At 73.5% G+C, this 53,651-nt stretch carries 49 protein-coding genes; 20 read left to right on the top strand and 29 right to left on the bottom strand.

Annotation, left to right across the window (positions count from 1 at the left end; all coding sequences use genetic code 11):
• On the bottom strand, positions 1-445 hold a 445-nt coding region (locus tag GCU67_RS00245), incomplete at its 3' end, for a class III extradiol ring-cleavage dioxygenase family protein (RefSeq protein ID WP_476738947.1).
• Between the two features lie 40 nt (positions 446-485).
• On the opposite strand from GCU67_RS00245, the gene GCU67_RS00240 reads away from it, so the two are divergent.
• A complete protein-coding gene (locus GCU67_RS00240; protein WP_163608925.1) occupies positions 486-2,168 on the top strand; it encodes a DUF349 domain-containing protein in 1,683 nt (560 codons plus the stop codon).
• A 118-nt stretch (positions 2,169-2,286) separates the two neighbouring features.
• Here the strand turns inward: GCU67_RS00240 and miaB are convergent, their stop codons facing one another.
• Positions 2,287-3,750: a tRNA (N6-isopentenyl adenosine(37)-C2)-methylthiotransferase MiaB gene (gene miaB / locus GCU67_RS00235; protein ID WP_163608924.1), complete on the bottom strand. Its 1,464-nt coding sequence runs from the start codon at positions 3,748-3,750 to the stop codon at positions 2,287-2,289.
• Positions 3,751-3,961: 211 nt separating this feature from the next.
• Between miaB and GCU67_RS00230 the strand changes: the two genes are divergently transcribed.
• From GCU67_RS00230 to GCU67_RS00180, 11 genes are all read left to right on the top strand, one after another.
• On the top strand, positions 3,962-4,681 hold the full coding sequence (locus tag GCU67_RS00230) for an amino acid ABC transporter ATP-binding protein (protein WP_211660509.1): 720 nt from the start codon (positions 3,962-3,964) through the stop codon (positions 4,679-4,681).
• 29 nt (positions 4,682-4,710) lie between these two features.
• A complete protein-coding gene (locus GCU67_RS00225; RefSeq protein WP_163608922.1) occupies positions 4,711-5,601 on the top strand; it encodes a glutamate ABC transporter substrate-binding protein in 891 nt (296 codons plus the stop codon).
• 70 nt (positions 5,602-5,671) lie between these two features.
• Entirely contained in the window at positions 5,672-6,319 is a 648-nt protein-coding gene (locus tag GCU67_RS00220) for an ABC transporter permease subunit (protein ID WP_163608921.1), read from the top strand.
• Positions 6,316-7,200, top strand: a complete 885-nt coding sequence (locus GCU67_RS00215) for an amino acid ABC transporter permease (RefSeq protein WP_163608920.1) — start codon at positions 6,316-6,318, stop codon at positions 7,198-7,200. The genes GCU67_RS00220 and GCU67_RS00215 overlap by 4 nt, the downstream gene beginning before the upstream one ends.
• Positions 7,201-7,403: 203 nt before the next feature.
• Positions 7,404-8,150, top strand: coding sequence for a helix-turn-helix transcriptional regulator (locus tag GCU67_RS21515; protein WP_163608919.1), 747 nt, complete (start codon positions 7,404-7,406; stop codon positions 8,148-8,150).
• An 87-nt stretch (positions 8,151-8,237) separates the two neighbouring features.
• Complete coding sequence (locus GCU67_RS00205) at positions 8,238-9,098, top strand: ketose-bisphosphate aldolase (protein ID WP_163608918.1); 861 nt, start codon at positions 8,238-8,240, stop codon at positions 9,096-9,098.
• Positions 9,095-9,901, top strand: coding sequence for an HAD-IA family hydrolase (locus GCU67_RS00200; protein WP_163608917.1), 807 nt, complete (start codon positions 9,095-9,097; stop codon positions 9,899-9,901). Before GCU67_RS00205 ends, GCU67_RS00200 begins: the two co-directional genes overlap by 4 nt.
• Positions 9,898-10,545 (top strand): dihydroxyacetone kinase subunit DhaL, encoded by a 648-nt coding sequence (gene dhaL / locus GCU67_RS00195; protein ID WP_163608916.1) that lies wholly within the window; start codon positions 9,898-9,900, stop codon positions 10,543-10,545. The genes GCU67_RS00200 and dhaL overlap by 4 nt, the downstream gene beginning before the upstream one ends.
• Positions 10,542-11,537, top strand: coding sequence for a dihydroxyacetone kinase subunit DhaK (dhaK, locus tag GCU67_RS00190; protein ID WP_163608915.1), 996 nt, complete (start codon positions 10,542-10,544; stop codon positions 11,535-11,537). The genes dhaL and dhaK overlap by 4 nt, the downstream gene beginning before the upstream one ends.
• A gap of 44 nt (positions 11,538-11,581) precedes the next feature.
• Complete coding sequence (locus GCU67_RS00185) at positions 11,582-11,995, top strand: GlcG/HbpS family heme-binding protein (RefSeq protein WP_163608914.1); 414 nt, start codon at positions 11,582-11,584, stop codon at positions 11,993-11,995.
• Positions 11,996-12,230: 235 nt separating this feature from the next.
• Positions 12,231-12,644, top strand: a complete 414-nt coding sequence (locus tag GCU67_RS00180) for a hypothetical protein (protein ID WP_163608913.1) — start codon at positions 12,231-12,233, stop codon at positions 12,642-12,644.
• A gap of 312 nt (positions 12,645-12,956) precedes the next feature.
• Here the strand turns inward: GCU67_RS00180 and GCU67_RS00175 are convergent, their stop codons facing one another.
• The 4 genes from GCU67_RS00175 to GCU67_RS00160 all read right to left on the bottom strand — a co-directional run bounded on the left by GCU67_RS00175 (position 12,957) and on the right by GCU67_RS00160 (position 16,998).
• Entirely contained in the window at positions 12,957-13,967 is a 1,011-nt protein-coding gene (locus GCU67_RS00175) for a DUF3048 domain-containing protein (protein WP_163608912.1), read from the bottom strand.
• Between the two features lie 442 nt (positions 13,968-14,409).
• Entirely contained in the window at positions 14,410-15,399 is a 990-nt protein-coding gene (locus tag GCU67_RS00170; RefSeq protein ID WP_163608911.1) for a regulatory protein RecX, read from the bottom strand.
• Positions 15,400-15,406: 7 nt separating this feature from the next.
• Positions 15,407-16,447 (bottom strand): recombinase RecA, encoded by a 1,041-nt coding sequence (gene recA / locus GCU67_RS00165; protein ID WP_163608910.1) that lies wholly within the window; start codon positions 16,445-16,447, stop codon positions 15,407-15,409.
• Positions 16,448-16,626: 179 nt separating this feature from the next.
• On the bottom strand, positions 16,627-16,998 hold the full coding sequence (locus GCU67_RS00160) for a winged helix-turn-helix transcriptional regulator (RefSeq protein ID WP_163608909.1): 372 nt from the start codon (positions 16,996-16,998) through the stop codon (positions 16,627-16,629).
• A gap of 91 nt (positions 16,999-17,089) precedes the next feature.
• On the opposite strand from GCU67_RS00160, the gene GCU67_RS00155 reads away from it, so the two are divergent.
• Complete coding sequence (locus GCU67_RS00155) at positions 17,090-17,947, top strand: NmrA family NAD(P)-binding protein (RefSeq protein WP_163608908.1); 858 nt, start codon at positions 17,090-17,092, stop codon at positions 17,945-17,947.
• Between the two features lie 27 nt (positions 17,948-17,974).
• Here GCU67_RS00155 and GCU67_RS00150 read toward each other — a convergent pair whose 3' ends face one another.
• Both GCU67_RS00150 and GCU67_RS00145 read right to left on the bottom strand, forming a co-directional pair.
• On the bottom strand, positions 17,975-18,169 hold the full coding sequence (locus GCU67_RS00150) for a DUF3046 domain-containing protein (RefSeq protein WP_163608907.1): 195 nt from the start codon (positions 18,167-18,169) through the stop codon (positions 17,975-17,977).
• A gap of 173 nt (positions 18,170-18,342) precedes the next feature.
• A complete protein-coding gene (locus tag GCU67_RS00145; RefSeq protein WP_211660492.1) occupies positions 18,343-18,570 on the bottom strand; it encodes a KTSC domain-containing protein in 228 nt (75 codons plus the stop codon).
• A gap of 155 nt (positions 18,571-18,725) precedes the next feature.
• Between GCU67_RS00145 and GCU67_RS00140 the strand changes: the two genes are divergently transcribed.
• Positions 18,726-23,351 (top strand): ATP-dependent helicase, encoded by a 4,626-nt coding sequence (locus GCU67_RS00140; RefSeq protein WP_163608928.1) that lies wholly within the window; start codon positions 18,726-18,728, stop codon positions 23,349-23,351.
• Positions 23,352-23,431: 80 nt separating this feature from the next.
• Here GCU67_RS00140 and GCU67_RS00135 read toward each other — a convergent pair whose 3' ends face one another.
• The gene (locus tag GCU67_RS00135; protein ID WP_338104673.1) at positions 23,432-24,034 is read right to left on the bottom strand and encodes an antibiotic biosynthesis monooxygenase; all 603 of its coding nucleotides are present in this window, start codon (positions 24,032-24,034) and stop codon (positions 23,432-23,434) included.
• A 93-nt stretch (positions 24,035-24,127) separates the two neighbouring features.
• Entirely contained in the window at positions 24,128-24,925 is a 798-nt protein-coding gene (locus GCU67_RS00130) for an aminoglycoside 3'-phosphotransferase (protein ID WP_211660491.1), read from the bottom strand.
• Between the two features lie 254 nt (positions 24,926-25,179).
• Between GCU67_RS00130 and GCU67_RS00125 the strand changes: the two genes are divergently transcribed.
• From GCU67_RS00125 to GCU67_RS00115, 3 genes are all read left to right on the top strand, one after another.
• Positions 25,180-25,506 (top strand): hypothetical protein, encoded by a 327-nt coding sequence (locus tag GCU67_RS00125; RefSeq protein WP_163608905.1) that lies wholly within the window; start codon positions 25,180-25,182, stop codon positions 25,504-25,506.
• 90 nt (positions 25,507-25,596) lie between these two features.
• The gene (locus GCU67_RS00120; RefSeq protein WP_211660490.1) at positions 25,597-26,457 is read left to right on the top strand and encodes a DNA-formamidopyrimidine glycosylase family protein; all 861 of its coding nucleotides are present in this window, start codon (positions 25,597-25,599) and stop codon (positions 26,455-26,457) included.
• 34 nt (positions 26,458-26,491) lie between these two features.
• On the top strand, positions 26,492-27,343 hold the full coding sequence (locus GCU67_RS00115; protein WP_163608903.1) for a DNA-formamidopyrimidine glycosylase family protein: 852 nt from the start codon (positions 26,492-26,494) through the stop codon (positions 27,341-27,343).
• A gap of 97 nt (positions 27,344-27,440) precedes the next feature.
• On the opposite strand, the gene GCU67_RS00110 is transcribed toward GCU67_RS00115, so the two are convergent.
• The 13 genes from GCU67_RS00110 to GCU67_RS00050 form a co-directional block, all read right to left on the bottom strand.
• The gene (locus GCU67_RS00110) at positions 27,441-28,277 is read right to left on the bottom strand and encodes a PspA/IM30 family protein (RefSeq protein ID WP_163608902.1); all 837 of its coding nucleotides are present in this window, start codon (positions 28,275-28,277) and stop codon (positions 27,441-27,443) included.
• 292 nt (positions 28,278-28,569) lie between these two features.
• Positions 28,570-30,198, bottom strand: coding sequence for a glucose-6-phosphate isomerase (pgi, locus tag GCU67_RS00105; protein WP_163608901.1), 1,629 nt, complete (start codon positions 30,196-30,198; stop codon positions 28,570-28,572).
• A 124-nt stretch (positions 30,199-30,322) separates the two neighbouring features.
• Positions 30,323-31,630 (bottom strand): ABC transporter ATP-binding protein, encoded by a 1,308-nt coding sequence (locus GCU67_RS00100; RefSeq protein WP_163608900.1) that lies wholly within the window; start codon positions 31,628-31,630, stop codon positions 30,323-30,325.
• A gap of 55 nt (positions 31,631-31,685) precedes the next feature.
• Entirely contained in the window at positions 31,686-32,519 is an 834-nt protein-coding gene (locus tag GCU67_RS00095) for a carbohydrate ABC transporter permease (protein WP_163608899.1), read from the bottom strand.
• Positions 32,519-33,481 (bottom strand): ABC transporter permease subunit, encoded by a 963-nt coding sequence (locus tag GCU67_RS00090; protein WP_163608898.1) that lies wholly within the window; start codon positions 33,479-33,481, stop codon positions 32,519-32,521. The genes GCU67_RS00095 and GCU67_RS00090 overlap by 1 nt, the downstream gene beginning before the upstream one ends.
• A 73-nt stretch (positions 33,482-33,554) precedes the next feature.
• Entirely contained in the window at positions 33,555-34,880 is a 1,326-nt protein-coding gene (locus GCU67_RS00085) for an extracellular solute-binding protein (protein WP_338104672.1), read from the bottom strand.
• 142 nt (positions 34,881-35,022) lie between these two features.
• A complete protein-coding gene (locus GCU67_RS00080; RefSeq protein ID WP_163608897.1) occupies positions 35,023-36,273 on the bottom strand; it encodes a DUF4032 domain-containing protein in 1,251 nt (416 codons plus the stop codon).
• 300 nt (positions 36,274-36,573) lie between these two features.
• Positions 36,574-37,371: a TetR/AcrR family transcriptional regulator gene (locus GCU67_RS21510; protein ID WP_246214326.1), complete on the bottom strand. Its 798-nt coding sequence runs from the start codon at positions 37,369-37,371 to the stop codon at positions 36,574-36,576.
• Between the two features lie 298 nt (positions 37,372-37,669).
• A complete protein-coding gene (locus tag GCU67_RS23105) occupies positions 37,670-38,110 on the bottom strand; it encodes a helix-turn-helix domain-containing protein (RefSeq protein WP_163608896.1) in 441 nt (146 codons plus the stop codon).
• Positions 38,111-38,211: 101 nt separating this feature from the next.
• Positions 38,212-38,796 (bottom strand): CinA family protein, encoded by a 585-nt coding sequence (locus tag GCU67_RS00065; RefSeq protein WP_163608895.1) that lies wholly within the window; start codon positions 38,794-38,796, stop codon positions 38,212-38,214.
• On the bottom strand, positions 38,793-39,488 hold the full coding sequence (gene pgsA, locus GCU67_RS00060) for a CDP-diacylglycerol--glycerol-3-phosphate 3-phosphatidyltransferase (RefSeq protein ID WP_163608894.1): 696 nt from the start codon (positions 39,486-39,488) through the stop codon (positions 38,793-38,795). Before pgsA ends, GCU67_RS00065 begins: the two co-directional genes overlap by 4 nt.
• A 3-nt stretch (positions 39,489-39,491) precedes the next feature.
• Positions 39,492-41,000, bottom strand: coding sequence for a 30S ribosomal protein S12 methylthiotransferase RimO (gene rimO / locus GCU67_RS00055; RefSeq protein ID WP_163608893.1), 1,509 nt, complete (start codon positions 40,998-41,000; stop codon positions 39,492-39,494).
• A 131-nt stretch (positions 41,001-41,131) separates the two neighbouring features.
• A complete protein-coding gene (locus GCU67_RS00050; RefSeq protein ID WP_163608892.1) occupies positions 41,132-43,660 on the bottom strand; it encodes a DNA translocase FtsK in 2,529 nt (842 codons plus the stop codon).
• 140 nt (positions 43,661-43,800) lie between these two features.
• Between GCU67_RS00050 and GCU67_RS00045 the strand changes: the two genes are divergently transcribed.
• Positions 43,801-45,762, top strand: a complete 1,962-nt coding sequence (locus tag GCU67_RS00045) for a prolyl oligopeptidase family serine peptidase (RefSeq protein WP_163608891.1) — start codon at positions 43,801-43,803, stop codon at positions 45,760-45,762.
• A gap of 44 nt (positions 45,763-45,806) precedes the next feature.
• Here the strand turns inward: GCU67_RS00045 and GCU67_RS00040 are convergent, their stop codons facing one another.
• The 6 genes from GCU67_RS00040 to GCU67_RS00015 form a co-directional block, all read right to left on the bottom strand.
• A complete protein-coding gene (locus GCU67_RS00040) occupies positions 45,807-47,519 on the bottom strand; it encodes an RNase J family beta-CASP ribonuclease (protein WP_163608890.1) in 1,713 nt (570 codons plus the stop codon).
• Between the two features lie 5 nt (positions 47,520-47,524).
• Positions 47,525-48,421, bottom strand: a complete 897-nt coding sequence (gene dapA / locus GCU67_RS00035) for a 4-hydroxy-tetrahydrodipicolinate synthase (RefSeq protein WP_163608889.1) — start codon at positions 48,419-48,421, stop codon at positions 47,525-47,527.
• A 53-nt stretch (positions 48,422-48,474) separates the two neighbouring features.
• A complete protein-coding gene (gene thyX / locus GCU67_RS00030) occupies positions 48,475-49,227 on the bottom strand; it encodes an FAD-dependent thymidylate synthase (protein WP_163608888.1) in 753 nt (250 codons plus the stop codon).
• 10 nt (positions 49,228-49,237) lie between these two features.
• Positions 49,238-49,867, bottom strand: coding sequence for a dihydrofolate reductase (locus tag GCU67_RS00025; RefSeq protein ID WP_338104671.1), 630 nt, complete (start codon positions 49,865-49,867; stop codon positions 49,238-49,240).
• Positions 49,864-50,670 (bottom strand): thymidylate synthase, encoded by an 807-nt coding sequence (locus GCU67_RS00020; protein ID WP_163608887.1) that lies wholly within the window; start codon positions 50,668-50,670, stop codon positions 49,864-49,866. Before GCU67_RS00020 ends, GCU67_RS00025 begins: the two co-directional genes overlap by 4 nt.
• Before the next feature lie 71 nt (positions 50,671-50,741).
• Positions 50,742-51,962, bottom strand: a complete 1,221-nt coding sequence (locus tag GCU67_RS00015) for a DNA glycosylase AlkZ-like family protein (protein ID WP_163608886.1) — start codon at positions 51,960-51,962, stop codon at positions 50,742-50,744.
• Positions 51,963-52,035: 73 nt separating this feature from the next.
• On the opposite strand from GCU67_RS00015, the gene GCU67_RS00010 reads away from it, so the two are divergent.
• A complete protein-coding gene (locus GCU67_RS00010; RefSeq protein ID WP_163608885.1) occupies positions 52,036-52,608 on the top strand; it encodes a GNAT family N-acetyltransferase in 573 nt (190 codons plus the stop codon).
• Complete coding sequence (locus GCU67_RS00005; RefSeq protein ID WP_163608884.1) at positions 52,605-53,279, top strand: TIGR02453 family protein; 675 nt, start codon at positions 52,605-52,607, stop codon at positions 53,277-53,279. The genes GCU67_RS00010 and GCU67_RS00005 overlap by 4 nt, the downstream gene beginning before the upstream one ends.
• The last annotated feature ends 372 nt before the right edge of the window (positions 53,280-53,651 follow it).

The raw sequence follows: 53,651 nt of genomic DNA, 5'->3' as shown, positions 1-53,651 counted from the left end.
GGGCCTTCTCGGTGCGCCGGGCCGACCCGTCACCCATCGCCAGCACGCCCACCGGGCCGGGCGCCCCGGCCAGCGCCGCCGCCAGGTCGCCGGGGCCCACGCCCAGCCGCGCCCCGGTGTGCCCGACCTGGTCCAGCAGCCAGGCACCGACCAGGTGCGGCAGCGGCACCCGCCGCCCACCCGGGGCGGCCGGCCCGGCGAAGGGCACCTCCAGGTCGACCCCGAAGCCGCGCAGGTCGCCGGTGTCACCGGGCCCGTACGGGGGGCCGTCGGGGCCGTCGCCGACGACCAGCACCACCGACGGGGAGGCGGCGAGGAGGACCGAGACGGCGGCGCAGGCCGCGGCACGGAGCCCGGTCAGGGCAGCACCCGGCGCACCGGAGACGGCGGGCAGCAGGAGCGGTGGCTGCGGACAGAAGGCGACCGTGACCGGAGGAGGACTCACGCCAGGGAGTGTCGCGGATGAGTCGTGGGAGACTGCTCACGTGTCGAGCACGGAGAACACCGGAGAACGGACGCAGCAGCCCGCCACCGCACCCGAGGAGCAGCCCGAGACAGCAGTGCTCGAGGTCGCCCCGGTCGACGAGGGGCCGCTGGGAGCCACCCCCGACGCCGCCTTCCCGGAGGCCGACGACCCCGGGCCGGTCGCCGAGCAGCCGGCGTCCGCTGAGGTGACCCCCGAGACCGCCCCCCAGGACACCGACGCCGCACCGCCGGTGGACACCGACGTCCCCGGCCCGGTGGACCCCGACGCCGCTCCCCCGGTGGACACCGACGCCCCGGCGCCGGCTGCCGAGGACGTCGCCGTCACCGAGCTCGCGCCCGTCGACGAGGGCCCGCTGGGCGCCACCCCCGACGCCGCCGAGCCGCAGGACGCCCCCGCCAGCCCCGCGCCCACTCGCAGCGGCCGCGCCCCCAGCGACGTCCCGAGCGTCGTCCCGGCCATGCCGGCCTCCGACCCCTCCGCCTGGGGCCGGGTCGACGAGGACGGCACCGTGTACGTGAAGACCGCCGGCGGCGAGCGCTCGGTCGGTTCGTGGCAGGCCGGTGCGCCCGCCGAGGGCCTGGCCCACTACGGCCGCCGGTTCGACGACCTGGCCACCGAGGTCACCCTGCTGGAGGCGCGGCTGGCCGCGCACACCGGCAACCCCGGTGAGATCCGCACCAAGGCCCAGGAGCTGGCCGACACGATCCCGCTGGCGCAGGCCGTCGGCGACCTCGACAGCCTCTCCGCCCGGGCCCGGGCGATGGTCAGCATGGCCGACACCGCGGTCGCGGCGAACCGGGCCGAGAAGGCTGCCCAGCGCGCCGTCCAGGTCCAGCGCAAGGAGGCCCTGGCCGCGGAGGCCGAGGACATCGCGGAGAACTCCTCGCAGTGGAAGGCCGCCGGCGACCGCCTCAAGGCGATCGTCGAGGAGTGGAAGACGATCAAGGGCATCGACCGCAAGACCGACGAGGCGCTCTGGCAGCGCTTCGCCGCCGCGCGGGACGCCTTCGGCCGCCGCCGGGGCGCGCACTTCGCCCAGCTGGACACCCAGCGCGCCGAGGCGCGCGCGGCCAAGAGCGAGCTCATCGCCGAGGCCGAGCGGCTGTCGACCTCCACCGAGTGGGGCCCCACCAGCGCCGCGATGCGCGCGCTGATGGACCGCTGGAAGGCCGTGCCGCGGGTCGGCCGGGACACCGACGACGACCTGTGGAAGAAGTTCCGCGGGGCGCAGGACGTCTTCTTCGCCGCCCGCACCGCCAACGACCAGGCGCGCAGCACCGACGAGACGGCCAACCAGAAGGCCAAGGAGGACCTGCTCGCCGAGGCCGAGAAGATCGAGCCCGGCAAGAACGCGCGCGGTGCCCAGGAGGCGCTGCGGAAGATCCAGGAGCGCTACGACGCCATCGGGCACGTGCCCCGCGGCGTCATGCGCCAGCTGGAGGACCGGATGCGCGCGGTCGAGGAGAAGGTCCGCGGTGCCGCCGAGGCCAGCCGCCCCCGGGCCGCCGAGCCGGAGAACCCGCTGCTGACGTCGATGCGGGCCGCGGTCACCAAGGCCGAGGAGCAGCTGGCCAAGGCCCAGGCCTCCGGCAACGCCAAGCGGATCGCCGAGGCCGAGGACGCGCTGTCCACCCGGCGCGAGTGGCTGGCCGAGGCGCAGAAGGCGTCCTCCCGCCGCTGATCTGACAGCCACGAAGGGCCCCCGACCATCAGGTCGGGGGCCCTTCGTGTGTCCGCGGGGTGGAGCGCCAGGCAGCCGGGTCGGCCGTCCTGGACGGGTCACCGCTGCGCAGGTCGCCTCAGGCGCAGGCGGGCGCAGCCACGGCCAGGGGGGCGGGGACGCCGATCTGCGGCATGCCCAGGGAGACACCCGGCGTCGTCGGGCGGGTGCCGGCCTCGCTGGCGTCGCCGGCCGCGGTGCGCCGGTGGGACAGCAGCAGCCCGTCGGCCACGAGGAAGTGCGGCTTGGCCGCGGTCACGACCGTCTCCACCACGTCACCGGCCCGCACGCCGTCCGCGGCGGTGAAGTGCACCAGTCGGCCGTCGCGGGCCCGGCCGGAGAGGCGTCCGCGGGCGGCGTCCTTGCTGCCCTCGCCAGAGGCCACGAGCAGCTCGACGCGACGCCCGATGAGCGCGGTGTTCTCCGCCCAGCTGATCTCGTCCTGCAGGGCGGTCAGCCGCAGGTACCGCTCCTGCACGACCTCCTTGGGCAGCTGCCCGTCCATCTCCGCGGCGGGGGTGCCCGGGCGCTTGGAGTACTGGAAGGTGAAGGCACTGGAGAACCGGGCCTGCCGGACGACGTCGAGGGTGTCCTCGAAGTCGGCGTCGGTCTCGCCGGGGAAGCCCACGATGATGTCGGTGGTGATCGCCGCGTCGGGCATCGCGGCCCGCACCCGGTCGATGATCCCCAGGTAGCGGTCGCGCCGGTAGCCGCGGCGCATCCGGCGCAGCACGTCGTCCGAGCCCGACTGCAGCGGCATGTGCAGCTGGTGGCAGACCGCCGGCGTCTCGGCCATCGCGTCGATGACGTCGTCAGTGAACTCGCGCGGGTGCGGGCTGGTGAACCGGATCCGCTCCAGGCCCTCGATCCGGCCGGCCGCCCGCAGCAGGTCGGCGAAGGCGCCCCGCTCGCGGAACTCCACCCCGTAGGCGTTCACGTTCTGGCCGAGCAGGGTCACCTCGAGCACGCCCTGGTCGACCAGCGCCTGCACCTCGGCCAGGATCTCCCCGGGTCGGCGGTCCTTCTCCTTGCCGCGCAGCGCCGGGACGATGCAGAACGTGCAGGTGTTGTTGCACCCGACGCTGATCGACACCCAGCCCGAGTACGCGGAGTCCCGCTTGGCCGGCAGCGTGGAGGGGAAGACCTCCAGGGACTCGACGATCTCCACCTGGGCCTCGGCGTTGTGCCGGGCGCGCTCGAGCAGCACCGGCAGCGACCCCACGTTGTGGGTGCCGAAGACGACGTCGACCCAGGGCGCGCGGCGGACGATCTCCCCGCGGTCCTTCTGGGCCAGGCAGCCGCCGACGGCGATCTGCATGCCGGGGTGGGCGTCCTTGACCGGGCGCAGGTGGCCGAGGTTGCCGTAGAGGCGGTTGTCGGCGTTCTCCCGGACGGCGCAGGTGTTGAGCACGACGACGTCGGCGTCGGTGCCCTCGGGGGCCGCCGTGTAACCGGCCGACTCGAGCAGGCCGGAGAGCCGCTCGGAGTCGTGCACGTTCATCTGGCAGCCGTACGTGCGCACGAGGTAGGTCTTGCCGTCCACCACCGCATCGTAGAGAGGTGCGCCGGGGACGCCGTCCGCCCGCCCTCGACCGGACACCGGAACGTGACGAGGACCTCTGCCAGGCGGGAACTCCCCGGCGGACGACGGGTTCGTTACAGCTTCGTGATGGCCCGGCGACGTCCGGGCCACCGCGAGCCGCTTAGGGTCACCCGCTGTGACCGAACGTCCGACCGGAGAGCCTCTCGTCCGCCTGTCCGGCGTCAACAAGTGGTACGGCGAACTCCACGTCCTGCAGGACATCGACCTGTCGATCGACCGCGGCGAGGTGGTCGTCGTCATCGGCCCCTCGGGGTCGGGCAAGTCGACCCTGTGCCGCACGATCAACCGCCTGGAGGCCATCGAGAGCGGTGAGATCACCATCGACGGCCAGCGCCTGCCCGAGGAGGGCAAGGAGCTGGCCCGGCTGCGCGCCGACGTCGGCATGGTGTTCCAGAGCTTCAACCTCTTCGCGCACAAGACGATCCTGGAGAACGTGACGCTGGGGCCGATCAAGGTCCGCAAGCAGTCGAAGGCCGACGCCGAGAAGCGCGCCCGCGAGCTGCTGGACCGGGTCGGCGTCGGGCACCAGGCCGACAAGGTGCCCGCCCAGCTGTCCGGTGGCCAGCAGCAGCGCGTGGCGATCGCCCGCGCACTGGCGATGGACCCGAAGGTGATGCTCTTCGACGAGCCCACCTCCGCCCTGGACCCGGAGATGATCAACGAGGTCCTCGACGTGATGACGTCGCTGGCCCGGGACGGCATGACCATGGTCGTGGTCACCCACGAGATGGGCTTCGCCCGCCGGGCGGCCAACCGGGTCGTGTTCATGGACGCCGGCCGGATCGTCGAGTCCGCCGTCCCGGAGACCTTCTTCACCGCGCCGTCCTCGGAACGGGCGAAGGACTTCCTCTCCAAGATCCTGAACCACTGACCACCCGCACACCGACGAGAGGACCCTCCATGCGCATCACCCGAGTCGCGGCCGCCTTCGCCGCCGCCGGCGTCGTGCTGACCGGCTGTTCCAGCGAGGCCGGCAACCAGGCCGAGCAGGCCGCCAGCGCTGCCCCGACCGTCGCCACCGACACCGAGTTCGCCGCCGGCACGACCATGGCCGAGCTGTCCGAGGCCGGCAAGATCCGGGTCGGCACCAAGTTCGACCAGCCCGGGTTCGGTCTGCTGAACCCCCAGGGTGTCCCCGAGGGCTTCGACGCCTCGGTCGCCGCGATCATCGCCGGCAAGCTCGGCATCGAGCCGGAGGGCATCACCTGGGTGGAGACCGTCTCGGCCAACCGCGAGTCGGCCATCACCGAGGACCGGGTCGACATGGTCGTCGCGACCTACACGATCAACGACAAGCGCAAGCAGCTGATCGACTTCGCCGGTCCGTACTACGAGGCCGGCCAGGACATCATGGTCGCCAAGGGCAACCCGCTGGCCATCACCGGCCCGGACGCCCTCGCCGGCAAGAACGTCTGCTCGGTGGAGGGCTCGACGCCCGCGGAGAACATCCGCACCAAGTACCCCGAGGCGAAGCTGACGCTGTTCGACGTCTACTCCAAGTGCGCCGACGCCCTCACCAACGGCCAGGTCGACGCGGTCACCACCGACAACGTCATCCTCACCGGCCTGGTCGCGGGCAACCCCGACGGGTTCGAGCTGGTGGGCGAGCCGTTCACCGAGGAGCCCTACGGCATCGGCATCACCAAGGGCGACGACGAGTTCCGCGACTTCATCAACGACACCCTCGAGGAGTCCTTCGAGGACGGCTCCTGGGCCGCCGCCTGGGACGCCACCGCCGGCGCCATCAGCGGCACCGAGGCGCCCGAGCCGCCGTCCGTCGACCGCTACTGACCTCCCGCGCGGCGCCGCCGGGTGGTGACCCACCCGGCGGTGCCGCGCCGCGGCCTCGAGAGGAGGCGCAGTGCAGTTCTTCACCGACAACTTCCCGCTGCTGCGGGACGCCTTCCTCACGACGCTGGGCCTGTCCCTGCTGGCGGGCCTGCTGGCGCTCGTCCTGGGCACCGTGCTGGCGGCGATGCGGGTCAGCCCGATCCCGCCGCTGCGCGGGCTGGCGACCTTCTACGTGGAGACCTTCCGCAACACCCCGCTGACGGTCGTCTTCTTCTTCATCATCTTCGGACTGCCGCAGATCGACTTCGTGGTCAGCTTCTTCGTCGGGGCCGTGGTCTCCGTCGGCATGTACACCGCGGCGTTCGTCGCCGAGGCGCTCCGCTCGGGCATCAACGCGGTGGGCCCGGGCCAGGCCGAGGCCGCCCGGGCGATCGGGCTGACGTTCGGCCAGTCGCTGCGTGAGATCGTGCTGCCCCAGGCCTTCCGGACCGTGGTGCCCCCGCTCGGCAACGTCTGGATCGCCATGGTCAAGAACACCTCAATCGCCGCCGGCTTCGCCACCACGGAGCTCGCCGCGACCCTCCCCCGGCTGGCCAACGCCAACGCCGGGGACATCCTGCTGATCCTGCTGGCGGTCGTGGTCGGCTACATGCTGATCACCGTGCCCTCGGCCTACGGGATCCACCGCATCGAGCGCCGGGTGGCGATCCTCCGATGACCACACCGGTCCTCTTCGACGTCCCCGGCCCCAAGGCGCGCGCCCGCATCCGGATCGGCACGGTCGTCGGCGCCCTCGTCGTCCTGGCGATCGTCGCCTTCGTGCTCGTCCGGCTCGGCGGCAACGGCCAGCTCGACGGCCAGCGCTGGGCGATCCTGTTCGACCCGAGCACCAACGTGCCGCAGCGGCTGTTCGAGGCGCTGCTGCGCACGCTGCAGGCGGCCGCGCTGGCGATGGTCCTGGCCACCGCGCTCGGGCTGCTGCTGGCCGTCGCCCGGCTCTCGGACCACCGGTGGGTGCGGCTGCCGGTCGCCGCGGTCATCGAGTTCTTCCGGGCCATCCCGCTGCTCGTGGTGATCTTCGCGCTGTACTTCGTGCTGCCGGGCTTCGGCATCCGGCTGAGCACCTACGTGGCGCTGACCGCCGGGCTGGTGCTCTACAACATGGCGGTCATCGCCGAGATCGTCCGGGCCGGCATCCTGTCGGTCGACCGGGGTCAGCGCGACGCGGCCCTGGCCGTCGGGATGCGCAAGTCGCAGGTGATGACCCTGGTCCTGCTCCCGCAGGCGGTGCGCCGGATGCTGCCGATCCTCATCGCACAGCTGGTGGTGCTGCTCAAGGACAGCTCGCTGGGCTTCATCATCGGCTACTTCGAGCTGCTCCGGCAGGCGCGCAGCCTGGTCGAGTACTTCACGCCCCGCTTCGGCAACGACTACACGTTCCAGCTCTACGTCGCCGCCGCGCTGATCTACATCGTGATCAACGTGCTGCTGTCGCAGCTGGCCAAGTACGTCGAACGGCGCACCCGGCAGAACGCGAAGACCGCTGCCGCCGCGGCGCCCACCCTGCCCGCGGGCGTCGTCCCGGGCCAGGAGTCCTGACCGCGCGCTCGACCGGCACCTGATCCGGGCACGTCCCCGCTGGCCCCGCCACCGGTGACGTGCCCGGAGCTGTTCCGCTCCCCCGCCGGCGCTCGTACTGTCGGCCGGCGGCCCCGTGCGCGCGACCGACCCCGGTCCGCGCGCGGTGGACGGGTGGCCCGGCCCGGCGCCACCGTCCGGCCGCGGACTCGACGAGGAGTCGCATGGCGTCAGGCACGCACGACCAGGCGCACGCCGCCCTCCCCCCGGTCGCCGGGTTGCTCCGCCGGCTGATCACGAGCAGCGGCAGCCTGGTCCAGGCCGCGGCCGGCAGCGTGTCGCTGGTCGACGGCTCCTGGGACCGCTACGCCAAGCTCGCCGAGCACGGGACGTCGTGCCGGCTGGGCAGCAGCTTCCCCCTCGACGAGGGCGTGACCGGGCAGGTGGTCGCCCGCCGGCGGCCGGTGGTGCTGCCGACCTACGGCCAGGTGCACGCCGGCCACCTCGCCGCCGGCGGGGCCGCCCACGCCGGCGCCGTCCTGGCCGTGCCGCTGTGGTGGCGCGGGGACGTGGTGGGCGCCAACGTCGTCTTCGCCTGCCGCCCCCGCCGGTTCACCGTCGCCGAGGTCGACGAGCTCGAACTGCTCACCCAGTCCGTGGTCCCGGCGATCGTCCGCGCGGGGGTCGCCGACCCCGCCCTGACCCACCTGCTCGCCCGCCGCAGCGCGGGCGACCGGGTGCCCGACCGCACCGCGGAGCCCCCCGCGGACTCGCCGTTCACCCGGCGGGAGCGGGAGACGCTCACCCTGCTGGCCCGCGGGCTGAGCAACCGGCAGGTGGCCGCGGCGCTGGTGCTCTCCCCGAAGACGGTCGAGAAGCACGTGGCGGCGGTGCTCCACAAGACCGGTGCCCACAGCCGCACCGCGGCGGTGATGACCGCCCTGCAGCGGGGCTGGCTGGCGGGCCGGTGACATGGGTGATCCACCCCATGGACCTGTGACGTGGGCCACGCTTGACTCGGGCACAGCACGTCCCCGACCGAGCTGACAGGAGCCCCGGTGCCCGTCGTCCCGATGAAGGACCTGCTCGACCGGGCACTGGCCGAGCGGTACGGCGTACCGGCCTTCAACGTGGTCAACGACCTCACCGTCGAGGCCGTCCTCGCGGCCGCCGCCGAGGAACGCTCCCCGGTCGTCCTGCAGACCTCGGTCAAGACGGTGCGCGCCTACGGCCGCCGCCAGCTGTTCGACGTCGTCGCCACGATGGCCCGCGACGTCGACGTGCCGGTGACGCTGCACCTGGACCACTGCCCGGACCGCGCGGTCATCAGCGACTGCCTGGCCGGCGGCTGGAACTCCGTCCTGTTCGACGCCCACGAGCTCGACGTCGCCGAGAACCTGCGGCAGACCACCGAGGTCGTCGCCGAGGCGCACGCCCGCGGGGCGCACGTCGAGGGCGAGATCGAGGGCATCCAGGGCGTCGAGGACGGCATCGGCTCCGACGACGCCCCCGTCGTCCAGACGTTGGAGGTCGCCGTCGACTTCATCCAGCGGACCGGCGTCGACTGCTTCGCCCCCGCGATCGGCAACGCCCACGGCCAGTACACCGCCGCCCCGGTGCTCGACCACCAGCGGGTCAGCGACCTCGTGGCGGCGACCGGGGTGCCGATGGCGCTGCACGGCGGGACGGGGCTGTCCGCGGAGCAGTTCCAGGACCTCATCGCCCGCGGCTGCGCCAAGGTGAACATCTCCACCGCGCTCAAGCAGGTGTTCCTGCAGTCGAGCCTGGAGTTCCTCCGCGAGGCCGAGACCCGGGGGAAGTGGGACCCGCCGTCCTTCTTCGCCCACCAGCGGACCGCGGTGAAGGACATGGCAGCTGAGCACATGCGCACCTTCGGCAGCTCCGGGCGCGCCTGGTGAGCGCACTGGTCCTCGACTGCGACGGGGTGCTCGCCGACACCGAGCGGTACGGCCACCTGCCCGCCTTCAACGCCACCTTCGCCGAGCACGGGCTGCCGGTGCGGTGGAGCGAGGACGACTACGGGCAGAAGCTGGCCATCGGCGGCGGCAAGGAGCGCATGGCCAGCCTGTTCGGCGACCCGGACTTCGTGCGGACCGCCGGCATCCCGGACGACGAGGACGCCCGCCGGCAGCTGCTGGCCGACTGGCACCGCACGAAGACGGCGCGGTTCCGCGCACTGGTCGCCGCCGGTGAGATCCCGGCCCGACCCGGCGTCGCACGGCTGGTCAGCGAGGCGCTCGACGCCGGGTGGACCGTAGCGGTGGCCTCCACCTCGGCCGAGGAGTCCGTCCGCGCCGTCCTGGAGCACGCGGTGGGCGCCGACGTGGCCGCGCGGGTCCCGGTCTTCGCCGGCGACGTCGTCCCGGCCAAGAAGCCGGACCCGGCCATCTACGACCTGGTGGTGGAGACCCTGGGCCTCGCCCGGGACGACACGCTCGTGGTCGAGGACTCCCGCAACGGGCTGCTCGCCGCGACCGGCGCCGGGCTGCCCTGCCTGGTCACCGTGAACGGCTACACCCGGCACGAGCCCTCCGACGAGGCGGTGCTCGTGGTGTCCGAGCTCGGTGACCCCGACCGCCCACCGATCGAGGTCCTGGCCAACCGCGGCCGGGCACACCCCGGCCACCACGTCGTGCTGGCCGACGCCCAGGCGTGCCTGGGCACCGCGTCCGGACGACGTCCCGAGGGAGGAACGGCGTGAGCAGCACCGGGCAGCAGCAGGTCGACCTCGTCGTCCGCACGATCGCCCAGGCGGCGGTGGACAACGAGAAGTACTTCGGTGACCTCGACGCCGTGGTCGGCGACGGCGACTTCGGCTACTCCCTCGCCCGCGGGTTCGAGAACGTGCTCGCCGGCTGGGACGACGTCGACCGCACCGACATCGGCACGTTCCTGAAGAAGATCGGCATGGTCATCACCGCGCGGATCGGGGGCACCTCGGGCCCGATCTGGGGGACGGCGTTCATGCGCGCCGGGATGACCGCCGGCGCGACCGACACCCTCACCGGCGAGCAGGTCGTGGCGATGCTGCGCGCGGCCGTCGAGGGCATCAAGGCCCGCGGTCAGGCCGAGGTCGGCGACAAGACCCTGCTCGACGTCCTGGTGCCCGTCACCGACCGGCTGGAGGCCGAGATCGCCGCCGGCTCGGACGCGGCGCAGGCGCTGGCCGCGATGGCCGCGACCGCACAGGAGGCCGCGGAGGCCACCGCCGACATGGTCGCCAGGCGGGGCCGGGCGTCCTACACCGGCGAGCGGAGCAGGGGTTCGGTCGACGCGGGCGCCATGGGCGTGGCCGTGATCCTCGGCCGGATCGACGAGGCGTGGCAGAGAGAAGGAGCGTCATGAAGAAGTTCGTCAACAACCCCCAGCAGTTCGTGCCGGAGATGCTGGAGGGCCTGGCCCTGGCCAACCCGCACAGCCTCCGCTACGTCCCCGAGCACAACCTGGTCATGCGCGCGGACTCCCCCAGCGACGACCGGGTCTCGATCGTGCAGGGCTCGGGCTCCGGGCACGAACCGGCGCACGTGATGATCGTCGGCAAGGGGATGCTGGACGCCGCCTGCCCCGGTGACGTGTTCGCCGCCCCGCCGATGAACTACGTCTACGAGACGGCGAAGCTGCTGGCCTCACCCAAGGGCGTGCTGCTGCTGGTGAACAACTACACCGGCGACCGGATGGCCTTCGACATGGGCAAGGAGATGGCCGAGTCCGAGGGCATCAAGGTCGAGATCCTCACCATCAACGACGACGTCGCGGTGAAGGACTCCACCTACACCGTCGGCAGGCGCGGGGTGGCCGGGAACTTCTTCGTCATCAAGGCGGTGGGTGCGGCGGCCGCCCGGGGTGACGAGCTCGACGAGGTGATCCGGGTCGGGAAGAAGGTCAACGACGTCACCCGGACGATGGGCGTCGCGCTCACCGCGTGCACCCCGCCGGCCAAGGGCTCCCCGCTGTTCGAGCTCGGAGACGACGAGATCGAGATGGGCGTGGGCATCCACGGCGAGCCCGGCCGGGAGCGGAAGAAGATGACGAACGCCGACGCCATCGTCGACGAGCTGCTCGACGCCGTGGTCACCGACCTGCCCTACAGCTCCGGCGACCAGGTGGCCCTGATGGTCAACGGGCTCGGCGGGACCCCGATCAGCGAGCTGTACATCCTCTTCCGCCGCGCCCACCAGCAGCTCGCCGAGCGGGGCATCACGGTGACCCGCAGCTACGTCAACGAGTACTGCACCTCGCTGGACATGGCCGGCGCGTCCCTGACGCTGGTGAAGCTCGACGAGGAGATCGACGCCCTGCTCGACGCACCCGCCGAGGTCCCGATCCGGGTGTTCTGACCGCCCCGCACGAGCCCCGCCGACCGCACCGACTGGAGAACGTCATGGGCAGACAGATCACCCTCGCGCAGGCCGAGACCGTCCTGGCGGCCTGCCAGGCGGAGGCGGCGACCGTCGGGCAGCCGATGAACATCGCCGTGGTGGACGACGGCGGCAACCTCGTCGCGTTCGCCTCGATGGACGGCACCAAGCTGATCGGTGTCGACATCGCGCAGAAGAAGGCCCTGACCGCCGTCTACTTCCAGGCCGACACCCGGGACCTCGCCGCGCTCGTGCAGCCGGGCCAGCCGCTGTTCGGCATCGAGTCCACCACCGGTGGCCGCCTGGTCGTCTTCGGAGGTGGGGTGCTGCTCAGCGACGCCGGTGGGGCGGTCACCGGTGGCGTCGGGGTGAGCGCAGGGACGGTCGAGGAGGACCACCAGGTGGCCGAGGCCGGACGCCGGGCCTACGCCGGCTGACCGTGTCCCCGGGTGGCCGGCTGGCGCGCGCCACCGGGTGCGGGCCGACTGACCGTCCCCGGGCGGCCGGCGTGCGCCACCGGGTGCGCGCGGGCTGTCCGTCCCTGGGTGGCCGGCCTGCGCGCGCCACGGGGTGTGCGCTCGTCGGCTGCCCGGTGGTGTTGCCGGACGTGTTCACCGGGCTTGGCACATCGTGCCGGTCCTCTCGGCCGGCCGGCCTGCCGAGAGGGGAGGTGTGACCTCCACCGCCACCGCTCCGCGCCACATGCACCGCGACCTCGAGGACGACGAGGACCTGGCGACGACGACGCAGATCTTCGTCAGCAAGCTGCGCGCCAGCGCAGCGCGCTTCGCCGAGGCCGCGGGTGCGGAGCAGGCGATCGTGCGGGAGGCCGTGCCCCCGGCCCGGCACCGTCGCTCGCGCTGCCGCGTGGTGCTGCTGTACGGGAACGGGCAGGAGGCCGACGTGACCTTCCTCGGTCCGGTCAGCACCTCGACCAGCGCCAAGGAGCTCACCATGTCGCAGTTCGACACCGCCATCCGGCTGTGGCTGGGTGCCGGCCAGGAGCGCAGCCGTCGCTGGCTGGTGCCGGACGAGGAGGCCGCCGGCGGCGTGGCCATCGACGTCACCGCGTGGCTGGACCGCTGACCGCGCGCAGCGGCCGCTGAGCGGACGTCACACCCGCGCGGACGGGCCGGGTCGCCGGTGGGCGCGACCTGGCGCAGCCGGTACCCGGCCGACCGACAGGGTCGGACGGGGCGACTAGGCAACCACGACCACGATCAGCCGGTGCGACTCCTGTCGCACCGGCTGATCGCGTCTGCGGGGTCCTGCCTCCGCGGTGACCCGGGGCTGACCCCGGGGGGCGGCGCGGCAGGTGAGCGACGTGAACAGGCGGCCGTGCGGTGACTCGGCTGACGGTGCAGCCGCCCGTCCCCGACGGCCCGCCGGTACCGGGCCTCAGCCGACGGTGACGGAGCCGGTGCGCGTCGGGACGAGCTCGACCCAGGTGTTGCCGGCCGCCAGCCGCACCGGGTTGCCATCCGGACCGCGCAGCACCAGCCGCTGGTCGACGGCGCTCTTGACCCAGGTTGCGGCCAGGGTGTGACCGCCGGTGGCGACCAGGGCGTCCCCGGAGCCGACCAGCACCGTCTCGGGGACCGGGTTGCCGGCCGGGTCGGTGGTGCCGGTGTCGACGGACTCGGTGCGGAGGACGACCACGTTGACCGCGCGCAGCGGCGTGCCGTCGGCCTCGACGGCGGGGGTCTGGCCCTCGGCGCGCACCCAGTGGCCGTCGGGCGCACTCCAGGTCCAGGACGGGTGGCTGACCCCGGACAGGGTCAGCGCGAGCGAGCCGGCCGGTTCGCCTGCGGTCACCGCGGTGGGCTCGTTGCCGGGGCCGGCGATCTCGAACTGGGCGGGCGGGGCGGCCAAGTGCCGCGGGTCGGCCTGGACCAGGAGGGTCGCCGGGTCGGCGTAGACGTCGTGCGGCGCCGGGCGGGAGTCGATCCGGTAGAAGCCGGCGGCGCCGGAGTCGTTGCTGACCACCTGGGTGCCAGCGTCGGTGACCGCGGCGACGAACGCGGGCTGGCCGCCGGAGAAGGCGAACAGTCCGTGCAGCGGCGCGGCGATCGCCGCGTCCATCGGCCGGACCGAGCGGACCGGCCCGACCTCGGCCGGCAGCGTGGAGTGGTAGACGGCCACGTAACGGGTGATGCCGCCCTCGACGACCTCCTCCCACACCAGGTCGGCCGCGCCGAGGCCGGTCTGCGGACGTGCCTGGACCGAGTTCTCGATCTTCACGGCCAGCGCCGGACGGGGCAGGGCGGTGCCGCTGTCCAGACCGGTCAGCGGCCACAGCGAGGGCACCGGGGCGGCCGGTGCGGGCGCGGCCGCCACCGGTGCCGGGTCGGCGGGGCCGCAGCTCACCACGGCGCCGAGCAGGGCACCGGCCAGGAGGACCGGTCCCACGCCACGGACGCGCCGACCAGCGTCCTGGCCGACCGCCCGGGGGTGCCGCCGGGCACGAGTGCCCGCGGGGTCGGCGGTGAGGCTCACGGAGCTGCTCCTGGGTCGGACGGGCCGTACGGCCGACCAGCGGCCGGGCCGGCGACACCGTAGGTCGCCGGGGCGGGCCGGTCGGGGGACGTAGCGGTCCGCGGTCGCGGTGTCGGCCTCGACCGCCCCATGGGTCCCCCACAGCCCCAGGCCCAGCGGGTGCGCGGGCGCACGACCGCTCGCCTGGTCCCCGTGCCGCTGCTGACGTCGGTACCGGTGGGGGTAGCAACAGCGCGGGCTGACACCGATGGGCGTGGCAGCAGCAGCCTGGTACCGGCCGGGCCCGGTACCGAGGACCAGGCGTCAGAACGGGTCGACGAGCCCTCCGGCCCGGCTCGGTACCGGGGACCGGGCGTCAGAACGGGTCGGCGAGCCCCTCGGCCGGACCGGCCGGACCAGTCGGGGTCCTGCCGATCCGTCGGGCCTGCCCCTCCCCCACCTCGGTGCTGGCGGAGCCGGCGAAGCTGGCCGCCGGCGCGGTCGAGCGGAGGGCGGACCGGGCGGCAGAGCGCGCCGCGGTCCACACCGGCGCCTCGGCGGGTGACCAACTCGGCTCGTCGTCGTCGAAGGGCTCGGCCTCGGCCGCGGCGTCCTCGGCCTTGCCTGCGTCGTCGAGCGCCTCACGGACCACGTAGCCGGCGAGGCCGCCGCCGTAGCCCTTGCGGGCCAGCATGCCCATCAGCCGTCGTTCCGCGGTGACCCGGTCGAGCCGCTGCATCGAGGGCATCTTCCGGGCGACGAGCGCACGGGCGGAGTCCCACTCGGCCTGGGGGTCGACCTCGGCGACGGCCGCGGCCGCGATGTCCCCGTCGACTCCCTTGGCGCGCAGCTCGGAGGCCAGTGCCCGCCGGGCCAGACCGCGCCCGGACTGCCGGGTGGACACCCAGGCGGCAGCGAAGGCGGCGTCGTCGATCAGGCCGACGTCGGTGAACCGGTCGAGCACGGCGTCGGCCACCTCGGCCGGCACCTCCTTCTTGGCCAGCAGGTCGGCCAGCTGCTTGCGCGTCTTGGCCGTGCCGGTCAGCGCACGCAGGCAGATCCCCTTGGCGACCGCCTCGGGGTCCTCCATCTCGGCGGGTGCGCCGTCGGCGTCGGTGGAACGCGAGCTCCACTGCGGGCCACTGGCCCGGCCGCTCTTCCCACGACCGAACCCACCGTCACCGCGTCCACCCCCACCCCCGGCGCCCTTGCTGCGGCGGCCGGAACCGCCCTCGCCGAAGCCGCCGCCACCGCGGGCACCACCCAGACCGGAGCGGCGACCGGACCGACGACCTGAGTCGTCGGCCGGTTGCACGTCCTGGTCGCGGTCGGTGCCCGCGGGACCGTCGGAGGAGGGGCCGGTCATCGGTGGATCAGAAGTCCGCCGGCTCGGCGGCTGCCACGCCCGCGTCGACCTTGGGGACGCCGATGCCCAGCTTCTCCTTGATCTTCTTCTCGATCTCGTCGGCGAGGTCGGGGTTGTCCTTCAGGAAGGTGCGGGCGTTCTCCTTGCCCTGGCCGAGCTGGTCACCCTCGTAGGTGTACCAAGCACCGGACTTGCGGACGAAGCCCTGCTCCACGCCGATGTCGATCAGGCCACCCTCGCGGCTGAAGCCGGTGCCCCAGATGAGGTCGAGCTCGGCCTGCTTGAACGGTGCGGCGACCTTGTTCTTGACGACCTTGACCCGGACCCGGCTGCCGACCGCGTCGGTGCCCTGCTTGAGGGTCTCGATGCGGCGGATGTCGAGGCGGACCGAGGAGTAGAACTTCAGCGCCCGGCCACCGGTGGTGACCTCCGGCGAGCCGTAGACGACGCCGACCTTCTCCCGCAGCTGGTTGATGAAGATGCAGGTCGTGCCGGAGTTGCTGAGCGCACCGGTGATCTTGCGCAGCGCCTGGCTCATCAGCCGGGCCTGCAGACCGACGTGGCTGTCGCCCATCTCGCCCTCGATCTCGGCGCGGGGCACCAGGGCGGCGACCGAGTCGACGACGATGAGGTCGAGGGCGCCGGAACGGATCAGCATGTCCGCGATCTCCAGCGCCTGCTCACCGGTGTCGGGCTGGCTGATCAGGAGCGCGTCGGTGTCGACACCGATCGCCCGGGCGTAGTCGGGGTCGAGCGCGTGCTCGGCGTCGATGAAGGCCACGATGCCGCCGGCGGCCTGGGCGTTGGCCACCGCGTGCAGGGCGACCGTCGTCTTGCCGGAGGCCTCGGGGCCGTAGACCTCGACGACCCGGCCGCGCGGCAGGCCGCCGACGCCGAGGGCGATGTCGAGCGCGATGGAGCCGGTCGGGATGACCTTCATGGCGACCTCGGGCGAGTCGCCCAGGCGCATGACGGAGCCCTTGCCGAACTGCTTGTCGATCTGGGCGAGGGCCATGTCGAGGGCCTTGTCGCGGTCGAGCGTTGCCATGGTGGCCACCTTCGGATGTCGCTGTAGCGGGTCGTCGCCGACGCTAGGGCGGGGGTCTGACACTTTCGCGAGCCGGAGCGCATCTGTGGACGAACACCGGGTCTGTGGACACGGTAGACCGAACACCTGTTCGACTCCAGCGACACGCCGCCGCGGTCCTCGAGGGCCGGACCGGGCGGTCAGGCGCGGTCGTCCCGGGCGGTCCGGGCGGCGAGCACCTGCGGCAGGGCGTCCTCGACGAAGTCGATGAGCGCGAGCAGTCGCGGCGCCAGCGCCGTCCCCAGGTCGGTGAGGGTGTACTCGACGTGCGGCGGGGTGGCCGAGCGGACCTCTCGGAGCACCAGGCCGTCCCGCTCGAGCACCTGCAGCGTCTGGGACAGCATCTTCTCGCTCACCCCGTCGACCCGGCGCCGCAGCTCACCGAAGCGGCGCGGGCCCTGGTGCAGCGCCGACAGCACCAGCACCGCCCACTTGCCGGTCACGTCCTCGAAGACCTCCCGGGACGGGCAGTTGCGGCTGAAGACGTCGGCCGCCTGCTGGGACGTGCTCATCACCACTCCTCCGCGTCGGGCGTCGTCCCCAAGGGTACTGTGCCGTCGAAAGTGCTAACCAAGAGTTAGTGCCCGTGCGTCAGGAGAACTCATGATCAGCGTCACCGCAGCCAGCGGCCACCTCGGCCGGCTCGTCGTCACCGGCCTGCTGGACGCCGGCGTCCCGGCCGCCGAGGTCGTCGCCGTCGTCCGGGACCCGGGGAAGGTGGCCGACCTCGCCGCCCGCGGCGTCGGAGTCCGCCAGGCCGACTACGCCGACGCCGCCGCCCTCGAGACGGCGCTGCAGGGCACCGACCGGCTGCTGCTCATCTCGGGCAGCGAGGTCGGCCAGCGCGTGCCCCAGCACGCCAGCGTCCTGCAGGCCGCGAAGGCCGCCGGCGTCGGACTGGTCGTCTACACCAGCGCCAGCAAGGCCGACGACACCCCGCTGCCGCTGGCGCCGGAGCACATCGCCACCGAGCGGCTGATCGCCGACTCCGGCATCCCGGCGGTCGTGCTGCGCAACAACTGGTACCTGGAGAACTACGACCAGCAGATCGCCCAGGCCGCGCAGACCGGCACGCTCACCGGCAGCTCGGGCAGCGGCCGGATCGCCGCCGCCACGCGCGCCGACTACGCCGCCGCGGCCGTCGCGGTCCTGACCGCCGACTCCCCAGCCACCGGCGTGTTCGAGCTCGGCGGCGACGACGCCTTCACGCTGGCCGACCTGGCCGCCGCCGTCGCGACCGCCGCCGGTCGCGAGGTCACCTACACCGACCTCACGCCGGAGCAGCACGTCCGGTCCCTGCTCGACGCCGGCCTCCCCGAGGGGACGGCGCAGTTCGTCGTCGGCCTGGACCAGGCCATCGCCGCGGGCGCGCTGGACACCGGCAGCACCGCGCTGTCGCAGTTGACCGGCCGGCCCACCACCCCGCTGTCGACCCACGTGCAGGGCGTGCTCAGCTCCTGACCCACCCGGCGTCCCGCCGGAGGGCCCTCAGCGGTCCTTCGGCGGGACGTCGTACTCCTTGCAGATCTCCAGCCAGACGGTGCGCACCGGCACCCCGGCGTCGATGGCCTCCAGCGCCGAGCGGCCACCGAGCGCGCCGAAGACGTGGTCGCTGGCGACGTACTGCGCACGCATCGAGCCGAACTGGCTCTCCATCCGGGTCCTGAACTCCTGCAGCCGCACAGCACGACGGTACCCACGGCCGTCATCCCGCGCGGCCGGGGAGGTGCTCCTACGCTCGGCGGCATGACCGGCTCGGGCACCTGGGACACGCTGCTGCAGATCGCCTTCGCCGTGGCGCTGCTGGTCGCGGTCGTGCTGACCATCCGGGGCATGCGGCGCTGAGCGCGCGGAGGTCAGCCCGCGCGGCGGACCGGGTGGCCGACGTGCCGCGGCCTGATCACGGTGTTCAGGTGCCGGCCGATGCTGTCGGCCTCCAGCAGGGCGAGCGCCTCCTCCGGCGGGACGCCGGGGTAGCGGTACACGCCGCCGGTGACGAACCCGACCTCCAGCACGTGCGCGTCGAGGTCGTACCCCACCCAGCGCACGCTCGAGGACCGCACCCCCGCCCGCTGCATCGCCATGTGGATGACAACGCTGTAACTACACGTCTGTAATCCGCAGAGGTGATCATCATCCCCTTGTCGACGAGTCGACACGGCGACCCGGCGGGCCGGTGGTCGCCCGTTCGTGGACGGCGGACTGTCGTACCCGCGTGGACACTGAGGGCGTGCCGACCATGCCGTCCGCCCCCACGCCTGCGCTGGAGCGATTCTCCGCGCCCACGCAGGCCTGGTTCACCGGCGCGTTCGAACACCCCACCACCGCCCAGGAGGGCGCCTGGACGGCGATCAGCAGCGGCCAGCACGCGCTGGTCGTGGCCCCCACGGGCTCGGGCAAGACGCTGGCCGCCTTCCTCTGGTCGCTGGACCGGCTGGCCGCCACGCCCCCGCCGGAGGACCCGCTGCGCCGCTGCCGGGTCCTGTACGTCTCCCCGCTGAAGGCGCTGGCCGTCGACGTCGAGCGCAACCTGCGGGCGCCGCTGACCGGCATCGGCCAGGCCGCTGCCCGCCTCGGGCTCGAGCGGCCGGAGATCACCGTCGGGATCCGCTCCGGCGACACCCCCGCCGACGAGCGGCGGCTGTTCACCAAGCGCCCGCCGGACATCCTGATCACCACGCCCGAGTCGCTGTTCCTGCTGCTGACCAGCCAGGCGCGTGAGTCGCTGCGTGGGGTGGAGACGGTGATCCTCGACGAGGTGCACGCGGTCTGCGGCAGCAAGCGCGGGGCGCACCTGGCCGTCTCCCTCGACCGGCTCGACGAACTGCTCGACGCACCCGCCCAGCGGATCGGGCTGTCGGCCACGGTCCGCCCGATCGAGGAGGTCTCCACCTTCCTCGCCGGTGGCCGCCCGGTGCAGGTCGTCGCGCCGCCGTCGACGAAGCAGTGGGACCTGTCGGTCGTCGTGCCCGTCGAGGACATGTCCCAGCTGGGGCAGCCGACCGGTGAGCTGTCCGGCTCCGCGGCGGGCAACCAGCCGCGGACGTCGATCTGGCCGGCGGTCGAGGAGCGGGTGCTCGACCTGATCGAGAGCCACCGCAGCACCATCGTCTTCGCCAACTCCCGGCGCCTGGCCGAGCGGTTGACCAGCCGGCTCAACGAGCTGGCCTATGAGCGGGCGACCGGCGAGCCGATGCCGCACGGCGCCAACCCCGCCGAGCTGATGGCCCAGGCCGGCACCGGCGTCGGCACCGATCTGTCGACTGTGGTCAAGCCGGTCGCCTCCGCCCACCACGGCTCGGTCTCCCGCGAGCAGCGGGCGATCGTGGAGGAGGCGCTCAAGTCCGGGCAGCTGCCCGCCGTCGTGGCCACCTCCTCGCTGGAGCTCGGCATCGACATGGGTGCCGTCGACCTGGTCGTCCAGGTGGAGTCCCCGCCCAACGTCGCCGCCGGCCTGCAGCGCGTCGGCCGCGCCGGGCACCAGGTGGGCGCGGTCAGCGAGGGCGTCATCTTCCCGAAGTTCCGCGGTGACCTGGTGCAGAGCGCCGTGGTCGCGGAGCGGATGCGGGCCGGGGCCATCGAGTCCACCCGCTACCTGCGCAACCCCCTCGACGTGCTGGCCCAGCAGATCGTGGCCATCGTGTCCGAGCGGCCGCGCACCGTCGACGAGGTCTCGGCGGTGCTGCGCCGGTCGGCGGCGTTCGCCTCGCTGCCGGACTCCGCGCTGCACGCCGTGCTGGACATGCTGGCCGGCCGCTACCCCTCCGACGCCTTCGCCGAGCTGCGCCCCCGGCTCACGTGGGACCGGGTCACCGACACCCTCACCGCCCGCAACGGCGCCCAGCGGCTGGCGGTCACCAGTGGCGGCACCATCCCCGACCGCGGCCTGTTCGGCGTCTTCCTCGTCTCCGGCGCGGGGGCGAACGGTGGACGCCGCGTCGGTGAGCTGGACGAGGAGATGGTCTACGAGTCGCGGGTCGGCGACGTCTTCCTCCTCGGGTCCTCCTCCTGGCGGATCGAGGAGATCACCCACGACCGAGTCCTGGTCAGCCCCGCCCCCGGCCAGCCGGGCAAGATGCCGTTCTGGCACGGCGACACCCTGGGCCGCCCGCTGGAGCTGGGCCGCGCACTGGGTGCGTTCCTCCGCGAGGTCGGCAGCGCGACCCCAGAGGCCGGCATGGAGCGGGCGCGCGCCGCCGGGCTGGACGCCTGGGGTGCGAGCAACCTGTTCGCCTATCTCGCCGAGCAGAAGGCGGCCACCGGCCACCTGCCCGACGACCGCACGCTGCTCGTCGAGCGGTTCCGCGACGAGCTCGGCGACTGGCGGCTGGTCGTCCACTCCCCCTTCGGCGCACAGGTGAACGCCCCGTGGGCGCTGGTGCTCGCCGCTCGGCTGCGCGAGCGGTACGGGGTCGACGTCGCCTCCATGCACGCCGACGACGGCATCGTGCTGCGCCTGCCCGACACCACCGGCGAGCCGCCCGAGGCCGACCTCGCACTGCTCGACCCCGACGACGTCGAGCGCGAGGTCACCGCCGAGGTCGGCAACTCCGCGCTGTTCGCCAGCCGGTTCCGCGAGTGCGCCGCCCGCGCGCTGCTGCTCCCCCGCCGCGACCCGCGCCGCCGCACCCCGCTGTGGCAGCAGCGCCAGCGGGCGGCCCAGCTGCTGTCGGTGGCCAGCGAGTTCTCCTCCTTCCCGATCACCCTCGAGGCGGTCCGGGAGGTGCTGCAGGACGTCTACGACGTGCCCGGCCTGGTCGAGCTGATGAGCGACGTGCGCGCGCGCCGCGTGCGGCTGGTCGACGTGCAGACCCAGACCGCGTCGCCGTTCGCCCAGTCGCTGCTGTTCGGGTACGTCGGCCAGTTCATCTACGAGGGCGACGCGCCGCTCGCCGAGCGCCGCGCCCAGGCCCTGGCGCTGGACACGGGCCTGCTGGCCGAGCTGCTGGGCCGCTCGGAGCTGCGCGAGCTGCTCGACGGCGACGCGATGGCCGAGATCGAGGCCGAGCTCCAGCGGCTGCCCGAACAGCGCCACCCGCGCGACGTCGACGGTGCCAGCGACCTGCTGCGCGGAGTGGGCGACCTGACCGTCGCCGAGGCCGCCTCCCGCGGGGTGCCCGCCGCCTGGCTGGAGGAGCTCGTCGTCTCCCGGCGTGCACTGGTCGTGCGGATCGCCGGGGAGGAGCGGTACGTCGCCATCGAGGACGCCGGCCGACTGCGCGACGCGCTGGGCACCGCACTGCCGGTCGGTGTGCCGGAGGCCTTCACCGAGCCGGTCGCCGACCCGCTCGGTGACCTCATCGGCCGGTACGCCCGCACGCACGGCCCGTTCGCCCCACCCGAGGTCGCGGCCCGGCTGGGGCTGGGCGTCGCCGTGGTCACCGCCACCGTGCAGCGGCTGGTCGGCACCGGCCGCCTCGTCACCGGCGAGTTCCGCCCCGGTGGCATCGGCCAGGAGTGGTGTGACGCCGAGGTCCTGCGCTCGGTCCGCCGACGGTCGCTGGCCAAGCTGCGCCAGGAGGTCGAGCCGGTCCCGATCGACACCCTGGCCCGGTTCACCCCGAGCTGGCAGTCCGTCGGCGGCCGGATGCGCGGGGTCGACGGCGTGCTGGCGGTCGTCGAGCAGCTGGCCGGTGCGCTGGTGCCGGCGTCGGCGCTGGAGTCCCTGGTGCTGCCCTCCCGGGTGCAGGGCTACTCCCCCGCGATGCTCGACGAGCTCACCAGCGCCGGCGAGGTGCTGTGGGCCGGTGCCGGCGGGCTGTCCGGTGGCGACGGCTGGGTGACCCTCGTGCCCGCCGACCTGGCGCCACTGCTGCTGCCCGAGCCGCCGGCCGGCGCGGTCCTGGAGGGCGGGGTCGGCCAGCTGGTGCTCGACGAGCTCGCCGGCGGGCAGGCGATGTTCTTCCGCACGCTGTCCGACCGGGTGGGCGCCACCGACGACCCGGCGCTGGCCGAGGAGATCTGGGACCTCGTCTGGTCCGGGGCGCTCACCAACGACACCCTCGCCCCGCTGCGCACCCGGCTGTCCGGCGGCGGGACGCACAAGAAGGCGCCCGCCGCACCGCGCGCCCGGCTCGACCGCAGCCGCTACGGACGCACCCGGCTCGGCCGCCCGGCGATGCCCAGCCGCAGCGGACCGCCCTCCATGGCCGGGCGCTGGTCGCGGCTGCCGGAGCTCGAGTCCAACACCACCAAGCGCACCACCGCCCGCGCCGAGTTCCTGCTGGAGCGGCACGGCGTGCTCACCCGGGGCGCGGTGCAGGCCGAGCAGGTGACCGGCGGCTTCTCCGCGGTCTACCCGGTGCTGCGTGCGTTCGAGGAGAACGGCCGGGCCCGTCGCGGGTACTTCGTCGAGACCCTCGGCGCAGCCCAGTTCGGCACACCCGGCTCGGTCGACCGGCTGCGCAGCTTCGCCAGCCCCGACCGGGTGCCGGCCGGCCCGGTCGTGCTCGCCGCGACCGACCCGGCCAACGTCTACGGCGCGGCCCTGCCCTGGCCGGAGCGTCCCGGCACCGACACCGGCGGCGACGAGGGCGTCGACCTGGGCGAGGGCACCGCGGCGACGACCAGGAAGAGCGGACACCGGGCCGGGCGCAAGGCCGGAGCGCTGGTCGTGCTGGTCGACGGCGAGCTGGTGCTCTACGTCGAGCGCGGCGGCAAGACCCTGCTGTCCTGGACCGAGGAGGAGACCACGCTCAAGGAGGCGGCCACGGCGCTGTCGAGCGCGGTGACCTCCGGGGCCCTGGGCCGGATCACCGTGCAGAAGGCCGACGGCGCCTCGGTGCACGAGTCCGGTGCGCTGTCCGGCGCGCTGCAGGCAGCGGGCTTCATCGCCACCCCGCAGGGCCTGCGCCTCCGACGCTGACCGCGCACGCTGGCCCGGTCAGCGCCTCAGCCGGACGCGCCGGTCCGCTCAGCGCCTCAGCCGGTCAGCGCCTCAGCCGGTCAGCGGCGGCGCGAGCCCTGCAGCCAGGAGCCGAGCCAGCGGCTGAGCCGCGGCATCAGCAGCCGCAACACCGTCACCACGTACAGCGCCGACAGCAGCAGCCGAGAGGGCCACGGCCAGCTGCCCACGAACGGCATGGCGAGCAGCTGGAAGGTCGTCGTCAGCACCAGGACCACGGCGACGGTGAGCGCCCAGCTGCGCCAGGCCGGCCCCGGGCGGGCGGGCACCGCGAAGAACGTCTCCAGGCCCACCGCGCGGGCGGTCCGCTCCTGCTCGACCAGCCGGCTGACCTGCTCCAGCGCGGCGCGGCGTTCCGACGAGCGCTCCCAGACGGCCAGCGAGGCGTCGTCGCTGAACCGGTAGACCAGGTGGTACTCGTCGCTGGCCGGACCGGGCCGCAGCAGCGAGGACCCGAGGCTCCCCGGGAAGCGGCCGACCAGCTCCTGGACGTCGGCAGCCCACTGCTCGAACGCCTCGTGCTCTTCGGGCCGCACGACCCGGGCGACGGTCACGGTGACCGGCTCGGGCGCCACGGGCTGGCGGGCCACCGAGTTGCCGGTCAGTCGAACCGGCAGGCTGCGCAGGCGGGTCGTCACGATCACGGGTCCCACAGCGTCACCGGCAGCCGCTCTCTTCCCGCCTGTCGCTGCCCTCACAGCGCGGTCACCCGCCCGGGCGACCTGCCCCGCAACGGGTCAGGGGCCGGCGTCCCAGAGCAGCCGGTAGTAGTCCGTCCGCTCCGCGTCGGGCTCGATGCCGTAGGCGTCGAGCAGCGGCCGCTCCCAGCCCGGGCCGTAGTTCCACTGCGTGCTCCAGGTCGCCACCGCCAGGTCGGCCCAGCGGTCGGCCAGGCCGAGCGACCCGAGGTCGACGTGCCCGGACCACGACCCGTCGTCCCCGATGAGGGTGTTGGGGGCGCAGGCGTCGCCGTGGCAGACGACCAGCCGGTCGTCCTCGGGTACGTCGGCCAGCCGGGCCAGCACCTCGGGCACCGACAGCGCGGCGTGCACCGGGTGCCACGACGCCGGGCGCAGGACGTCGGCGCGCCGGTGCACGTCGACCAGCCGGGTGGCGGCGGTCCAGTCGAACGGGCAGGCCCCCGCCGGGAGCGCGTCGTGCAGTGCCCGCAGACCGGCGCCGATGGCGCGGACCGCGGTCAGCGGGTCGGCCCGCCACCGGGCGGCGACGGCACTGTCGCCGGGCAGCCCGGCGGTGAGCAGCCAGTCGCCGTCGGCGTCGCTCCCGGCGTCCAGCACGACGGGCACGGGCGAGCAGCGCGACGCCCAGCGCAGCCGCTCGGCCTCGCGCACGATCGGCAGCCCGCTGCCGGCCGGCGCCCACTTCACGAACCGGCGCCCCGTCCCCGAGCCGAGCTGCCAGATGACTCCCCCGGCCTCGTTCTGCCAGACCGCCGTCGCCGGGTCGGCACCGGCCAGGGCGCGCACGACCGGCGGCAGCACGACGGGCTCGGGAGGCGGCCCGGAGTACAGCACCCGGCGATCTTGACATGACCGACGCCAGGCACGGCTCACCGATCGCGGCGAGGGCCTGACCAGGCGGGCGGATCGAACACGCGGTCGGTGAACCGCGCGCTGGCCAGGGGGTGCTCCAGGACGAGGACCGTCGTGCCGATCCTGGTCGGGTGACGCCCTCCGGCCAGCATCGTCAGCGCGCCCCGCGGGGTGGGGATGCTCACCGACGGCCGGCGACATCGGCGGCCGAGGGGCATCCGGATGCGAGCTGGCGGGTGCACACCCCGCAACGGGACTGGCAGGAGCTGAGCGGACGGCGCCGCCGCGAGGTGGCCCGGTGCGCCCGCCGTGGCCGTCCGCACAGCGACGAGCACGTGGCCGCGGTCGCGCGGGCGTGGGCCGGGCAGGTCCCCGACGTGGCACGGCCGTGGTCGCGCCGGCAGCGGGCCCGGGCGGCCGTCTCGTGGGCACCGACCGTCCTGTTCCTCGCCCTCGCGGTGGCGCTCGAGCTCGACGGCGACGCGGGGTCCACCTCCACCGCGTTCACCGACTGGCGGGAGCGCCGGCTGGCCCGCCGCATCCTCGCGCTGCCGACGTCGTGACCGGGCTGCGGTGATGAGCGTCCTCGGCTCGCGGGCAGGGACGATCGGTGCGCGACGACGACTCGGCACCAGGGCGCACCGACAGGGACGATGGAGGACGTGCCCGAGGGAGACACCGTGTGGCTGGCGGCCAACCGGATGAACACCGCCCTGGCCGGGGCCACGCTCACGCGGGGCGAGCTGCGCGTGCCCCGGCTCGCCGGCATCGACCTGACCGGCGCAACCGTCACCGAGGTGGTGCCGCGCGGCAAGCACATGCTCACCCGCCTCGCCGACGGCCGCACCCTGCACACCCACTACCGGATGGACGGGAGCTGGCACATCGAGCGCCCCGGTGCCCGGTGGCGTGGCGGCCCGTCGTTCGAGGTCCGGGCGGTGCTGGCCACCGACGGATGGGAGTGCGTCGGCTACCGGCTGCACGACATGGCACTGGTGCCCACCGCACGCGAGGACGAGCTGGTGGGCCACCTGGGCCCCGACGTGCTCGGCCCGGACTGGGACGTCGAGGAGGTGCTGCGCCGGTTGCGCGCCCAGCCCGACGAGCAGATCGGCGTCGCGATCCTCGACCAGCGCAACCTGGCCGGCCCGGGCAACCTCTACAAGGTCGAGTCACTGTTCCTCACCGGCGTCAACCCGTGGGCCCGGGTCGCCGACGTGCCGGACCTGCGCGCGCTGGTCGAGCGGGCCCGCACCCTGATGCTGGCCAACCGCGACCGCCCGGCGCAGAGCACCACCGGGATCACCCGCCGGGGCTGGGACCACTGGGTCGCCGGCCGGAAGGGTCGTCCGTGCCGCCGCTGCGGGACGACGATCGCACTGGGCGACCAGGGGCCGGACCTGCAGGAGCGGGTGACCTGGTGGTGCCCGACCTGCCAGGCCACCCCGCTGCCGGTCGACCCGCGGGCCCGCACCGGACTGCCCGGCACCGAGGCCCGACGCGCCTCCTACTGAGGCGCGGACCGGGGCGGCCGGGGATCATGGGGGGATGCCCGAAGGAGACACCGTCTGGCTGGCGGCCAACCGGATGAACACCGCCCTCGCCGGTGCCACGCTGACCAAGGGCGAGCTGCGCGTGCCCCAGCTGGCCACCGTCGACCTCGCCGGCGCCACCGTCACCGAGGTGGTGCCGCGCGGCAAGCACATGCTCACCCGGTTCGCTGACGGCCGCACGCTGCGCACGCACTACCGGATGGACGGCAGCTGGCACATCTACCGCCACGGCGCCCCGTGGAAGGGTGGGCCCGCGCACAGCATCCGGGCGATCCTGTCCACCGGCGAGTGGGACTGCGTCGGCTACCGGCTGCACGACATGACGATCGTGCCGACCAGCGCCGAGGCTGACCTGGTGGGACACCTGGGCCCTGACGTGCTCGGCCCGGACTGGGACCTCGACGATGCCTTGCGCCGGCTGCGGTCACACCCCGACGAGCAGATCGGCGTCGCGATCCTCGACCAGCGCAACCTGGCCGGCATCGGCAACCTCTACAAGGTCGAGACGCTGTTCATGACCCGCACCCACCCGTGGACCCGGGTCGCCGACGTGCCGGACCTGCCGGGCCTGGTGACCCGCGCCCGCACGCTCATGCAGGCCAACCGCGACCACCCCGAGCAGAGCACCACCGGCTCGATGCGGCGCGGGGAGGACCACTGGGTCTTCGGTCGGCGCGGCCGCCCGTGCCGCCGCTGCCGGACCACGATCCTGCTCGGTGACCAGGGCCCGGACACCCAGGAGCGGGTGACCTACTGGTGCCCGCAGTGCCAGGCCGCGCGCAGCCCGATCGACCCGCTCGCCCGCACCGGCGAGCCCGGCCACCCGGCGTCGATCGCCGCCACCTGACGGCCCGCGAGACGACGGAGCCCCGCCGTCCACCAGGACGACGGGGCTCCGGTCGGACCGGCTCCCCGGGAGGAGCCGACCGGTGGGGCGTGACCGCTCAGGCGTGGTCGGGGCGCTCGGCCGACTGGTCGGCGCCGAGTGCGGTGCCGCTGACCGGGCCGTTGCCCGACTCGATCGCGCCGGCCGCCGGGTTGCCGCTGATCGCCTGCGTCCCGCCGCCCATCGACGCGCGGATCTCCGCGAGCCGGGAGGCACCGGCGACGTCGATGGTCGCCTTCTGCACCTCGAGCATCCGGCCCTCGACCGAGTTCTGCGCCAGCTCGGCGGAGCCGAGCGCGTTGGCGTAGCGGGCCTCGATCTTGTCGCGGACGTCGTTCAGCGAGGGGGTGTTGCCCGGCGCGGAGAGCTCGTTGACCGAGCGCAGCGAGGCCGAGACCTGCTCCTGCATCTTGGCCTGCTCCAGCTGCGACATGAGCTTGGTGCGCTCGGCCAGCGTCGACTGCAGCCGCATCCGGCTGGTCTCCACCGCGCCCTTGGCCTGCTCGGCGGCCTGCAGCGCCTCGTCGTGGCTGCGCTTGAGGTCCTCCGCCGCCTGCTCGGCGCTGACCAGCTGGGTGGCGAACGCCTGGGCGGCCTGCTCGTACTCGCCGGCCTTGCCCGCGTCACCGGCGGCCCGGGTCTGGTCGGCGAGGGCGAGGGCCTGCCGCGCGGAGGACTGGAGCTTCTCGATCTCACCCAGCTGCCGGTTGAGCCGCATCTCCAGCTGGCGCTGGTTGCCCAGCACGGCGGCGGCCTGGTTGGCCAGGGCCTGGTGGCGCTGCTGCTCGGCCTCGATCGCCTGCTGGATCTGGATCTTCGGGTCGGCGCGCTGGTCGATCTGGTCGTTGGCCGAAGCCGTGAGGTACTTCCACAGCTTCACGAACGGGTTCGGCATGGCTCCTCCTGATCCGGTGCGCCGGTCCACCGGGCGGTGGACGACGCGATCCGGGCAACGCTGTCGCCGATCATCGTCTCAGGCTCAGGCCCGGGCCAGCCACCGCTGGCCCGACGCCGTCCCTGACCGCGGCTCTGGTCGCCCTCCCCCTGCACCAACGACTGTCCCCCTGCACCAACGCTGGTCCAGGGGGACAGACGGTGATCAGGTCACCTGATCCACGTCCGGGTGTCAGTGCCCCCGCGGGGACCCGCTGCCAGCCGGCGAGGGGGTGGTGGGCACGGGGCCTTGGTCAGGGGCGTCCGCGGAGCCGGCGGTAGTGCTGCACGAGCGCGACGGTCGAGGCGTCGGCGTCCATCTCCGGCGCCGTCTCGCTGGTCAGGGCCGGGGCGAGCTCGCGCGCCATGACCTTGCCCAACTCCACGCCCCACTGGTCGAAGGAGTCGATCTGCCAGACGACACCCTCGACGAACACGGTGTGCTCGTAGAAGGCGATCAGCTGCCCGAGCGTGGACGGGGTCAGCTTCGGCGCCAGGATCGTGGTCGAGGGCCGGTTGCCCGGCATGACCTTGTGCGGGACGACGGCGGCGGGCGTGCCGTCGGCGGCGACCTCCTCGGCGGTCTTCCCGAAGGCCAGTGCCGAGCTCTGCGCGAACATGTTCGCCATCAGCAGGTCGTGCATCTCGCCGATGTCGTGGTTCGGCTCACCGAAGCCGATGAAGTCGGCCGGGATGAGGCTGGTGCCCTGGTGCAGCAGCTGGTGAAACGCGTGCTGGCCGTTGGTGCCCGGCTCGCCCCAGTAGACCTCGCCCGTCGACGTCGTCACCGGCTCCCCGTCGAACTGCACGGTCTTGCCGTTGCTCTCCATGGTCAGCTGCTGCAGGTAGGCGGGCAGCCGCGACAGGTACTGGCTGTAGGGCAGGACGGCGTGGGTCTGGGCGCCGAAGAAGTCGGTGTACCAGACGTTGAGCAGGCCCTGCAGGACCGGCAGGTTCTCCGCCAGCGGGGTGGTGCGGAAGTGCTCGTCGACGGTGTGGAAGCCGGCGAGCATCTCGCCGTAGTGCTCGCGGCCGATCGCGACCATCAGCGACAGACCGACGGCGGAGGTGAAGGAGTACCGGCCGCCGACCCAGTCCCAGAACCCGAACATGTTGTCGGTGTCGATGCCGAACTCCGCGACCGCGTCGGCGTTGGTGCTCACCGCGACGAAGTGCTTGGCGACCGCGCCCTCGACCTCGCCGACGCCCGCGAGCAGCCAGTCGCGGGCGACGGTGGCGTTCGTCAGCGTCTCCAGCGTGGTGAACGTCTTCGAGCAGACCACGAACAGCGTCGTCGCCGGGTCCAGGTCACGGGTCTTCTCGGCGAAGTCGGTCGGGTCGATGTTGGACACGAAGCGGGCGGTGAGACCGCGGTCGCTGTAGTCGGCCAGCGCGAGGTAGGCCATCGCGGGGCCGAGGTCGGAGCCACCGATGCCGATGTTGACCACGGCGGTGATCCGCTCGCCGGTCGCCCCGCGCCACTCACCCGAGCGCACCCGGTCGGCGAAGTCGCCCATCTTGTCCAGGACCGCGTGCACGTCGGCGGTGACGTCCTGACCGTCGACGGTCAGCGGCACCGACGCGGGAGCGCGCAGCGCGGTGTGCAGCACGGCGCGGTCCTCGGTGACGTTGATGTGCGAACCTGCGAACATCGCCTTGATCTGGGCGGGCAGGCCGGCCTTCTCCGCGAGGGCGACGAGCAGCTGCACCGTCTCGTCGGTGACCCGGTGCTTGGACCAGTCGACGTAGAGGTCACCGGCGGTGCCGGTCAGCCGGGTGCCACGCCCGGCGTCCTCCGCGAAGAGCTCACGCAGCGTGCGGGACGCCACCTCGCGGTGGTGGTCGGACAGTGCCGCCCACTCGTCGGTCGCGGTGATGTCCATGCTGCTGCCTCCAACGGTCCGGCCAGGGTCTGTCGGGGAGTGCGCAGCCGGGACACGCGACAAACCCCCGACCCGATCATGCCCGCCCCTGCCCGGACCCCGCGCAGGGGTCCGGGCCGACCCGTCAGGGAGCCCCGACCCGGGAGCTGCCGCTCCGGGCACCTCCGGCCTGGGCACCGCCGGTCTGGGCACCGGCACTGCGCTCGCGGGCCTCCCCCACCTGCTCGAGCCGGTCCTCGGTGGCCATCCGGGTCAGCTCCGCGCCGGCGTCGGCGTCCCGGGTCAGGTTGTCCCCCGAGTGCGGGTCGAACACGTGCACCTTGCGGGTGTCGAGCCAGAAGTCGGCCTCCCGGCCCTCCCGGATGCGGCTGGTGGAGTCGATGGACACGATCGCCTGGGTGCGCAGCTCCTCGGCGTCGAGCTCCTTGGACAGGTCGCGCAGCTGGGTGCGGATCGCGTCCGGCGCCTCGTAGGGGATGTAGGCGTACTGCTGGTCACCGAGCCACTCGGTGACGTCGACCCGGGCACGGAAGATCGTGCCCAGCGGGCGCTTGGCCTCGTCGACCAGTGAGGCGTCCTCGAAGTACTCCGGCCGGATGCCGACCAGCAGCAGGTCGCGCCCGGCGACGGCGGCCGCCCGGCGCTCGTCGAGGTCGATCGTGCCGAACGGCGTGGTCAGCCGGGCACCGTCGACGGTGGCGGGCAGGAAGTTCATCGGCGGGGACCCGATGAAGCCGGCCACGAAGAGGTTGACCGGCTGCTCGTAGAGCTCGCGCGGGGAGGCGACCTGCTGGATCTTCCCCTTGCGCAGCACGCAGACCCGGTCGCCGAGGGTCATGGCCTCGGTCTGGTCGTGGGTGACGTAGACGGTGGTGATGCCCAGCCGGCGCTGCAGCCGGGAGATCTCCGTGCGCATCTGACCGCGCAGCTTGGCGTCGAGGTTGGACAGCGGCTCGTCGAACAGGAAGGCCTCGGCCTGCCGCACGATCGCCCGTCCCATCGCGACGCGCTGGCGCTGGCCACCGGAGAGGTTCGCGGGCTTGCGCTCCAGGTGCTCGTGCAGCTCGAGGACGTCGGCGGCCTCGTTGACCCGCCGCCGCACCTCGCCGTCGTCCATCTTGGCCAGCCGCAGCGGGAACGCGATGTTCTCGAACACCGTCAGGTGCGGGTAGAGCGCGTAGTTCTGGAAGACCATCGACAGGTTCCGCTCGCGCGGGGCCTTGTCGTTCACCCGGACGCCGCCGATGACCATGTCGCCGCTGGTGATGTCCTCCAGGCCGACGACCATCCGCAGCAGCGTGGACTTCCCGCAGCCGGAGGGGCCCACCAAGATCATGAACTCGCCGTCGGCGACGTCCAGGCTGACGTCGTTCACCGCCGGGAACCCGTCGCCGTACTTCTTCACGATGTGCTTCATCTCGATGGCGGCCATGAGACGTCCTCTCTGAGCAGGGGTGGGCGGTGTCGGCGGGGCGGGTGGGGGGTGCTCAGCCCTTGACGGCGCCGTTGGTGAGGCCGGCGACGATGCGCCGCTGGAACAGGAGCACGAGCGCCACGACGGGGATCGTGACGATGACCGCGGCGGCGGCGATGGCGCCGGTCGGGTCCTCGAACTGGCTGGCGCCGGAGAACAGGCCCAGCGCGGCCGGCACCGGCCGGGCGGCGCTGGTGGAGGTCAGCGAGATGCCGTAGACGAAGTCGTTCCAGGCGATGAAGAACGCGATGATCGCGGTGGTGAACACCCCCGGCGCGGCCAGCGGCACGATCACCTTGCGGAACGCCTGCCAGGTCGTCGCCCCGTCGACCTGGGCGGCCTGCTCCATCTCCCAGGGGATCTCGCGGAAGAACGCCGACATGGTCCAGATCGAGATCGGCAGGGTCAGCGACAGGTACGGGATGATCAACCCCGGCCAGGTGTCGTAGAGGCCGATGTTGCGCCACAGGTTGAACAGCGGCGTGACGATCGAGATCACCGGGAAGATCGCCACCCCCAGCGCCGTGCCGAGGATGAGCTTCTTGCCGGGGAAGTCCAGCCGGGCGATCGCGTAGGCGGCGAACATCGCCAGCAAGCAGGAGATGAACGTCGCGATCAGGCAGATCCCGAAGGAGTTCCGCAGCGCGGGCAGGAACAGGTCCGCGCCGGCCCCGGTGAAGATCGTCGAGTAGTTCTCATCGGTCGGCGTCGTCGGGAGGAACTGGCCGTTGGCCAGGTCACCCGGGGCCTTGAACGACAGCGACACGATCCAGGCGACCGGGAACAGTGCGTAGATCACGATCGCGACCCCGGCGACGATCCACCAGGTCCTCTCCTTGCTCGACATCAGCCCTCCCCTCGAGCCTGGGCCAGGTCGACCTTGAAGCCCTTGATGAACAGGGCCGCGATCCCCACGACCACCAGGAACAGCAGCACGGACACCGCCGACCCCAGCCCGATCTCCAGCCGGGAGATGGTCTGCCGGTAGGCCAGGAACGACACCGACTCGGTGTTGTTGGCCCCGGCGGTCATCACGAAGATCGAGTCGAAGACGCGGAAGGCGTCCAGGGTGCGGAACAGCAGCGCGACCATGATCGCGGCCTTCATGTTCGGCAGCGTCACCTTCCGCAGCCGCTGCCACCAGGTGGCGCCGTCGACCTTGGCGGCCTCCTGCAGCACCTCCGGCACCTGTGCCAAGCCGGCGAGCAGGAGCAGCGAGATGAACGGCGTGGTCTTCCAGATCTCGGCGAGGCAGACGACCAGCAGTGCCGACCCCTGCCCGCCGAACCAGTCGGTGTCGGCGCCGATGCCGGGCAGCCAGCCGAACCAGCTGTTGACGAACCCGGTGTCGATGGCGAAGGCGAACCGCCAGGCGAACGCAGAGACGACGGTGATCACCGCGTACGGGATGAGGATCGCCGCACGCAGCACCGGCCGGATCGCGCTCAGCGCCTTGGCCATCACGAACGCCAGCGCGAACCCGAGCACCAGCTCGACCGCGACGGTCACCACCGTGATCGCCACCGTGACGGCCATCGAGATCCACCACGTCCGGTCGCTGAGGATCACGACGTAGTTGTTCAGCCCGGTGAACGAGCGGTTCTCCGGGTCGGTGAGCCGGTAGTCGAACAGCGAGTCGTAGACCGCCTGCAGGATCGGGTAGGCGGTCACCAGCAGCATCACCGCCAGCGCCGGGCCGGCCAGCAGCCAGCCGAGCTTCCGCTCGCTGCGCGCCCGGTCGCTGGTCGTGTGCCCCGGCGCGGAGACCGGGGCGGTCTTCTCCGACGGTGGCAGGGTCGTGGTGGTCACGACGCCTCCTCGCTGACGCTGGTCGATGTCGTCCCCACTCGGGCCGTGCCCATCGGTCCGCTCGCACGCTCGCTCACAGCAACTGCTCCTTCCGCAGCACCGCGGTGATGAACTCGGTGGCCTCGCGCGGCGTGCGCTCCGGGTCGACCGACCCGGTCGGGTGGTACTCACGCTGCAGGCCGCCGGAGACCTCGCTGTAGTACGCCGTCAGCGGTCGCGGGGCCGCCTGCTCCAGCGAGTCCCGGATCGTCTCCGCCATCGGGAACGCCTCGAGGACCTCGGGGTCGTCGTAGACCGTGGTGTCCGACGCCGCGTTGCCGTCGTGCACGAAGTAGTAGGCCTGGTTCTCCGTCGAGGTGATGCACTCGGTCGCGTCGTAGGCCAGGTCGGGGTGCTCGCTCAGCGCGCCCACCCCGAGGTTGATCCCGCCGTAGGGCGGCGCGCTCTCGGTGCCCTCGTCGACCTGCGGGTAGAGCGTCCAGCCGTAGTCGTCGACGGTGGCCTGGTCCATCGTCCCGTCCTCGACCTTGCCGAGGGCCCGGGCGTAGACGAACGAGTAGTTGACCATGAAGCCGCCGTCGGCGGACTCGAACCCGGTGGCGGTGGTGTCCTCGTTGGCCGTCGACAGCGCCGGCCCGGTCTGCCCGCTGTTGGAGATGTCCCGCATCAGCTCGGTGGCGCGGATCCCGGCGTCGGACTCCAGGCCGAGCGTGACCTGCTCGGGGTCGGTGGAGTTCTCGGCGATGATCGACCCGCCGGCGGACTCGATGAGGGCGTTGAACCAGACGGTCAGCGCCTCGGCCCGGATCCCCTGGACGCCGATCAGCTTGTCCTGGTCCTGCGCGGCGGCCACGACCTGGTCCCAGGTGACCGGCTGGGTCATGTCCAGCCCGGCGGCCTCCGCGACGGACTTGCGGTACCAGAGCAGCTGGGTGTTCGACCAGAACGGGACGGCGACCAGCTGGTCCTCCCAGGTGGAGGTCTCGACCGCGGCCGGGACGACGTCCTCGGTGACCCGGCCGGCCAGCTCGGGCGGCACCGGGGCGAGGAACCCGGCCTGGGCGAACTCCGGGACGAAGATCGGGTCCAGGCTCATCAGGTCGATCGAGGTGTCGTTGGCGGCCAGGCGCCGGACCAGCTGCTCACGCTGCGCCGAGGCCTCACGCGGCAGCGTCGCGGTCTCGATCCGGTAGCGCCCCCCGGCCGCCTCGGTGCACCGCGCGGCGATCTCGGTCTGCCCGCCGGCGTCGGGGTTGATGTACCAGGTCAACGTCGGGACGCCGCCGGACCCGCCACCGCAGGCCGCCAGCGTGGAGCCGAGCACCCCGGCCGCGGCGGCACCGGCCAGGGCCCGCCGCCACCTGCGCTGGCGGAACAGGCCCGCTCGCCCACCCCGCACTGCGTCGTCCCGACCCGTCTGCTCGTCCGGCACGGTGCACCGCCTCCGTAGGTCCACGGCGACCTCGTCGTCCCCGTGGACCTCGGAGAGTGGCCCGGGCCACACCGCGTGTCAACCGGACGGCGGCGTCCGGTCGGGAGGCTCAGGCAGGCGTCTCCGCCGGGGCCGCGCGGTGGGCGGCGATCACCGACGGGGTGGTGAGCACCGCCGGGGTGCGCGGCAGCACGTTCTGCACGTACGAGCGCGCCGCAGCCCAGGTCCCGACGTCGAAGCCGGCCCGCTCGGACAGGAACCAGCGGTGCTCGAGGACCTCGTGGAACACCTCGGCGGGCTCCAGTCGGCCGGCCAGGTCCTCGGGGACCGCGCGCACGACGGGCTGGTAGACGTCGGTGAGCCAGCGGCGCGCCGCCTCCTCCTCCAGCACGAGGCCGCCGGTGCGCTGCTCGAGGTAGGCCCGGTAGGAACGCAGGTCGTTGAGCAACCGCAGCGCCTGCTTCTCCTGCACCTCCAGCCCGGTGAGCCGGAACAGCTCGTGCCGGTGCTGACCCGGCTCGGCCACCCGGGTCTCGACCCGCAGCCGCGCGCCCTCGGGCGAGGTGACCAGCTCGATCTCACCGACGTCGAACCCGAGGTCGTTGAGCCGCTGCAGGCGCTCGGCCACCCGGACGGCCTGCTCGTCGACCCGGAAGACCTCCTCCCGGGTCACCTCGTCCCACAGCGCCTCGTAGCGGCCGGGCAGGCTGTTGGCGATCTCGACCGGGTCCAGCTCCGCGGGCAGCAGCTCGCCGGCCTGCAGGTCCATCAGCTCAGCGCCCAGTCGTTCGCGAGCGAGCTCGATGTCGTAGGCCCGCTTGCCCACCGACAGGGTCGGGTAGCGCTCGGCGGTCTCAGCGTCGACCAGGTAGGCGGTGTAGGTGCCGGCATCGGGCAGGAAGAGCGTGTTGGACAGCGTGCAGTCGCCCCAGTAGACGCCGGCCAGGTGCAGCCGGACGAGCAGCTGCACCAGGGTGTCCAGCAGCCGGTCGGGCTCACCGGCGCGCGGGCCGGAGAACAGGTACCGGTAGGACATCGAGTACTCGAGGTAGCGGGTGACCAGGATGGCCTGCTGGTCGTCGGGCCGGTCGAAGCAGATGCCCAGCGCGGTGACCGAGGGCAGCCCCTCGGCCTCGAACTCCCCGAGCAGCGCGTACTCGTGCCGGGCCAGCGGCTCGGAGATCTCCTTCAGCGCGTAGACCTTGCCGTCGCTGACGGTGAACCGGACGACGTGTCGGGAGATGCCCCGCTGCGGCACCTCCAGCAGCAGGTCCTCGTCCCACTCCTCCAGGGGCTGGTCCCAGGGCAGGCTGAGGAGACCGGCGGCCTCGGCAGCCGGGGGTCGGAACAGGAACCGCATCGCGCACTCCCGGAGTGGTCGGTCAGGAGGTGGAGGGGCGTACAGGCGCCGTCCGGCCACGATGTCACGGATGGCGCCGCCGGACGGCCGGCTCCCGCTGTGAGCTGCACCGAGAAGACGACGGCCGCCCCGGTCGCCAGGCGTCCGGAGCGGCCGCAGTGGGTCGCGGTGAGGCGTCAGCCGACGAGCACCCTCGGTCCGCGCCTCACTCGCTGGCGCTCGCTCGATGCTCCCGGCGTCAGCCGACGAGCACCCTCGGTCCGCGCCTCACTCGCTGGCGCTCGCTCGATGCTCCCGGCGTCAGCCGACGAGCTGCCCGGTGACGACGGCGGCCTGCGCGGCACGCTCCTGTACGGTGCCCGGCTGCAGCACCAGGCCCAGCAGCCAGCGGCAGACCAGCTCGGCCTCGGGGCGGGAGATGCGCAGTGCCGAGCCGAGGGTCACCACGACGTCGGCCCAGCGGTCGGCGTCCAGCGCCATCATCTGCACCAGCGTCTCCGGCTCGTTCTCGGCCAGCCGGCGCAGCACCGGGTGGCCGCCGACCTCCTCGGCCAGCGCAGGGACGGCGACGGTCAGCGGCAGCTCCGCGGCCAGGGCCGAGAGGCGGTCGAGCTCGAAGGCGATCAGCGCGTGCGCGACGTCGTCCTTGGTGCGGAAGTGGTTGTACAGCGTGGCCTTGGCGACGTTGGCCGCCGCCGCGATGTGCTGCATCGTCGTCTTCTTGACCCCGCGCTCGGCGAAGGCGGTGCGGGCCCCGGCGAGCAGGCCGCGGCGGGTGCGGCTCATGGCGACGCCGGTGCGGGCGGCGGGACGGCGGGGGTCCGGACGCGGGCCGGTGACGAGGGGCCGGGGCGCGGGCACGGAGGCCAGCGACGGCACCGGGGCGGTGTACTGGTGACCGGGGGCCGGGGGCTGCATGAACGCGGCGCCGGCCGGCACCGGCGTGGTCAGGTGCTGTCCGCCGACGGCCGCGGCCTCGGCAGCGGCAGCCTCGGCGGCGTGGGCCTCCAGCACCGTGACCCCGCCACGCGCGCCGGCGGCCGGCACCGGGAGCGAGGGGTGCTGCGGCTGCGAGGAGCGGGATCCGGGGGAAGACATGGACTCTTTGTGCCTCCCCGGTCGCACCGGGTCAAGGAGGTGGACACCGAGCGTCGGTCGTGTCGCGCGGGGCGCCCGGTCGTGGACGGTTCGGGACGCCGGTGACCGGAACCGCGACGGGCCGCTGACCAGCCTGTACGGACACACCCCCGGACGACCAGCCCGATCCGGGCCGCGGACGCGGGTTCGGCCCCAGTCACACCCGCCCCAACGCCCACCACCGGGTACAGCGCCTACCGGCCCCGTCGCAGGGCCCCGCCGCAAGCTCGCGAGTGGTGGGGGGCGACGGGGTCCTTCGTCAGGCGGCGAGTGAGACGGCGCCACGCGCCCGGGCGGCCGAGCGGGCCGCCTGCCCGCCGCCGACCAGGGCCAGCGCGGGCTCGGCGACGGGCGCCTCGGCAGCACCGGCGGCCTGCTCGCTCGTCTCGTCGGCAGCCGCCGCGGCGTCGTCCTCGCGGGTGCCGGGACGGGCCAGTGCGACGGGGCGGACCGGGCGGCCGGCCGGGTCGGCGAGCCGCATCTCCAGGCTCACCTCGGCCAGCAGGTCGGCCAGCTCGACGTCGAGGGCGTCGCAGATGGAGGCGAGCAACTCGGAGGACGCCTCCTTCTGACCGCGCTCGACCTCGGAGAGGTACCCCAGGCTGACCCGGGCCTCGCCGGAGACGTCGCGCAGGGTGCGCCGCTGACGCAGGCGGTGACCCCGCAGCGTGTTGCCGAGCTGGGTCCGCAGCAGCGTCATGGCCGTCTCCTGTCCACTCTGGCGAGCGAGTCGAACGAGCAGCGGCTCCGTCGGAGGACCGCCGGACACCGTGTGCTCACCGTACGCGGCCGAGACCCGGGTCACCGAGCAGAGTCGGGCTCGTCCGCTCCAGGCGTAACGCCCTGTGCACCCTGCGCGTTCCCCGCCCCGGCGGCGTCGGGGAGCGGGTGCTCACCCAGCCGGTCGAGCAGCCGCCGGAAGGCCGTCTCGACGGCAGCGGCCCGCACCGCGGCCCGGTCACCGGGCAGGTCCAGCTCGTGTACGACGGTGACGAGCCCGTCGCTGAGACCGAGGTACACCCGCCCCGGGGCGTGCCCGTCGACCGGGTCGGGACCGGCCACGCCGGTCAGCCCGATCCCCCACGTGGCACCGCAGCGGCGGCGGATCCCCTCGGCCAGCGCGGCAGCCGTGGGCTCGCTGACCGGCCCGTGGGCGGCCAGCAGCTCGGCGGGGACGCCGGCCAGGGTGGTCTTCAGGTCGGTCGCGTAGACGACCGCCCCGCCGCGCAGCGTGGCGCTGGCTCCGGGGACGGAGGCCAGGGTGGCGCAGAACAGGCCGGCGGTGAGCGACTCGGCGGCCGCGACGGTCTCCCGGCGGGCCAGCAGCGCCTCGTGCACCCGCTGCACCGACGCGGGCAGCTGACCGGGCGCCGGCGCGGTGCTCATGCCGCGGTGTCCCGGCGGGCCTCACCGGTGCCGGCCCCGCGACCGGTGCCCCCGGCGGCCCGCCGTTCCGCCGCGGCGGCCATGGCGCGCGCGCTGGTGCGGCGCAACGTCAGCGCTCGGTAGACGTAGTCGATGCCGGTGACCACGGTGAGGACCACGGCCGCGGCCATCACCCACCAGCGGGCGGTGCCGAACAGCCCGTCCAGCGGCAGGATGTACATGCCGATGGCCAGCGCCTGCAACACGGTCTTGGCCTTGCCGCCGCGGCTGGCGGCGATGACGCCGTGCCGGATGACCCAGAACCGCAGCAGGGTGACCCCCACCTCGCGGACCAGGACGACGACGGTCACCCACCACGGCAGCAGCCCGAGCACCGAGAGCCCGAGCAGGGCGGTGCCGGTGAGCGCCTTGTCCGCGATCGGGTCGGCGAGCTTGCCGAACTCGGTGACCTGGTTGGTGCGCCGGGCGATCATCCCGTCGTAGCGGTCGGTGATGATCGCCAGGGCGAAGAACAGCGTGGCCCAGTAGCGGCGCTCGTCGTCCATGCCGCCGTCGGAGAGCAGCAGCAGCGCGAACAACGGCACCACGGCCAGCCGCAGCACGGTCAGCGCGTTGGGCAGGTTGACCAGGCGCGCGGTCTGCGGCGGGGTCGCTGCCGGATCGGCCGCCCCGTCCGGTCCCAGCGCGCTCATGCCTCAGACCCCGGCCGGCACGGCCAGCGTCGGGTCCATGGCCGTCGCGCCGGTGTGCACGACCGCCCGGGCGATCAGGTCGACGCCCTCGGTGTCGACCACCTCGGCGCGCACCAGCTGCCCGGGCACCGCCCCTGCGGGCACCCCGGTCACCGTCGTCGTCCCGTCCGCGTCGGGGTCCTGGTGGGCGGCGTGCCCGCCCCAGGTGCCCGGCTCGGTCTCCGCACCCAGGTCGTCGGTGAGCAGGACGTCGACGAGGGTGCCGATGCGCTCCTCGGCCCGCTGGGCGGTGAGCTCCTCGACCAGGTCGGTGATCCGCCGGACGCGGGCGTCGATCTCGTCCTGGGACACCTTGTCGGGCAGCGTGAGCGCCTCGGTGCCGTCCTCGTCGGAGTAGCCGAACACACCGACCGCGTCCAGCCGGCCCTCGACCAGGAAGCGCTCGAGCTCGGCGACGTCGGCCTCGGTCTCCCCGGGGAAGCCGAGGATGACGTTGGTGCGGAACCCGGCGCCGGGGGCCAGCGAGCGGGCCCGGGCGATGATGCCCAGGAAGTCCTCGGTGCCACCGAAGCGGCGCATGCGGCGCAGCAGGGTCGGCGAGGAGTGCTGGAACGACAGGTCGAAGTACGGGGCGATCCCCGGCGTGCTGGCGATGGTCTCCAGCAGGCCCGGCCGCAGCTCGGCCGGCTGCAGGTACGCCACCCGCACGCGCACGATGCCGGGCACGGCGGCCAGCTGCGGGAGGAGCTTCTCCAGCGAGCGCAGGTCGCCGACGTCCTTGCCGTAGGACGTGGAGTTCTCGCTGACCAGGACGATCTCGGTGACGCCGGTGGAGGCCAGCCAGTGCGCCTCGCCGAGCACCTCGCCGGCCGGGCGGGAGACGAACGAGCCGCGGAAGGCGGGGATGGCGCAGAAGGAGCAGCGCCGGTCGCAGCCGGAGGCGATCTTCAGCGCGGCGGAGGGCCCGCTGGCCAGCCGCTTGCGGCGCAGCCAGTCGTGGCCGGGGATCGCGGGGGCGTCGGGCGCCTGCGCGGCCGCGGTGCGGTCGACCGGGCTGATCGGCAGCAGCGTGCGCCGGTCCTGCGGGGTGTGGGGGACGAGCGGGCGGCCGGTGAGGACGTCGTCGAGCCGGTCGCCGATCGCGCCGTAGTCGTCGAAGCCGAGCACGGTGGCCTCGGGCAGCGCCCCGGCGAGCTCGGAGCCGTACCGCTCGGCCATGCAGCCGACCGCGACCACCTGCGCACCGGAGTCGGTCGCGGCGAGGATCGCGTCGACGGAGTCCTTCTTGGCGCTCTCGATGAACCCGCAGGTGTTCACCAGCACCGCGTCGGCGTCCTCCGCGTCGGCGACCAGCTCGTAGCCGTCTCCGGCGAGCCGGCCGGCGAGCTCCTCGGAGTCGACCTCGTTGCGGGCGCAGCCCAGCGTGATCACGGCGACCCGCCGTGCAGAGGTGTGCTGAGCGGCGAGGAGCTGCCCTTCGGGGGACGTCACGGGGCGGGGCAGGGCAGGCACCGGGCCATCCTATGCGCCGCAGCGCCGGTCACCGGGGAGACCAGCGCCACCCTCGCTGCGGTCCCCCCGCGCCCGGCCCCGCTGCAGGGCCCCGCGCCGAGCTCGCGAGGCGTGGGGGGCAGCGGGGTCCTTCAGGCGTCTCCGCCACCGCGGAGCAGGAACAGCGTCGACTCCAGCTCGTCGGGCTTGAGCAGGACGTCGCGGGCCTTGGAGCCCTCCGACGGCCCGACGATGCCGCGGCTTTCCATGAGGTCCATCAGCCGGCCGGCCTTGGCGAAGCCGACCCGCAGCTTGCGCTGCAGCATGGAGGTGGAGCCGAACTGGCTGGTGACGACGAGCTCGACGGCCTGGACCAGCAGCTCCAGGTCGCTGCCGATGTCCTCGTCGATCTCCTTCTTCTCCCCCGCCGCGGCGGTGAAGACCTCCTCGCGGTACTCGGGCTCGCCCTGCCGCTTGACGAACTCGACGACCGCCTCGATCTCGGCGTCGGAGACGTAGGCGCCCTGGACGCGGATGGGCTTGCCCGCGCCGATCGGCAGGAAGAGCGCGTCGCCCATGCCGATCAGCTTCTCCGCGCCCGGCTGGTCGAGGATGACCCGGCTGTCGGTGAGGCTGGAGGTGGAGAACGCCAGCCGCGAGGGCACGTTGGCCTTGATCAGGCCGGTGACGACGTCGACCGAGGGCCGCTGGGTGGCCAGCACCAGGTGGATGCCGGCGGCACGGGCCTTCTGCGTGATCCGGACGATCGACTCCTCGACGTCCCGCGGGGCCACCATCATCAGATCGGCGAGCTCGTCGACGATCGTCAGGATGTAGGGGTAGGGCTGGTAGACCCGCTCGCTGCCGGGCGGGGCGGTGATCTCCCCGCGCTCGACCTTCTTGTTGAAATCGTCGATGTGCCGGACACCGGTCGACCGCATGTCCTGGTAGCGCTGCTCCATCTCCTCGACCAGCCAGGCCAGCGCGGTGGCGGCCTTCTTGGGGTCGGTGATGATCGGCGTGATCAGGTGTGGGATGCCGTCGTAGGGCGTGAGCTCGACCATCTTCGGGTCGACCAGGATCATCCGCAGCTGGTCTGGGGTGGCCCGCAGCAGCAGCGAGGTCAGCAGCGAGTTGATGCAGCTGGACTTGCCGGCGCCGGTGGCACCGGCCACCAGCAGGTGCGGCATCTTCGCCAGGTTGGCGCAGACGAAGCCGCCCTCGATGTCCTTGCCCAGGCCCACCAGCATCGGGTGCGGGTCCTGCTTGGCCACCTGGGAGCGCATGACGTCGCCGAGGCTGACGGTCTCGCGGTCGGTGTTGGGCACCTCGACGCCGACCGCGGACTTGCCGGGGATCGGGGCCAGGATGCGGATGTTGTCGTTGGCGACGGCGTAGGCGAGGTTCTTGGTCAGCGCGGTGATCTTCTCGACCTTGACCGCGTTGCCCAGCTCGATCTCGTAGCGGGTCACCGTCGGGCCGCGGGTGTAGCTGGTGACGGCGGCGTCGACGTTGAACTGCTCCAGCACGCCGGTGATCGCCTCGATGGCGACGTCGTTGGCCTTGGACTTGGCCCGCGGCGGGGTGCCCGGGCGCAGCACGCTGAGCGAGGGCAGCGTGTAGGTGCCCTCCACCGGCTGGATGCGGAGCTGCTCCGGCTCGTCGATCGGGGGCAGGTCCTCCGGCGGGGCCGTGCGGTCGACGATCGGGCGGCGGGTGGGCACCGGCGGGGGCGGGGGCTCCTGGACGACGGCCAGCGGCGCCTCCTCCAGCGCGCCGTGGTCGACGCGGGGCAGGTCGATGTCCCCGGTGTCCAGGGTGTCCTGGAGGGCGGCGACGGCGTTCTTGCGCGCGCGGCGGCCGCGCGGCGCGGCCGGCTCCTCCTCCTCGTAGACCTCGTCGAACTCGTCGTAGTCGGTGTCCTCGTCGTCCCGGCCGAGCTGCCGGTCGAGCCAGCCGCGCAGCCGTTCGGGCACCTGGTGCACCGGGGTGGCGGTGACCACGAGCAGGCCGAAGAACGCCAGCAGGACCAGCAGCATCACCGTGACGACGCTGCCCACGCCGGCGGTCAGCGGGGTGCCGACCGCCCAGCCGAGCAGCCCACCGGCACCGGAGCGGGCGCCTGCGCCGACGCCGGAGCCGACGACGTGGGTCACGCCGACGACGGCGGACACCACGCTCAGCCAGCCGATCAGCAGCCGACCGCGCGCCTCGGGGTGCGGGGGGTGGCGCAGCAGCCGGACCGCGACGAGGAACAGCACGACCGGCAGCGCCATGGTCAGCGAGCCGATCGCCCAGCGGACGCCGTCGGTGAGCAACGAACCGACCGGGCCGATCCCCTCGGTCCAGGCCGCGGCGCCGAGCACGATGGCCAGGCCCAGGACGGCCAGGCCGACGCCGTCACGGCGGTGTTCGGGACCCAGCGGCTCGGTCTCCGCGGGGCGGGCCACCGAGCGGGCGACGCCACCGGCGCCGCGGGCCAGCAGGCCCCAGGCGCCCGAGGCACCGCGCCAGAGGCTGCCGGCGAGAGGGGACTTCTTCGGCGCCGGACGGCGGGCGGCCGTGGCACCGGTCTTCTTGGCAGGGGGCCGCTTCTTGGCAGTCGAGCCGCCGGCACGCGGGCGGGCAGAGCTGCCGCCGCGAGCAGGCGCCCGGTTCGACGTCGTCGCGCGAGCAGGCATGCGCCGACGGTAAACCGCGACCCGGGTGGCTGGGCCCATTGCGGGCAGCGTGTCCACATCCGGGTCCCGCTGGCCACATGCGGCACCGTCTGTCCACATGCGGTCCGGTCCGCTCGCCACCGCCTGGCTACGGTCAGGCGGTGACCGATCCCGCGCAGACGCTCCCGCACGGCAGCTGGCCGACCCCGATCACCTCCGAGCTGGTGGTGCGTGCCGCCGCCCGGCTCGGTGAGGTGGTCGTCGACGGGGACGACGTCTGGTGGTCCGAGGGCAGGCCGAGCGAGGGCGGGCGCTCGGCGCTGGTGCGCCGCTCCCCCGACGGGACGACCACCGACCTGCTGCCCCCGCCGTGGAACGCCCGCACCCGTGTGCACGAGTACGGCGGCGGCGCCTGGACGGTCGCGGACGGCACGGTCTGGCTCACCTCCTACGACGACCAGCGGCTGTACCGGGTCGTCGCCGGCAGCACGGAGCCGGTGGCGGTGACGCCCGAGCCGGAGCTGCCCGCCGGCGTCCGGTTCGCCGACCTGTCCGTGGTCGAGGGCGGCGCCGCGGTGCTCGCCGTCCGGGAGACCCACACCGCGAGCGGCGCCTCGGCCGAGGTCGTCCACGAGGTGGTGCGCGTCGCCGTCGACGGCGCGACCGAGGTGCTCGTCGCCGGCACCGACTTCGTCTCCGACCCCCGCCGCTCCCCCGACGGCTCCCTGTCGTGGCTGCAGTGGCAGCACCCGGACATGCCCTGGGACGCCGCCGAGCTCGTCGTCCGCGCCCCCGACGGCACCGAGACGGTGGTCGCCGGCGGCCGGTCGGGGGCGCAGCCGGAGTCGGTCGTGCAGCCGACCTGGGCGCCCGACGGGTCGCTGTGGTTCTTCGCCGACCGCACCGACGTGTGGGCCCTCTACCGCTGGACCCCCGCCGGCGGCATGGAGCTCGTACTGGACCCGGGCAGTGACATCGCCGGCCCGCAGTGGGTGTTCGGGCAGAGCCGGTTCGCCCTGCTGTCTGGTGGCCGGGTGGCGCTGGCGTACGCCCGCGACGGCGCCGACCGGCTCGCGGTGCGCGAGGCCGACGGCACCGTGCGGGAGCTGCCGTGGCAGTACGCCTCGTTCGGCCAGGTGCGCGCGGCCGCCGACGCCGTGGTCTGCGTGGCCGGTGGCCCGACGTCGGAGCCGGTGGTCCTGCGCACGTCCCTCGACGGCGCCGCCGAGGTGCTCCGCCCGCCCCGCGACCTCGGGTTGGACCCGGCCTGGTTCTCCCGCCCCCGGCACGTCACCTTCCCGACCGTGCCCGGCGACTCCGGCGTCGGCGAGGCCCACGCGCTGTTCTACCCGCCGGCCAACCCGCAGGTGACCGGCCCGGACGACGAGCGGCCGCCGCTGCTGGTGCTGGTGCACGGCGGGCCCACCGCCGCCGCCCGGGCCGTGCTCGACCTCGGGGTGCAGTACTGGACCTCGCGCGGGTTCGCCGTCGCCGACGTGGACTACCGCGGCTCGACCGGCTACGGCCGGCGCTACCGCGATGCGCTGCAGGGCAACTGGGGCATCGCCGACCTCGACGACGTGGTGTCCTGCGCGCGCTGGCTGGCCGAGCAGGACCTGGTCGACCCGGCGCGGCTGGCCATCCGCGGCGGCTCGGCCGGCGGCTACACGACGCTGGCCGCGCTGACCTTCCGCCCCGGGGTGTTCGCCGCCGGCGCCAGCCACTACGGCGTCGCCGACCTGGCCGCGCTGGCCGCCGACACGCACTCCTTCGAGTCCCGCTACCTCGACGGGTTGATCGCCCCGTGGCCCTCCGGCGCCGACGTCTACGCCGAGCGCTCCCCCATCCACCACGTCGACGCCCTCGACACCCCGCTGGCGGTCTTCCAGGGCGACGAGGACCGGGTGGTGCCGCCGGAGCAGGCCGAGATGATGGTCGCCGCGCTGCGCGCCAAGGGCGTGCCGCACGCCTACCTGCTGTTCGCCGGTGAGCAGCACGGCTTCCGCAAGGCCGCCAACATCCGGGCTGCCCTCGACGGCGAGCTGTCCTTCTACGCCCAGGTGCTCGGCTTCACCCTCCCCGCCGAGGAGGGCATCACCCCCATCGAGGTCGTGCGCGGCTGAGTGGAGTGGATCCGTCGGCGTGACGCCGACGGATCCACTCCACGTCAGACCTCGAGGACCGTCGGGATGATCATCGGGCGGCGGCGGTACTTGTCCGACACCCACTTGCCCACCGTGCGGCGGATGACCTGGGAGAGCCGGTGGGCGTCCACCGACGCGTCCTCCATCGCCCGGCCGAGCTCCTTCTCCACCAGCGTGAGCACCTCGTCGAAGGCGCCCGGGTCGTCGGAGAAGCCACGTGCGGTCAGGTGCACCGGCCGCACGATGGTGCGGGTGGAGGGCTCGATGACCACGGTGAGGGCCACGAAGCCCTCGTCGCCGAGGATGCGGCGGGCCTGCAGCGACTCCTCGCCGACGTCGCCGACGTTGAGGCCGTCGACGTAGACGTTGCCGATCGGCACGCTGCCCACGATGGTGGCCTTGCCGTCGACGAGGTCGACGACCACACCGTCCTCGGCGAGCAGGATCTGGTCCCGGCGCATGCCGGTCTGCTCGGCCAGCGCGGCGTGCGCCCGCAGGTGCCGCCACTCGCCGTGCACCGGCATGAGGTGCCGTGGCTTGGCCACGTTGATCAGGGTGCGCAGCTCACCGGCGGGGGCGTGCCCGGAGACGTGCACCTTGGCCGTCTCCTTGTGCACGACCGTCGCGCCGAGCCGGGCCAGCTGGTTGATGACCTTGTAGACCGAGGTCTCGTTCCCGGGCACCAGGGACGAGGCGAGGATGATCGTGTCGCCGGCCTCGATGGTGATCTGGTGGTGGTCGCCGCGCGCCATCCGGCCCAGCGCCGACAGCGGCTCGCCCTGCGACCCGGTGCTGATCAGCACGACCTGCTCCGGCGGCATGGCGGTGGCCTCGTCGAGCTTGACCATCAGGCCCGGCGGCACGTGCAGCAGGCCGAGGTCCTGCGCGACGCCCATGTTGCGGACCATCGAGCGGCCGACGAACGCGGCCTTGCGCCCGTGCTTGGCCGCGCAGTCGAGCACCTGCTGGATGCGGTGCACGTGGCTGGCGAAGCTGGAGACGATCAGCCGCTGGGTGGCGCGCTCGAACACGTCGTCCAGGACCGGGCCGATGCTGCGCTCGGAGGTGACGAACCCGGGCACCTCGGCGTTGGTGGAGTCGGCGAGCAGCAGGTCGATGCCCTCGACGCCGAGCCGGGCGAACGCCCCCAGGTCGGTGAGGACGCCGTCCAGCGGCAGCTGGTCCATCTTGAAGTCACCGGTGTGCACCAGCGTGCCGGCCGGGGTGTGCACGGCGACGGCGAGCGCGTCGGGGATCGAGTGGTTGACGCTGATGAACTCGCAGTGGAACGCACCCGCGAGGTGGTCGTCACCGGCGGCCACCTCGACCAGCACCGGGTCGATCCGGTGCTCGCGCAGCTTGGCCTTGACCAGCGCCAGGGTGAACCGGGACCCCACCAGCGGGATGTCCTTGCGCAGCCGCAGCAGGTAGGGCACGGCGCCGATGTGGTCCTCGTGCCCGTGGGTGAGGACGACGGCGGTGATCTCGTGCAGCCGGTGCTCGATGACCCCGAAGTCGGGCAGGATCAGGTCGACGCCGGGCTGGTCGGCCTCGGGGAAGAGCACCCCGCAGTCGATGACCATGAGCTGGCCGTCGAACTCCAGGACGGCCATGTTGCGGCCGATCTCCCCCAGCCCGCCCAGCGCCATCACCCGCAGGCCACCGCGGGGCAGCGGCGGAGGCGCCTGCAGGCCCAGGTGGGGCTGGAGGGCGGGCTGCCCCGTGGGGGGCGTCACGGTCGTCACAGGGTGACGTCCCCGGCGGCGAGGTCCATGCGCAGTTGCTCCAGCTCTTCGGGGGTGGCGTCGACGAGCGGCGGGCGGACGGGGCCGGCCGGCAGCCCCAGCTCGCGCAGCGCCGCCTTGATCATGATCGTGCCCTGCGTGCGGAAGACGCCGGTGTAGACCGGCAGCAGTGCCTGGTTGACCGCGCGGGCGCGGACCAGGTCCCCGGCCTCGACGGCGGCGATGAGCTCGGCCAGGCGGGTGCCGACCAGGTGGCCGACCACGCTGACCACGCCCACCGCACCGACGGCCAGCAGCGGCAGGTTGAGCATGTCCTCGCCGGAGTAGTAGGCGAGGTCGGTGCGGGCCAGGGTCCACATCACCGCGCCGAGGTCGCCCTTGGCGTCCTTGACCGCGACGATGTTGGGGTGCTCGGCGGCCCGCACCAGGGTCTCGACCTCGATGGGCACGACCGACCGGGGCGGGATGTCGTAGAGCATCACCGGGAGGTCGGTGGAGTCCGCGACGGCGGTGAAGTGCCGCAGCAGCCCGGCCTGCGGGGGCTTGTTGTAGTACGGGGTGACGACCAGCAGGCCGTGCACGCCGAGGCGGGCGGCGCTCCGCGCCTTCTCGATCGAGTGCGCGGTGTCGTTGGTGCCCACGCCGGCGATGACGGTGGCGCGGTCGCCGACGGCGTCCAGGACCGCCTCCAGCACGGCGTGCTGCTCGCCGTCGCTGATGGTGGGTGACTCCCCGGTGGTGCCGAAGACCACCAGGCCGTCGTGGGACTGGCGGTCGACCAGGTGCGCGGCCAGCTCCTGGGCACCGGAGAGGTCGATCGACCCGTCCTCGGCCAGCGGGGTGACCATGGCCGTGAGCACACGCCCGAAGGGCCGGGCGGGATCGGTGGTCATGCTGGGAATCTACCGACCGCCGCCCACCCGGTCGCTCCCGCGGTGCCGGTGGGTCAGCCCTCGCTCACGTACGGGCTGGCCGCGACCTCGGTCCCGTCGGCCAGGGCGCTGATCCGGAAGTCGGAGAACACGTTCCCCGCGACCCGCTGCAGCTCCCGCAGGCACGCCACCGCGAGCTCGCGGATCTCCACGTCGGCGTGCTCGCTGGCCCGCATCGCGACGAAGTGTCGCCACGCGCGGTAGTTGCCGGTGACCACGATCCGGGTCTCGGTGGCGTTGGGCAGCACCGCGCGGGCGGCCTGCCGGGCCTGCTTGCGGCGCAACGTGGCGTTGGGTGCGTCGGCGAAGTGCTCCTCCAGCCCCTCGAGCAGCTCGGTGTAGGCGGCCACCGCTGCCTCGGTCGCGGCGAGGAACCTCGCGTGCAGCACCGGGTCCTCGGCGATGGCGGCGGGCTCCACCACCGCGGCGTCGGTCTCGGGCACGTAGCGCTGGGAGAGCTGGCTGTAGGAGAGGTGCCGGTGCCGGATCAGCTCGTGGCTCAGTGACCGGGAGACCCCGGTCAGGTACATCGTCACCGAGCCGTGCTCGAGCACCGACAGGTGCCCGACCTCGAGGACGTGCCGCAGGTAGCCGGCGTTGGTCGCCGTCGCCGGGTTCGGCTTGGACCACGACTGGTAGCAGGCCCGCCCGGCGAACTCCGCCAGCGCCTGCCCGCCCTCGGCGTCGGTCTCCCAGGGCACGTCCGCCGGCGGGGTGAACTGCGTCTGGGCGATGACCTGGACCCTCAACGGGGCGATGGCGGGCACGGGGACGAGCCTACGAGGGCCCCGCGTCGCCCTGCCCCGCCTCGTCCTGCCCCGCCTCGTCCTGCCCCGCGTCGTCCCGGGGCACGGCGGCGAGGGCGGCGGCCACCGTCGGCGCGGCCGTCGCCACCCCGCCGTCCGGCGTCCACACCGAGACGGCGAACCGCAGCCCGGACGACGACCGCAGCCACCCCGGACCCGGCACCCGCGCTGCCTGCGTCCAGCTGGGGCCCAGCTCGGGGGCGAACGTGTCACCGGGGAACGGCGCGTCGATCTCGGTGGTGACGACCTCGGCCGCGTGCGGCAGGAAGGCGGCGTACACCCCGCCGCCGCCGATCACCCAGACGTCGTCCGCACCCGCGAGCACGTCGGCGACCGACCGGGCCACCGTCACCCCGGCCTCGGCAGCCGTCAGCGTGGTGGACAGGACGACGTTGCGGCGGCCGGGCAGCGGGCGGACCCGGGCCGGCAACGACTCCCAGGTGCGGCGGCCCATGACGACCGTCGACCCGAGGGTCAGCGCCTTGAACAGCCGCAGGTCCTCGGGCAGGTGCCAGGGCAGCGCGCCGTCGGCGCCGAGCACCCGGTCGTGGGCCTGCGCCCAGACCATCCGGACCCGGCGGGGTCCGGCCGGGTCGCTCACACGGCCACCTTGCCGCGGATGGCCGGGTGGTGCCGGTAGTCGAGCAGGTGGAACTGCTCGTAGGTGTGCTCGAACAGCGAGGGTGCCGGGTCGATCTCCAGCCGCGGGAACGGGTACGGGTCGCGGGTGAGCTGCTCGCGCACCTGCGCGACGTGGTTGTCGTAGACGTGGCAGTCACCGCCCACCCAGATGAAGTCGCCGGGCTCCAGCCCCACCTGCTGGGCGACCATCTGGGTGAGCAGCGCGTAGCTGGCGATGTTGAACGGCACGCCCAGGAAGAGGTCGGCGCTGCGCTGGTAGAGCTGGCAGGACAGCCGGCCGCCGCTGACGTGGAACTGGAAGAGGGCGTGGCAGGGGGCCAGCGCCATGTCCGGCAGGGCGCCGACGTTCCAGGCCGACACGAGCATCCGCCGGGAGTCCGGGTCCGACCGCAGCGTGTCCAGGACCTGGGAGATCTGGTCGACCTCGCGGCCGTCGGGGGTGGGCCAGGAGCGCCACTGGACGCCGTAGACCGGGCCCAGGCTGCCGTCCTCGGCGGCCCACTCGTCCCAGATCGTCACGCCGTGCTCCTGCAGCCAGCCGACGTTGCCGTCGCCGCGGAGGAACCACAGCAGCTCGTAGGCGATCGACCGGAAGTGCACCGACTTGGTGGTGACCAGCGGGAAGCCCTGCGACAGGTCGTAGCGCAGGCGCTCACCGAACAGGCTGCGGGTGCCGGTGCCGGTGCGGTCGCTCTTGGGCTCGCCGTGCTCCAGCACCCGCCGGAGCAGGTCCTCGTACTGGGTGTCCGGCTGCTGGGTCACGCACGCTCCTGGTCTGGGTCGGGGTCTGCCACCACCCGACGCGGCAGGAGCCGGCGACGGGCAGACCGATGCTAGGTGCCGGGTACGACGAGAGCGGCAGACAGGGCCGGGGCGAGGTCACCGGCGCCGGCGACCACGACCGTGTCCAGCTCCGACCAGGCGGCCATGAGCCGCAGCTCGGCGGCCAGCTCGGCGGCCACCTCGGCGACGTCCACCCCGGCCTCCGCGTGCGCGGCCTGCACCCGCAGGACGCCGGCCTGCCGATCGGCCTTGAGGTCGACCCGGGCCACCAGCGCGTCGCCGAGCAGGAAGGGCAGCACGTAGTAGCCGTGCACCCGCTTCTCGGCCGGGGTGTAGATCTCCAGCCGGTAGCGGAACCCGAAGACGCGCTCGACCCGCGGCCGCTCCCAGACCAGCGAGTCGAAGGGCGACAGCAGCGCCCGCGCGCGGACCCACCGCGGCCGCCGCGCGTCGGGCACCAGCCAGGCCGGCTTCCCCCAGCCGGTGACCTGTACGGGCGCGAGCTCGCCGGCGTCGGTGAGCTCGGCGATCGCCGTCCGGGCCAGCGCTGGAGGCAGCCGGAAGTAGTCGCGCAGGTCGGTCTCGGTGGCCACGCCCAGCGCGCGGGCGGCGGTGCGCACCAGCTCGCGCACGGCGTCGTCCCGCGCGGGGGTGGGTGCCTCCACCACGGCGGCGGGCAGCACCCGCTCGGTGAGGTCGTAGACCCGCTCGAAGCCGGCGGTGCGCGCGCGGGCGGTGAGCGCCCCGGTGAAGAACAGGTACTCCAGCGCAGCCTTGCCCTCGTGCCAGTTCCACATGGTGCCGGGCCGGTCGGGCCGCGCCTCGGCGAGCTGGCTGGCCCGCAAGGGCCCACCCTCGCGGACCCGCTCGAGCAGCGCCGCCACGTACTCCGGCCGTTCCCGCTGCACACGGGTCATCGACCCCCAGGCCTGCTGGTCGGCGTCCGCCATCCGCCAGCGCAGGGAGGGCTGCAGCCGCACCGGGAGGAACGACGCCTCGTGCGCCCAGTACTCGAAGACGTCGTGCCGCCGGTCGGCCAGCTGGTCCAGTGCCGCACGCGGATAGGGGCCGAGCCGGCTGAAGTACGGCAGGTAGTGCGAGCGGGAGAGGACGTTGACCGAGTCGATCTGGACGACGCCCAGGCGCTCGACGGTGCGCCGCAGCTGCCGGGTGCCGACGGGGCCGGCCGGCCGGGGATCGGCGAAGCCCTGCGCGGCCAGCGCGATGCGCCGGGCCAGTGCGGCCGGCAGCCGCTCTCCGGAGGTCTCCACGGTCGGTGATCCTGCCTGCTGGGTACGACGATCACCGAGCCGACCGACCGGCCAGCGGGCCTAGGCTGCCGCCGTGGACCTCCCGTTGCTGCGCCTGACCGGACAGGCCGACGTCTCCGTCCGCCCGGCCACCCCGGACGACGCCTCGTCGATCGCCCGCGTGCAGCTGGTGACCTGGCGGGCCGCCTTCGGCGACCTGCTGCCGGCCGACGTCCTCGACGCCTGGGACGAGGACCTCGCCACGGAGACCTGGCGCGCCGCCGTCAGCACTCCCCCGTCACCGGGGCACGCCGTCCTCGTCGCCGTGGACGCCGGCGCCGTCGTCGGCTTCGCGGCGACGGCACCCGACGGCGAGGCACGCGAGGTGACCGTCCTGCTGGTGGAGCCGCGCTGGGGGCGACGCGGGCACGGCAGCCGACTGGTCGCCGCGGTCGCCGACCTGGCCCGGACGGCAGAGGTCACCACCCTCACCAGCTGGCTCGCGGAACAGGACGTGGTGACCTCCCGGTTCCTGGAGACGGCCGGCTGGGCGCCGCAAGGCGGTGTCCGTCTCCTGGAGTCCGGGGACGACGCCGTGCGGCAGCTGTGCTGGCACACCCGGCTGGACGGGGACGACCCCGCCGCCGACCGAGAAGGGACACCGTGAGCTCTCCCCGCTTCACCGGCTTCCCCGATGAGGGACTGGTCTTCTACGAGGGACTGGAAGCCGACAACAGCAAGACCTTCTGGACCGAGCACCGCAGCGACTACGAGACGTACGTCCGTGCTCCCGTGCAGGCGCTGACCGAGGATCTGACGGCGGAGTTCGGCACCCCGAAGCTCTTCCGGCCCTACCGCGACGTCCGCTTCAGCCACGACAAGACGCCGTACAAGACCCACCAGGGCGCGGTGCTGCACCGCGACGGCGTGGGTGCGGGCTCGTTGTACGTGCAGGTGTCGGCGGACGGGCTGCTGGTCTCCGGTGGGTGCTGGCGCCTCCAACCGGACCAGGTCGAGCGGTACCGGCGTGCCGTGGCCGACGACGTGCAGGGCGCGCGCTTGGAGCAGGAGGTGCAGCGTCTGCGGGCGGCCGGCTTCTCGATCGACGGGGAGCAGCTGGTGCGGGCGCCGCGCGGTCATGCCGTGGACCACCCGCGCATCGGGCTGCTACGGCACAAGTCGCTGCACGCCTCACAGTCCTGGACGCCGGCGGACTGGATGCAGGACCGCGTGGCCCTCGACCGGGTCCGGGACGCGTGGCGGCAGTTCACCGACCTGAACCGGTGGCTCGCCGACAACGTGGGTGCGACCACCGCCCCGCCCGACCGACGCCGCTGACACCCTTGGGCGGCTCCCGCGCGACAGGTGTCGTCGGGCTGGCCCGAGGGACACCGCCGGTCGGCACCTGTGCGACGAACGTCCGCTCGTCCGGTCCGGCGAGGGCCTGATTCACCCGACTGTCCGCCGACCAGGTGGCCGAACCGACTTTCGTCACGGAGCTTCTTCCCGACCCGTCCGCGTCCTCCATCGGGATGGGGCCCCAGACTGACGGGAGCGGCAACAGACGGAGTTGCGATCGCGTCATCGATCGGGTCCGCGAGAGCAGAAACGGGGCCCAACTGCTGCTGTCCCTCTGTTCGTGTCCGGGAATGCAGAAACGGGGCCACAGCAGATGCTGTGACCCCGTTCCTGGGAGTTGTGTCCGGCGGC

It is taken from the genome of Modestobacter muralis (assembly GCF_010682105.1).
GTDB classification, from domain to species: Bacteria; Actinomycetota; Actinomycetes; order Mycobacteriales; family Geodermatophilaceae; genus Modestobacter; species Modestobacter muralis.
The sequence above is the reverse complement of the archived record's forward strand: the minus strand, read 5'-3'. Positions and strand labels throughout refer to the sequence as shown.

What these genes read in the sequence shown, in the direction of transcription:
- pgsA (WP_163608894.1), bottom strand. Translation starts at nt 39,488, where the DNA reads ATGAGCGCGCTGGGACCGGACGGGGCGGCCGATCCGGCAGCGACCCCG.
- GCU67_RS23105 (WP_163608896.1), bottom strand. Translation starts at nt 38,110, where the DNA reads ATGACGCTGCTGCGGACCCAGCTCGGCAACACGCTGCGGGGTCACCGC.
- GCU67_RS00115 (WP_163608903.1), top strand. Translation starts at nt 26,492, where the DNA reads ATGCCCGAAGGAGACACCGTCTGGCTGGCGGCCAACCGGATGAACACC.
- GCU67_RS21515 (WP_163608919.1), top strand. Translation starts at nt 7,404, where the DNA reads ATGGCGTCAGGCACGCACGACCAGGCGCACGCCGCCCTCCCCCCGGTC.
- pgi (WP_163608901.1), bottom strand. Translation starts at nt 30,198, where the DNA reads ATGGACATCACCGCGACCGACGAGTGGGCGGCACTGTCCGACCACCAC.
- GCU67_RS00080 (WP_163608897.1), bottom strand. Translation starts at nt 36,273, where the DNA reads ATGCGGTTCCTGTTCCGACCCCCGGCTGCCGAGGCCGCCGGTCTCCTC.
- GCU67_RS00160 (WP_163608909.1), bottom strand. Translation starts at nt 16,998, where the DNA reads ATGAGCACGTCCCAGCAGGCGGCCGACGTCTTCAGCCGCAACTGCCCG.
- GCU67_RS00110 (WP_163608902.1), bottom strand. Translation starts at nt 28,277, where the DNA reads ATGCCGAACCCGTTCGTGAAGCTGTGGAAGTACCTCACGGCTTCGGCC.
- dhaK (WP_163608915.1), top strand. Translation starts at nt 10,542, where the DNA reads ATGAAGAAGTTCGTCAACAACCCCCAGCAGTTCGTGCCGGAGATGCTG.
- GCU67_RS00215 (WP_163608920.1), top strand. Translation starts at nt 6,316, where the DNA reads ATGACCACACCGGTCCTCTTCGACGTCCCCGGCCCCAAGGCGCGCGCC.
- GCU67_RS00050 (WP_163608892.1), bottom strand. Translation starts at nt 43,660, where the DNA reads ATGCCTGCTCGCGCGACGACGTCGAACCGGGCGCCTGCTCGCGGCGGC.
- GCU67_RS00120 (WP_211660490.1), top strand. Translation starts at nt 25,597, where the DNA reads ATGGAGGACGTGCCCGAGGGAGACACCGTGTGGCTGGCGGCCAACCGG.
- GCU67_RS21510 (WP_246214326.1), bottom strand. Translation starts at nt 37,371, where the DNA reads ATGTCTTCCCCCGGATCCCGCTCCTCGCAGCCGCAGCACCCCTCGCTC.
- GCU67_RS00100 (WP_163608900.1), bottom strand. Translation starts at nt 31,630, where the DNA reads ATGGCCGCCATCGAGATGAAGCACATCGTGAAGAAGTACGGCGACGGG.
- GCU67_RS00225 (WP_163608922.1), top strand. Translation starts at nt 4,711, where the DNA reads ATGCGCATCACCCGAGTCGCGGCCGCCTTCGCCGCCGCCGGCGTCGTG.
- GCU67_RS00155 (WP_163608908.1), top strand. Translation starts at nt 17,090, where the DNA reads ATGATCAGCGTCACCGCAGCCAGCGGCCACCTCGGCCGGCTCGTCGTC.
- GCU67_RS00065 (WP_163608895.1), bottom strand. Translation starts at nt 38,796, where the DNA reads ATGAGCACCGCGCCGGCGCCCGGTCAGCTGCCCGCGTCGGTGCAGCGG.
- GCU67_RS00095 (WP_163608899.1), bottom strand. Translation starts at nt 32,519, where the DNA reads ATGTCGAGCAAGGAGAGGACCTGGTGGATCGTCGCCGGGGTCGCGATC.
- GCU67_RS00170 (WP_163608911.1), bottom strand. Translation starts at nt 15,399, where the DNA reads ATGACCGGCCCCTCCTCCGACGGTCCCGCGGGCACCGACCGCGACCAG.
- dapA (WP_163608889.1), bottom strand. Translation starts at nt 48,421, where the DNA reads ATGACCACCGATCCCGCCCGGCCCTTCGGGCGTGTGCTCACGGCCATG.
- recA (WP_163608910.1), bottom strand. Translation starts at nt 16,447, where the DNA reads ATGGCAACGCTCGACCGCGACAAGGCCCTCGACATGGCCCTCGCCCAG.
- GCU67_RS00140 (WP_163608928.1), top strand. Translation starts at nt 18,726, where the DNA reads ATGCCGTCCGCCCCCACGCCTGCGCTGGAGCGATTCTCCGCGCCCACG.
- GCU67_RS00145 (WP_211660492.1), bottom strand. Translation starts at nt 18,570, where the DNA reads ATGGCGATGCAGCGGGCGGGGGTGCGGTCCTCGAGCGTGCGCTGGGTG.
- GCU67_RS00185 (WP_163608914.1), top strand. Translation starts at nt 11,582, where the DNA reads ATGGGCAGACAGATCACCCTCGCGCAGGCCGAGACCGTCCTGGCGGCC.